The following is a 57,671-nucleotide window of genomic DNA, read 5'->3' as shown; positions in this document are numbered from 1 at the left end:
TTCCGGATAAGAGTCGTCTCCATACTGCCAAAACCCACCATCTAAGGCATCCATACAATGGCTGGTTCCAACAATAGCGCCTATGGAAATTCCGCCACCTATCACTTTACCATAAGTTGCGATATCCGCCTTAATGCCAAATAAAGCTTGAGCGCCCCCTGGATGCATTCGGAATCCCGTAATTACTTCATCAAAAATAAGTAGAGAATCTGAAGCTGTAGTGATCTCTCGAACTTTCTTAAGAAATTCTACAGGCTGAAACTCTGGTCTCCGGCTTTGTACAGGTTCTACCAAAACTGCAGCTATTTCTTGAGAACGTTTCCGGATGATTTCTAAACTTTCATCAGTACCATAATCTAAAATTAATATGTTTTGTACCGAATTAGAGAGGATACCTGCAGCAGCCGGAAAAGTTTTTAAGCTTTTTGAACCTCTTACAAGCGCTTCGTCATTGATGCCATGATAAGCTCCAGTGAACGCAACAATAAGTGAGCGTCCTGTTACGGTTCTCGCAATTCGCATAGATCCCAAAACCGCTTCCGAACCTGTGTTGCACAATGCGGCACGTTCATGCCCGGTAAATTCACAAAGGAGCTCGCAAACCTCACCAGCTAATGGATGTTGAGGGCCAACCTCATAGCCACGGTCTATCTGTTGATGCAACACTTTTGTTATAAAATCGGGTTGATGACCAAATAAACAAGATCCAAATCCATTTAAAGTGTCAATATATTCGTTGCCATCAATATCCCAAAGACGATTGCCCGAAGATCTATCAACCACCAGTGGATAAACAAGTTCTTTAGTCAGTGGTTTAAATCCAGAAACCACTCTAGGATCGGCCATATGGGCGCGATGTTTTTGAGCGTACGCTTTACTGGATGCTGTTTTTTTATTGTATGATGTAGTTAGATTTTCTAAGAATGTCTGCTGTTGTGTATTTATTTCCGTCGATTGTCTGTCAATTTTTGGAGAGGCACCAAAGGGTTTACTGTGCTCTTTTTTTTCGTCTTCAGAACGCGTGTCGGAAGTTGAATCAATTAAAGGTTTTACGTCTGATGATTTCACTTCAGTTCTTGGTGATTGTTGAACTGGAGCATTAAACTGTTGTGCTGGAATTGGAGCCTGATTATTTCCTTTTAATAATTCTAACTGTCGTCCTAACAATTGCAATTGTTGTGCGATAAGATCGATTGCAGATGTACTGTCATTATAGGACGCTGAATGTGATGTTTGAATCGGAGCCGGCGCAAAATTATTTTGAACATGAGAGGCTGCTTGAATGCTTTTAACAGGAGCATCTACTGGAACATTTATTGGAGCCGGCGCTGCCGCAGGTGCATAAACCTCTTTCGGTAGAACATTATCTAAATGCTCAGCCAATAAATTTGGTGTGCTCAATTCATCATTTAATTCGCGAAAAGTAATGGGTGTCTTAAACTCATTTCTACAAGTAATTGCCATTTGTGTTAATACGAGCGAATCAAGACCAAGTTCAAGAAAATTATGATCATGCTCAGAAGCTTCTAATTCTATTCCTGAAGTATTCAAAATGATATCTGAAATTTTTTCCAGAATCGTGGTTTTTCTTTGAGGTTGTGCAACGGTGTTCATTTGTTGTTGAGATTGTGTAGGTTGAATATTGTTAATTTCTGTTGATTCGTATTGATTTGTGGTAGCTGTTTCTGTGACAGGTGGATTTACCCAACAACGTTTTCGGTCAAATACGTAAGCCGGTAACCATACTTTTTGTCGGGATTGGCCCTTATAAAATGCATGCCAGTCAGGTTCTATACCTTTTAACCAAAGTTGGCCTAATGCTGATAAAACCGTATGATAAGAATTTTCATTGTCACTAGGTGCAACCAAACTGGCAATGGAGGTTGCCGACTTAGCGTTCTTTTTTTGTTGAGATAAAGTGGCTAAAGCACGGCCGGGGCCTACTTCTAATAAAATGATATCCTCTAAATCAAGTGCTGTTTCCATAGCGTCCGAAAAGCGAACGGTGGCTCGCAAATGATCTGTCCAATATTTAGGGTCAGTGGCTTCAGAATCACTCATCCAAGTTCCGGTTACTGTTGAAACAATAGGTAAGCGAGGAATGCTTAAAGTTACTTTTCTGACTTCTGCTTCAAATTCTTCCAGAACAGGATCCATCATATGAGAATGAAAGGCATGGCTTGTCAAGAGTAATCTGTTGGCAATTTTCTTTTCTTCTAAACTATCTGCGAAGGCAATAATGTCTGAATTTTCACCAGAAACCACACACAGCTGATCAGAATTAACGGCAGCAACCGAGACCTTATCCGGAAGTATTTTAGAAAGATTTTCATATGGGGTTCTGACTGATAGCATACTACCACCTGGAAGTTGACTTACCAACCTGCCTCGAACGGCTACCAATAATAAAGCATCCTTTAAACTGAATACGCCCGCCAAATGAGCAGCAACGAATTCACCAATACTATGTCCGCAGAGCATTGTAGGTTGAATTCCCCAACTCATCCAAAGTTGAGACAATGCATATTCTATGACGAATAATGCAGGTTGGGTATATTGTGTGTCCTTTAAAATATCTTCTGCTTTGGTCGAAATATCTTCAGGATAAATAATTGTTCGAATATCATATTTATAGGCTTCCTGTAATAGTTCGGCACAATGATCTACGGCATCACGAAACACCTTTTCATGGTCGTAAATTGCTTTCCCCATTTGTAAGTACTGAGCTCCTTGACCGGGAAAAAGAAACGCTAAGTTGCTAGGTATTGCTTTTAGATCTGACGATTTAACGGTCGTTGATTTATCAGATAGCAATTGGTTAAAAGCATTTTCTGTATCAGAGGCCAATGCGAAACTTCGTTTATTAAAAGTGTCTCTCGTAGCACTTAAGGAATAGGCCACATCTGCTAGATTTAAATCATTGGAAGTCTTTACAAAATTACCGAGCGCTATTTTATAACCATCTCGACTATTCTCTGTTTTTGCAGACCAAGTTAAAAGCTGAACAGGTTTGCTCTTTCCAGAACTGATTTGTTTAGATTCAAATTCTTCAACGACGATATGGACATTTGTCCCACCAACGCCGAAAGAACTGATACCAGCACGACGAACTTTATCAGATTTCCAATCCCGTAATACATTATTTACGAAGAATGGACTGTTCTCAAAGTCGATGGAAGGATTAGGGCTTGAAAAACCTAATGAAGGTGGGATTTGTTGGTGATTCATTGCCAATATGGTCTTAATAAAACCAGCAACACCAGCCGCTGCCGTAAGATGGCCCATATTACTTTTGATCGAACCAATCGCACAATAGCCTTTCTGAATCTGCTCACCGAACGCTTCTTGAAGACCTTCAATTTCAATAGGATCGCCAATTGGCGTGGCAGTTCCATGCGTTTCTACATATCCAATATCAGAAGCTAGAATATTCGCATCATCAAGTGCTCGGGCTATGGCACCAGATTGCCCATCTACACTAGGTGCTGTAAAACTACCTTTATCACCGCCATCGTTATTGATACCCACACCTTTGACAATACCGTATATATGGTCGCCATCTTTTTTAGCTTCTTCTAAATCCTTTAAAAGCACGACACCACAACCATCGCTAAAGACAGTTCCTTTTGCTTGCGCATCAAATGGGCGACAATGACCGTCTGGACTCATAATGGAGCCTTCTTGATACAGATGTCCGCTATAAATGGGAGCAGTTACACTAGATCCTCCGGCGATAGCAACGTCACATTGGCCATTTCGAATGGCTTCTACCGCTTGGGCAATCGCCAATAACGAAGTGGAACAAGCAGAATGCACACTGACCGCTGGTCCTTTTAAATTTAAATGATAAGCAGTTCTGGTAGCGATATAATCTTTTTCATTGAGCGAGCTCGCTTGTAGTTCTCCAACTTGATTTAGGAGTTCTCTATTAGGAATGACATTGTTCAAATAATAGGTATTCATACCTGTACCAGCATAAACACCAATACTACCATCGTAATGTTTCGGCAAATGTCCCGTTTGTTCAAGGACTTCCCATGCCGATTCTAAAAACAGACGTTGTTGCGGATCCATTACGGAGGCCACTTTCGGATTTAACCCGAAAAACCCAGGATCAAAGTCTTGAGCCGTTGGGATAATCCCACGAGCCCTAACATAAAGTGGATCATTTCGTAAAGCATCAGGAACCGTTTGATCTAACTCTTCTAATGAAAAAAATGAAATGGTTTCTTTACCGTTTTTCAGTACTTCCCATAATTCTTGAATCGAATTGGCACCTGGAAAACGTCCTGCCATTCCAATAACGGCCACATCTTTTGAGGTGCCATCATTGGAAGTCTTTTTAAATTTTCTTTTGGTTTTAGTGCTTTTACTAGGATCAAGGTAATTTGCGATTTCAGCAATTCTCGGGAACTGATAAAGTTTCGTTACTGGTAATCTATATTTATAATCCTTTAATAGATTTGCAACTACTTTTTGCGCTAATAACGACGTTCCGCCCAATTCAAAAAAGTTATCATCAATACCAATTTCTGGGATAAGTAATAAATCGACCCAAACTTTAGTGATGTTTTTCTGAATTGTTGTGGTTGCTGCCTTATAAAGCGGAGCAGAGCTTGGGCGGCTATATTGCGGCGCGGGTAATTTCTTTCTATCTATTTTACCACTTGAGGTTCTAGGGAAATCTTCAACTAAAATAAAATAGGAGGGTAGCATATACTCTGGCAAAATGGTGGTGACTTTCTGACGAATATCAGCAACATCGACATCCTTTTGGTTAGGTTGCAAATACGCCACTAATTGGGTTTGTCCAGCCAAATGGTTGGATGCTATAACCACACTTTGTAATATTCCGGACAAAGAATTAAGGGCAATTTCAATTTCTGCCAACTCTATGCGATGTCCGCTTATTTTTACTTGATCGTCTTGACGTCCAAGAAATTCTATATTCCCATCGGGCAAATATTGAGCGATATCGCCAGTTCGATAAATCCGAATGGTATTGCCATCGGGTGATTTCCAATTAACGAATTTCTCATTAGTTAATTCTATATTATTCATATATCCTTCAGCCAAACACTCTCCTGCTATACAAAGTTCGCCAAGTGTTCCATCAGGCACTAAATTATGCTCTTTATCAAGAATAAGTATGGAAACATTATTGATAGGCTTCCCAATAGTTGGTAGTGTTGGCCAAAGTTTCGGATCGCCTTCGAGTTTCAATTCTGTAACTACATGACATTCGGTAGGACCATATTGATTGTAAAGCACACAATTATTTATATTTTTAAATAAGTGACTAACTTGCGGGGTGATTTTGAGTTGTTCACCTGCAGTCATTATTTCTTTTAGCGAGGTAGGGAAAAGGTTTAAACTCATGGCCGCCTCGGCTAATGCTTGCAATGCTACAAAAGGTACAAACAACCTATTTATGCGCTTCTTTTCTATATACTCTAGTAGAGCAACCATGTCCAATCTTAGCGTCTCATCAATCAGGACTAATATTCCGCCGTTGCTTAATGTAGCCATGATTTCTTGAAAAGAAACATCAAAACTTAATGGTGCGAATTGCAGGGTTCGGGTTCCATTTTTACAAATGGAATTTTCGTTTTGCCAATTAATGAGATTCATCATGGCATTTTCACCCATACAAACACCCTTAGGTTCGCCTGTGGAACCTGATGTGTATAGGATATAAGTATTTAATTTACTAGTATTGGCATCGCGTGTAATATTATCAACAGGTGGAATAGGCTCATTAACCAGGAGTGGTTGAAGACCATTTTCAATCACCATAGCTTCATTTATTTTAGTTGTAAGACAAAATGAAAGCTTTGAATTGCTAATCATGCTGTCAAGTCGCTTTTTAGGGTACCCAAAATCAATAGGAAGATATGCCATACCTGCTTTTAAAATGGCAAGCACAAAAATTATTTGCTCCACACACCTCGTGGTGGGAACACCAATAATGGCTTCGTTTTTGGCGTGAAGCAAGATTATATTATAAACTTTTGAAACTTCTACTTCCGTTTGCTTATAGGTTAATTGATCAGATTCTGTTAATAAGCAAAGCTCATCAGGATATAGTTTTGAAGCGTTTTCAAAAAGGCGATACAGGTGGCTATAGTTATGCATTTCATTTAGGTTTTATTAGTGAGGTCTAACCAAGCGCTTTTAAGGTCTGAAACGTTATTATTTTTAGAATACATAGTTACATGATTTTAGATACAAATAGCCTTATCACAAGTCAAAAACTTATGATTTTAATTTTTAAATCAGTTATAGTTAACAGTGAGGGAGAATGTTAGCGAAACTTAAAGAAATTTTTGAATATAGATAATAGTTATTAGACCAATTGTTGCTTTTCTCGTTAAAATCACTGAGGTTACTTTATATTAAACATGTCTAACAGAAATCAAATTGATTTTATTGTTAATATAGCTCAATTATAGCTCAATTGAAACTCCTGGAAATTTAAAAAAGCATTAAAATTTTAATTTTGATGATGAGATTTCAATTTTTAGCACCTACGAAGGTCTGCATATTGGTACCATTAAACCAAACTTTTTGAGAAAAATGCCATAAACTAAAACCAGCATTTTTGAATAGATGAGGATAGTTATGTGAAAATGAAGGTTCCTTTCCATAAAGTTGAGAACTAGGATTCGTCTCAAAATTATGGTAAGCGCCATTAGGTTCTATGGCAATAAAATAAGTTTTCCCTAAAAGGTTGATATCCTTAAATAATTCTTGCAATTGTGTTTCTAAAAAATATTCCAAAACACCTCTAGAAGTGACAAAAATAGTTTTTCCCTGACCGTGCTCTTTTACCCAGTCCATCGCATCAGCTGCCACAAACTCCAGTTTTTTATTTTTACCGTATTTGACATTATTTAAATCAATTTGATCTTTACTCAGATCTATTCCAATAAATCGATTGATTTCAGGGAATTCAGAGCTCAGGTAATTTAGCACATCTCCATTTCCTGTACCAATTTCCACCAAGGTATCGTATTTTTCTGATTCATTTGATAATTCCTCTTTAAGCAATTCAAATACAAATGTACAGTTTGGCAGGAAATCGGTATTGAATGTATCTTCTAGTTCTGAAAACAAATCTGTGGCATTTTTATTGATCCAAAATTCTCGATTTGTTTGCGCTATTGTGTTGTGGTCATCAATTCTATCAAGCTTTTTCAATAGTGCGCCACGCATTAGCTTATCTGATATCCCCATATTCTTGTGCTTGTGAACCAGTGCAATTCTATTTTTTGATAGTTGGCGGGCTTTTTCTGGTTGAAGAATTACAAGTACATTTCCTACTGTTCCTGAGAGAAAGTGATATAAGCTAGATTTCAATTTGTTTCTCATAATGTCAATGTATCTCAACCTTTTTTATATTTCCCAACAGTTGTTGATGGGATAAATATAAAAATAAATATTTAATAAGTCTATTCTAGTGAATTCTATAATCCTCATTATTCAAAGTTTATATTCAATAGTCCGTAGATAATAAAATTGCAATATCACTATTGCTCTTCGTTGAAGTTAAAACTATGAAAATTAGTATATCTTGCTTCAGACTCTAAAAATTTAACACGAATTTGAAGTCCCGATAAAAGTCTGGATCACTTATTTACTCATCTTCTGCAAATGTTGCCATAAAATATTTACTGTAAATTTCACAAATGAACAGCCTTTTAGTCTTTTTTAAAAACTCCACCAGAATGAAAGTTAGGATGGTAGAGGGCTTTAGACCAAAGTTGTTTAGTTTAAGCTTTCGTACATAATTTTATTGAGGAAGCAAGAGCGGAAACTTCAACCATCTTATTGTTTTTTATAGGGTTCATAAAATACATAAATAACAACATCGAAATAAAATATAAAATTGCAAACGCTGTGTAGGTCTCTGAACCTCCATTTCTTGGTGAAATTGGTAATACTATTAAAGAAAGATTTAGCACAAATTGTAATATTAGAACGCAAATTCCGCTTTTAGTGTGCCCATAAACTATAGTACACATGCCTGCGGAAGCTAAAATGATCAACATAGAAGGCAATACCGGAACGTCCAAAATTACACCAACATTAAGAAACACAACAGGAACCCACCATAAGGCCCAAAAGAAACCTACAATTTGACTTGCATAAAATGGATTTATGTTTTTTGTTAATTCCCGAATGGAGTAACTGACCCAAATCACTTCACCAACAAAAGCCCAAAGAAATATTACTATAAAACCTCTAAAACTCAAATTGCTAAAACTCACTTTGAAAATAGAAGTAAAATTAATTCCTGTATAAAAACTTTTTAATAATAAAGTAATCGTAACGAGCGAGATGATAAAAAAGAAACTGAATAAATACCACTTAGGTTTGACTCTCCAGTTTAAAATAGGCCTGAACATTTCTATGATGCCACTATATCCTCTATTATATTTTACGATTATAATTAATAATAACAGAAGAAAATAAAATCGACCGTGAGTATACACAAACTGAGGGATAAGTCCTGAACTTGTTACTAATACCAAAACGGTGTTAAAAATAGGGGCAAGAACTAGAAAAATCCAAAGTTCATATTTTCTGATAAATTCCTTCATAATTTTTTAATTAGATAATAACCGATGTGTTTATTTTGTAAGATATACGTGTGATTAGTTTTTTTCATGATTCCCACCAATAACTTTTAATACCCCAAGGTTTGTCTCGATCTAAAAGGCAATTTTCTACTCATAACTCGAGGCTCGCCCTGAGTTTCTTGATTTTTTAAAACGAAGAGCTAAAAGAATCACACATTGAATTCGAGAATATTTTACGAAATTTAAATAAATTATGGAAGTGTGTATGAAAAATTAGCCAAGTCGTTTCTTTAATCGATAAAAGTGTAATAATTACTTTTAATTCTAGTCCTAAGAGGTGCATGTCGATTAATGGATTTGACAAAGTGTGAAAGATGTTAGTTTCTGTAAAGAGGCATGGTTTGAACCAAAGAATTGAGCATTAATCTGAATTCGTTTAAAATAATAATAGAAATATTTTGCGCACGTTCTGTTCAAAAAATGGAGTATTACATCAGAGGTGTTTTGAAGACTATAATTTAAAGGGAGTGAAATTACAGTAACTTTTTTTGCTTTAATGTGTTTTAAACAATTTGCTAGTTACTGTGCTATAAGATTTTGTGGTGTTTTAGAAAAGTTAATGAGATACTCCTCAATTAGCATAGCATGATGGTATTGATTAAGTTTCGTTGACTTCTATGTTCCTAAGACAATAGAACATTTTTTGCTTGTATTAGGCGTTTCTCTCACAATTGAACTATTCCAGTTTTAACTCTTCTTCTGAACTTTAACAAATAGTTCCATACCGCTTCTTGCAGAATGTGAATTATAAGAAGGTTCCAGTAATAGAATCTCGAAATGAGGTTTGAAATAATCTAGATATTCTGTTCTGTTTCCGCCAAATGGTGGTTTATCGGTATTGAGAGGAACATTAAAAAGTAAGCCGACAATTTTTCCGTTTTTGTACAGTAATTCAGCAGCTTTTGCAGTGTAAGAAGGTCTTAAATTAGGGTTTAAGGCGCAAAAGAAAGTTTGTTCGATTATTATGTCAAAAGACATGTCTAAGTCGAAAAAATTCTTGTGAATGAGATGTGAAGAAGGGAATGACGGCACCCGCCGTTTTATATTGCTTAATGCCGTTTTGGAGAGGTCTACAACATATACGTTTTTGAATCCTTGTTGATGTAGATATTCGGCTTCATATGAATTGCCACCGCCGGGAATTAAAATTTTTAAATTCTTATTGGTCAACTGATCAAAATAAGTTTTAAGGGGCAGTGAGATTTCGCCCAAATCCCACCTTGTATCTTTATTTATATAGCGATCATCCCAAAACTCTTCCGATAAATTCATTAGTTTGTAGTCTGGATAATATTTATGATTTCATCTTTCTGTAGCACACCAGATTGTCTCCAAATTTGTTTTCCATTCTTAAATAGTAACATGGTGGGAACTCCTCTAACTTGATATTTAGCAGCTAAGGCTTGATTTTTATCGACATCTATTTTTATAATGGAAACACCATCGCCTAAGCTTTCTTTTACTTGTTTTAAAATTGGCGCTAACATTTTACACGGTCCACACCATTCTGCGAAAAAATCCACTAAAACTGGTTTGTCCTGATTTATTAATTCTGAAAATTTGCTCATATCTAAAATATTTTATTTATCAAAAGTGACTTTCCAAATGCCTCTCACTTCATTGAGATCGTATCCTAAAGCTTTGTCTTTTGGATATAAAAAGGTCAGTTTTTTAAGTGTAGATGGTACAATGTCTTTGGATTGTCCGTGACATTGCAAACACATAGTGTTTGTTAAAATAGGGTAGTACACCTGCACTTTTGTATCTGATTGTGTGACCAACGGCTCTGGAAGTTCTTGTTTAGCGATCCCGTTTTTGTAGGCCTCAATATATTTCAACTCCTCAGCATTCGCTTGATTATTCTGATTTCTTGGTTTATCTGAAACACGTTTAAGTCTTACATTCTGCACTACTGCCATACTATCTGTCAGAGGATAGGCCTTTTCATTACAGAATGATAATGCTCCTATGGTGCCGTCCTTCTGAATGGCTTGCATTAAGTTTTTTCCTAAAACAGCTTGCGAGTTTAACGCATATTCAAGTCCTCGTTCCGCATAAATAGCAGTATCAATGACTGTTGCTGATGCTGTTTTTTCTTCTACTGAAATGCTCTTGGTTTTTTTTCCATCATTACAGCTAGAAAAAGATATGAATACGATAAGTACGAAAGCTATAGGTTTCATTTTTATTAGTTTTTATTTCGATAGTTTACCAGTGGCACAACTTATAAAGGATTTTGCCTTCGATGTTAAGGAATTGCTGTCTTCTACGGAGGGATAGCCAAGATGTTTTAGTTTTTCTTTGACTTGAAGTGCATCAGCTTCATTTAAATACGTGAAGGAGATCTTGCTTTCCTCAACATCTACTTGCAAATTACTAATATTTGCAATAGTTGAAAGTTTGGTAGTAATGGTATTTACACAGCCACCACATTTTAGGTTTTGTACGACTATTGAAGTGTTCATGAATTTAAATATTTTTATATTTTCTTATTATATTTTTACAATGTTGAAGGACATACAAATTCTGATAGGGGAATGCCTGCTTCTTTTATGGAACTAATTCCACCGGCCACATCAATAAGATTGTGGATGCCTCTACTTTTTAGAATAGATGCCGCAATCATGCTCCTGTAACCACCCGCACAATGCACATAAAATGTTTGGTTGCATTGAAATTCTGCCAAATGATCATTGATGTAATCTAAAGGCGTGTTATTGGCATTCACTACGTGCCCTGATAGATATTCACCTTCTTTTCTGACATCAAAAATTGGTACGTTGTCTGTTGCAATAATTTCTTTAAATGTTTTGGCTTGGATTGAAGTTACGGTATCATACTCGAAAGCTGCTTTTTTCCAGGTTGCAAAACCATCTTTGAGATAGCCTAAGGTATTATCAAATCCCACGCGTGATAAACGTGTCACAGTTTCTTCTTCCTACCAATAGAATTGGCTGTTTAACATCGGCAATAAGTGATCCTACCCAAGGAGCGAAACCACCGTTCAAGCCGATAAATATGGATCTCGGAATATGTCCCTTGGCAAACTCTTCCTGACTTCTGACATCTAATACCACGGCGCCAGTTTCATTGGCAGCGGCTTCAAAAGCGTCGGCGGATAAGGCTTGAGTGCCTCTTCTTAAAATAGCGTCGATATCTTCATAACCTTCTTTGTTCATTTTGACATTGAGCGGAAAATAGGATGGCGGCGGCAACAGACCATCAATAACTTCATCAATAAATTCTTCTTTGGTCATATCGGCTCTCAAAGCGTAGTTCATCTTTTTTTGATTGCCCAAAGTGTCCACCGTTTCTTTCATCATGTTTTTTCCGCAAGCAGAACCTGCACCGTGTGCTGGATAAACGATAACATCATCGGCTAAAGGCATGATCTTGGTGCGTAAGCTTTCATATAGAAAACCAGCCAAATCCCTTTCTGTTAAAATTCCCATTTTTTGAGCTAAATCAAGCCGGCCCACATCACCTAAAAACAAAGTGTCTCCACTGAAAATTGAATGATCTTTACCGTTTTTATCCCTTAAAAGAAACGTCGTGCTTTCCATGGTATGCCCCGGTGTATGTAAGGCAATAATGGTAATATTCCCAAGTTTAAATTCCTGACCGTCTTTGGCAATAAGGGCATCAAAGGAAGGATTGGCATTTGGTCCATATACGATTGCTGCTCCCGTTTCTTTTGCAAGTGTCACGTGGCCGCTTACAAAATCTGCGTGAAAATGGGTCTCAAAAATATATTTAATTTTAGCATCATCCCTTGTTGCTCTGTCAAGGTATGGTTGCACTTCCCTTAACGGATCTATGACTGCCACTTCTCCATTGCTTTCAATATAATAGGCGCCTTGTGATAAACAACCTGTATAAATTTGCTCTATTTTCATTGTTTTAAATATTTGCTTCTTCGATGCCGATCGAAGAAATTTTAATAATAATTTGTGAGTTTTTCCTCTGTAGAACCCGTCTTGAGGAGCGAATTTTGTTCAAATGTATAAACACTTATAAATCCCTGCAGTAACCTAAGTTACATATTATTGTTTGACTATAAATTCCATGTAGAAAATGAAGAATGCCATGACAAAAATGAAATAACCAAAAGCTTTCTTCAATTTTTTACCATTTATAAAATTACTCAGATAGCTGCCAATAAATATCCCTACAAAAGATAAACCGGTGAAAAACGCCAAAAACGCCCAATCTATGGTCATGGTTAAGGCGTCTCCCAAAAAGAAACCTAAAAGTGATTTGAATGCGATGATCATCAAGGAAGTACCAACGGCAACTTTCATTTCAACTTTTGCCAAGATGACGAGTGCCGGAATGATTAAAAATCCGCCACCTGCGCCAATCAAGCCAGTGATTCCACCCACGAGTAAACCTTCGAGTACGATTAAAGGATAGTTGTATTTGACTTTTTGAGTTTTATCTGAAACGGTTTTCTTATTCTCCTTAAGCATTGAGATTGCTGCCGGAATCATCAATAGGGCGAAAAATCCGAACATTCCCATGCGTCTTGTAAATTCAAAATCACCTAGTGTAAAAAATAATTCAGGTAATGCAGGAATCACAAAATATCTTACTAAGGCGACCCCAACAATTGACGGAACGCCAAATACAAATGCAGTTCTCCAATCTACGAATCCTTTACGGTGTTGTTGAAATCCGCCAACTAATGCACTGGCACCTACAATAAATAAAGAATAGGCTGTTGCGGCCTTTTCGTCAATGGAAAATAGATATGCTAAAACGGGTACTGCCAAAATTGATCCACCCCCGCCAATAATGCCTAATGAAATGCCAATTGCCAATGCGCTTATATATCCAAAAATCTCAATTAATTCCATAAATTATAACTTGTGCGTCAAAAATACCCCGTTTACATGATAAATGTGGTAACATTGGTTACATAGTCCTTATAGTTTTATTATTTTTAAATAGTTTCTACCGAGCTCTATCTTTCCAAGCTGCTCCATTTTTTTTAATAGTCTTGAGATAACGACGCGAGAAGTATAAAGATCGTAGGCAATTTCCTGATGGGTGCTATTGATAATATCATTCTCATTGACCCTGACCTTTTCAATTAAATACTGTGTCAATCTTTCGTCCATTTGATAAAAAGCAATACTGTCTAAAGTCATTAGCAATTCGTTGATGCGATTATGGTAACTTTCAAAAACAAAATTTCGCCATGACTTATATTTCGCCGTCCATTCTTCCATTTTGGCAACTGGCACCATAATTAATTTGGTATCTGTTTCTGCAATGGCCCTGATTTCGCTTTGTTTTTGACCGAGGCAACAGGTCATGGTCATGGAGCAGGTTTCGCCTTTTTCCAAATAATAAAGTAAAAGTTCATCGCCTTCATTATCTTCCCGTAATACTTTAATAACGCCAGAAATAAGTAATGGCATGGATCTTACATATTCGCCAATTTCCATCATCTTAAAACCTTCTGGAATCTCTTTGAAAGTTCCTACTTGGACTATTTCATTGAGCAAGGCATCTTCAAATAAGTGCCCGTAACTTTCTTTCAATTCATTGATCATTTTTTAATTGCTTTTGGTGCTTTAGAAATTGCTTTGTTGAAAACCGGCATGTTCCATTTACGGTTGAAGTTAAAATTAATGAACTATCTTAAGTGGGCTCTAAAGGTATTTTAAATTCCTAATGCTAGGTAATATTTGTAAAACTATCAAAAATACTTTTTATGTTTAGGAACTTTCGGATCAAGATAAGGAAGTTCGAGAATATGTCAGAAAGAGATTAAGGTTTAATTTAATTTAGGATTCCATGGGTTTGTTGTAAATTCAATTTTGGCAAGAAGGATTTATATGAATACCATTTTTAAATACATGTGATCTCATGAGTGATGGAATGTGGTGTCATTTGATATCAACACGTACTTTATAAGTAATATCGGTTAAAAACCAAAAATATAATGACACTCCGTCCAAGGAAAATCTCTAGTCAACAAGGATATTAGCGCCTAATTAATTTTATTGGGAAATTCTAATAGAATACGTTCTTAAGTAGAAAAAAGGAGAATACATTTTCAATTCAGAAAAGGGTAATCTCTCACGAATGCATATTTACAGAGGAGCGGTACGCTGGAAAAAACTCAGGATCAATGTGTTCATTCTCAGTTGATTCCCTTAAGTGATTTTCTGTCAATATGTCATACATTTTTTCATCGACTATATATTTCCAGATTTTAAAATCTTTAAATTTTTTAGAAAAACTACTTTTAAAAGCGAATAGTGAATCTTCATTACTTCCCCTGCCACCCCCGAGATTTAAATAATCAAATTCAGAATTGGTCGATTTGATACGCATTTCATCAATAATAAGTTTAATGCTGTTCAAATCGTGGAAGTCTTCATTAAGCGCAGACAAATGGTATTGTACAAAATTACCTTTTACTAGAAACAATGCGCCTCCGCTCATGGATTGTGATTCGTTATGTATATTCAGTAATAATTTTGCTTCGAAATCCTTACTTGACATCAACTGTTTAAAGTAATCATCACTAAAGAAATATCTTTTATCGGCATTCACGCGCGTCATTGTATCCCTATACAACTCCATAAAGGTTTGAAGATGGTCTTCACGTTTACTTTCAATAACGGTACAGATTTTACGTGATTTGTTTAAATAAGTTTTCATGCGCCTATTAAACATTTTTCTCTGATCTTCTAGCGTATCATTCAAATCGATATATACGACCTGCCCAAGTGCCGTAATGCTACCTAGTCCCACAAGTGGCTTTTCCTGATGTTTTATATAAGGATGTAGTCGTGAAAAAACAGAAACAATTTTATTTTCAACAAAAAACTCGTGAAGCTCTTTTTGAAAATTTCGCTTATCAAAATCTATATCAATGTTTGCAGTCAATAATCCTGCATATCCATATACAGATGTGGCGTCATTATAACCGGTGTTTTCAATAGGTCTAAAAAGTAGAGGCAAGAGCAATGTCGTATTACCTTCAGTATATTTTAAAAGGATTGGTAAGTCATCTTCGTTTTTAGAAATATGATGATAGTCATAGGTGTGATAAACATCTAAATGCTTTATCAACGATAGTTCTGCATTCCATTGGCTCTTATCTTTTATACCTTCAATCATAAGTTTATTTAAATTTTAAATTTTTGAGAAATAGATGTTCAATCATTGCTCTCTATTTAAAGGACACTTTAAGTCAAATATGTTCAACCAATAATGATGATTAATATTAACTTGAAACGTAATGGTACAAAATTCATGTTGATAAACTATCAATTTAAATTAACCGATTAAAGTTATGGGGTAGAATATCAATTAGATCTTAGTAGAATGTCAATTAAATCTTAGAAATGCTTCTAACCTTAAACTCCTATTGGTCTGGATTATCTCAAAAATACGTATTTAACTTGAAAAGTTAATAATTATTTGTTCAGCTGTTCAATAAAAACGATAACATTATTTTAAAAGTAACTAGATCTATTTTAAATGAGATGGTGGTCGGTCTTTTCTTTCTAAAAAATTGGACGCATCTAAGATACTTAAATAATCTAATTTCAATCGCGTATGAAGTTTAAAATGATAAATCAAGCACTCTTGGCCATCTTATAGTTTCTTTTAAGTAAAAATTTGTAAAACTCTCTTATATACCCTATACTACAGAACAATAATTTACGAAAGTGAATGTATGAAGATCAGTACTCTCCATTTAACTAAAACCAGAAATAATTAACAGCCTATTTCATTTTAATTTTACTCCACTAGCCTTTATATTGGCTTACTGCATAAAATATTTTAACTATTATTTGTATTTTAGGACGATCTATTTTGAGAGATCACCATATTTATAATTCCTTCACTTCTGTAAAAAATGTAAGTTGGATCAGTCATTTAGAATAAATAAATTAATATGTCGATTAAAGTCACTAGAAAAGAAAGTGCCTCAAGATTTTTAGGTCTTGTTGTAAATAAAACTGTTTTTTTAAGCGCAATTGCCGTCATCATTTTTACCGTTGGGTTTACGCTGATTTTTGAGAAAGAAGCCGATTACTATTTTGGAATGGCCCAAACCTTTGTATCTGCGCATGGTGGATGGATTTACACTTTATCGGTAAATTTATTTATTGTTTTCGGCTTATATATGGCTTTTAGTAAATTCGGCGCGATCCGTATTGGGGGAGCAAAATCAAAACCTGAGTTTAGCTTATGGGCATGGTTTGCGATGCTCTTTAGTGCTGGAATCGGAAATGGGTTGGTGCTTTTTAGTATAGCAGATCCGGTTAGGGATTTTTTAAATCCGCCACGATTGGCAGGACATGAACCCGCGCTCATTGCTCAAGAGGCTATTAATTTCTCCTTTTTGCACCATGGAATCCATGGATGGGCTATTTACTCGGTTGTTGGACTCTCCTTAGCGTATTTTACCTTCAACCGCAAAATGCCATTAACCTTGCGTTCGGCGTTCTATCCTTTATTGGGCAACAGAATCCACGGGTGGATGGGTGACGTCATAGATATTATGGCGGTCATTACAACGCTCTTTGGTCTGGCAACAACCATTGGATTTGGCGTAGGACAGATCAACTCCGGATTGACGCATGTATTTGGCACGCCAAGTACCTTGTTTTATCAAGTGCTTATTATTGTAGGCGTTACCTTAGCGGCTACCATTTCAGCTTTTAGTGGGGTTAATAAAGGGGTTCAAATGCTAAGTAAGCTTAATGTTAGAGTAGCATCTGCGATCTTTTTACTGATTTTGATATTGGGTCCCACGACCTTTATTTTTAAATCCTATATCCAAAATATTGGAAGTTATTTGGTGCACTTTGTAGACATGTCCACTTGGACCGAATCCCTGCAGGGGACTGATTGGCAAAAAACACGGACCATTATGTATTGGGGATGGTGGATTTCTTGGTCGCCATTCGTCGGAACTTTTATTGCCCGGATTTCTAGAGGACGGACCATAAAAGAGTTTATTCTTTGTGTTCTAATTTTACCGGCATTGGTGACGTTCTTATGGTTTAGTGCCTTTGGTGGAACCACCATGCGCGATATTCTACTTGGGGATACCGCCATGATTGCTGCGGTGAATGATAATATTTCTACCGCACTTTATGTGTTTTTTGATAAGTTTCCGTTGGCGATGTTGCTAAAAGTATTGGGAGTGATCCTAATTTGTAGTTTTATTATTACCTCGGCCGATTCAGGTGCTTTGGTGGTGGATAGTATTACCTCTGGTGGAAAATTAAAGACCCCGAGATACCAACGAGTAATTTGGGCCGTGGCTACAGGATTGATTGCGGCGGTATTAATGTATGGTGGCGGATTGAATGCGCTACAGACCGTAGTGACCATTTCCGGATTGCCCTTTGCCATTCTTTTGATAATGATGTGTTTTTCACTGTATCGTGGGATTAATGAAGATTATGATAAAGCAGAACGACAGGAAAAACTCCTGGAAAGGGAATCCTATAGGAAAAATATTCTTGATTTGGTGAACAAGGAACGGGAAGAGAAAAATCTCAAAAAGATTGACCCTGAAACCCAACCCAAAAAGAAACCAAATATAACTGACATCTAAGATGTTGTGAATAACATTTGTGAATACTACTGAAAACCCTTTAAAGTAAACCTTAAAAAAATCAAATGACAAAGAAAATAAAATTAGACAACACCTTAAAACTGATGGTAGCTTTAGACCTTACCGAAATGGATCCCATTTTGTTAAGCTATGTTAGTTTTCTTTGTAAGGTGTGGAATATTGAGCATTTATATTTTACACATAACATCAAACAATATAAATTATACGATCTCTACGATGAATTCCTCGAAGAAGGCATCACGGTAGAAGATATTGTGGATAGAGGTTTGGAACGATCTATCCAAAGACATTATACTGCTTCTGTACCGCATACGGTGTTGATTACTTCCGATGATTATACAGAGAGTATTCTGAGCCACCTCGCCAAAGAATATCAAATTGATATCATGGTCACCGGTAATAAAGATGAATTGCAAGGTACTGGTGCTTTGACCCAAAAACTAGTGCGAATGCTAGATACACATGTGTTATTGGTACCGGAAGAGGCCAAACATAAAATGGAAAGTGTATTGGTTCCGACGGATTTTAGTTCTGCTTCTGCAAGATGTTTTGAAGTTGCATACAGTTTGGTCGAACGGTCTGGCGGAAAAATAGAAGGCTTGCATGTTTATAATATTCCGTCATTTTTCTTCCCATATATCAACACAGAAAAAGCAATCGATAAAACAAAGCTGCATCTCAAGGAAAAAGTGAAACATTTCCGAAAGAAATTTAAACTTCGCGAAGACCTTTCTTTTCGGTATACCGATAGGGAAGGACTTTCAGTGGTTGAAGCCATTGAACTTCACGCAGAAAAGGGGGTGTTTGATATTGTCGTAGTTTCAGCTCGAGGAGGGAATAATATCACCTCTTTGTTCGTGGGAAGTGTCACCAACGATTTGTTGATTAGAAACAGAAAAATGCCTCTATTGGTGATACGTTAGATCGCCTTTTTCTATTCGAACCTAATGTATTTTCATAAGCCTCTCTGGAATTTAAACTGAAGAGGCTTTATAGATTAATGTCAAAATTATCTCAAACTTAGATAAAGCGACGTATTCTATAAAAATAACAACCGATCAAGATAGGATTGTTAAACAGTTCATTAAGGATTAGAAAATTAAAATTAAGTTTGTTCAAAAGACCTCAATTATTTTTATTGAGGTCTTTTCGTGTTTTTTGAATGGCAGATAGATAGGCGGTATGAGTTGGTGATGGAGATTTTTACATTAGTAGCTATCGAGACTAATTGCGATCCATTTATTTGAGACTCTCAAATCCCGGATAAATATCTTTAAACTTCACAGGTTCTCCATGATCATCTGTTCCATGCAATTCGTATTTTGAAACAACTTTGGTTCCGAGTGGAGCATAGTAATAAACAATCCATGCATGAGATTCTCTTAATCCAATACAGCCATTGGAAGACGCTCTTCCTAAAGTTCCCAAATTGGTGGTAGGATGGATAAGTTGGCCCACACGCACACCATTGATGGAGGGTTCTAACCACGGAATTGCTGGCAACGCAGTGACCTTACCATCATCTCGAACTGTTTTTTTGTACTTACTGTTAGTAACAGGATTAGCAAATGTCGGTTCTTTATTGACACGGATTATTTCACCAATCCCGGTCTTAGTTCTCATATCTACATGGCCTTTGGCCATTACCATATATTTTTTACCTACTTTTCCAACGCGTACGGGAAACTTGTAAACTTCCTTTTCATCCTGAATGATTCGAAGTCGAAATTCTGGAATATTGAGTTCGAGATAGGTGTTACTAAGTTGGGCTCTCAGATCCAGAGTCTCTAACGAATCTGGAATAATTAACACCTGATCTTTTTTTAAAGCTATTAAGGCCTGAGAATCTTCGTTAAAAATTCCTTTATCCATTAGGTAATAATAATCTGTATTTGCTAAAGTGTCTATGATCCACTTGTTATGGTGTACAATGAGATATTCATCAATAGCATAATTGTGGGTACGGTTATGTGTGGCCACAATACTGTCCATCCATTTAAAATAGGAATGGATGGGTACATCTTTGTTGATCGTTATTTCTATGGGCACAATTGGCTTTTCTACTTTTGAGGTTTTTACAATTTCTTCTTTTTCATTATTGGTTTTATGAGAATTGACACAGCCCATAAGTGTGAGGCTAAGAATAAATACTGAAATGTTTTTCATATGTTTGAACTTGTTTTTTTGGAAAGTAACGATTAATTACAACCAGGGCATTGTGTGTTGAAAACTGAAGTCTATCTTTTCAATAAATCTATTTGCATAGGTGATTATTCAAATTTGATAAATTGTAATCAAAAGTATAAAGATTATTTTAAGAAAGGGATGATAAGTATCATGGCAAATTAAGGGTCATGATGATGGCATTAAAAACTCAAGAGAATTGACGGCTTTTAAAACCACTAAGACTTGATTCTGACTTCTAGTAAAAATTCAAGACCAAAATATATCTGAAAATTCTAGATTTTAGAGGTCTAGGAAATGTTCAAGATCAGAACTGATTTCTCAATACTGACCCAAATCATGTATTTAGAAAAAATTCCTACTTATATTTGAAACTTACCACCTTTAATTAAATGTCCAAGCCAAACTCCTTTTTAGACCGTATCAAATCGTTTTTTGCTGAAATAGGCGATATGGCTTTTTTTGCCGGTCGGTTTTTTAGGGAATTGTTCAGTAAACCTTTTGAGTTTAGGGAGCTCCTCCGGCAATGCTACAATATGGGTAACCGGTCCTTGTTTTTGGTGATCGTGACCGGATTTATTTTAGGACTGGTTTTTACGTTGCAGTCCCGACCTACTTTGACGCAGTTTGGAGCGGAATCTTGGATGCCGTCCATGATCAGTCTGTCCATCGTTAGAGAGATTGGTCCGGTGATTATTGCGTTGATCTGTGCCGGAAGGATCGGGTCAGGGATAGGAGCCGAGATTGGTTCGATGCGCGTGACCGAGCAGATTGATGCCATGGAAGTTTCAGGTACCAATCCGTTTAAATATTTGGTAGTCACCCGGATTCTTGCCGTTACGCTCATGTTGCCTTTATTGGTGATTTTGGGCGATGCCGTTGCACTTGTGGGTTCGGCAATTGTAGAAAACTTAAAAGGTGGAGTATCCTATACGCTTTATTTTAATCAAGTTTTTGATGCCTTGAAATTTAGTGACGTTTTTCCCGCAACGGTCAAAACATTTTTCTTTGGATTTGCCATTGGTCTTGTAGGAACCTATAAAGGATATAATTGCGCCAAAGGCACCGTTGGTGTGGGAGAAGCATCAAACTCAGCGGTGGTTTATACGTCTATGTTGCTGTTTATAATTGACTTTATCGCCGTTTTTGTAACCGATATATTTTATACGCTATAAATGAATTCCGAAGAAAACAAAAAACCAGTTTTAGAACTAAAAGACATTAAAAAGAGCTTTGGGGATAACCATGTGCTCAAGGGATTCAACTTGACACTCCATGAAGGGGAAAACCTGGTCATCATGGGAAAATCGGGTTCGGGAAAATCGGTGATGGTGAAGTGTATTGTGGGTTTGATCCAGCCGGATAGCGGCAGTATCAGAATCAAGGACCAAGATATCATCACCATGGGCCAAAAGGAATTGGATTTTTTAAGGACCGAAATCGGTTATCTTTTCCAAGGTAGCGCCTTATACGATTCGATGACGGTTAGAGAAAACCTTGAATTTCCACTGCGACGGCATAAGGATAAAATCGAAAATTTTCAAGGCACTGAAGCCTCCGTTCATGAAGCGCTTAAAAGTGTGGGACTTTTGGACGCTATAGACAGGATGCCTGCAGAATTGTCGGGCGGAATGCAACGAAGAGTGGCCTTGGCAAGAGCATTGATCCTAAAGCCTAAAATCATTATGTACGATGAACCCACTACAGGGTTGGATCCCATTACGGCAAATGAAATTATTCAGCTCATGCGAAGCATTCAAAAAGAATATAACACATCATCATTAATCATTACACACGATGTAGATTGCGCGCGTGTTATTTCAAACCGGATGATCTTATTGGTAGATGGCATCAATTATGCTGAAGGCACCTTTGAGGAGCTTTCAAATTCGAGCGATCCACAGACCAGAGCATTTTTTAAAAATTAAGTTTTATGGCAAAATCAAATTCAAAAAAAGTAAGAGTCGGAATATTCGTGGTCGTGGGCACAATAATTCTCGTGAGTGCTCTGTATTTAATAGGCTCGCGACAACATATTTTCACCAAAAACATTCAATTATATTCGGTTTTTGATAATGTCAACGGACTGATATTAGGGAATAATGTGCGCTACTCAGGTATTAATGTTGGGACGGTGACCAAAATTGAAATGACGGAAGTCGGCAAGATTACTATCGAGATGACGGTGGAGGAAAAAGCGGCTTATTTTATTAAAAAAGATGCTGTGGCATCCATCAGTTCAGATGGCTTGGTTGGGAGTATGGTAGTGAATATCATTCCTGGAGATCAACAGGAAGAAGCAAACGTAGTGGCTGGAGATTTCATAAAGACCTCCAGTAAAGTGAGTATGGACGATATGTTGGGAACTTTAAATGTTACCAGTGAGAATCTATCAAAAATTACCAATGAAATTCTGCTTGGCGAAGGTGCATTAGGTGTGTTGATTAACGACACTATCATGGCACAGAACATCAAGCAAACCCTTGAGGAGCTGAGAAAAACTTCCGAAGGTACTGGTTTGGCCATGGCAAAAATCAATCAAATTATCTCTAAAATCAACTATGACGATAGTGCTGCTGCAGTTATTTTAAGTGATACTGCCACAGCAAATCAAATCAGGAAAATAGTCGCCAATCTCGAAACCTCTAGCGAAGATGTTAATGCCATCACCAAAAACCTGGATGATTATATATCGGAAATAAAATCAGGAAAGGGCGCTCTCAATCACCTTACACAAGATGAAGAATTTGTAAAGGAAATAGATTCTACGATGATCCAAATAAAAGAAGCCTCGGAAAAACTGAATGAAAACATGGAGGCCTTGCAGCATAACTTTTTCTTCCGTGGTTTTTTCAAGAAAAAAGAACGGCAGGAACGGAAGGAGGCCAAAGAAGAGTGAACAAGAGTCATTTGAAAAAAACTAATTCCCGCGTCACCAGAAGATGACCTCTTATTGATCATTTTAGTTAAAATCCTAATTTGTCCATGTCAAACATGAAATCCAAACAGTTACGGTGGCAATTATGTTAAATTAAGAATTGTCTATTTACCTTTTAAACGACTACGGAGCATGCACAACACCCCAATTTCCTCTTTGGATAGATTTTCAGCTGTTTTAAGTAATTTATTGATTTCTTTTTCAAAGTATTTCAAGGTGCGTCCTTGAGTGTAGTCATCAATAATTCTTGGATCGATGTAGGAGCTTCGTGCAACCGACGGCGTATTGCCCAATCGTTCTGAAACACGGTTCACCGCTTCTTTGATGTTCTTATCCAATGATTTTTGATCTTTTTTGTCCACCACACCCAGTTCATCCAAAGCGATGGCAGCGATCATGGTTCCGGCCCAAGTTCTAAAATCTTTTGCTGAAAATTCTTCACCCATGACTTCGTGGATGTAGGCATTCAGATCGGAGCTTTTAACATCAATGATATGATCGTCATCATCAAGATATTTAAATATTTCATAGCCTTGCATATCATCAATTTCTTGAACTATTTTGGCCAGTTTTTTATCAACGATATGTTTTTCCTGCTCTTGTCCTGACTTGCCGATGTATTTAAATATGATTTCGTCATCATTTATAGTAAGATGTTTATGTCTCAATGTCGTGAGGCCGTAGCTAGCATTCTCCTTAGAATAAATTTCACTTCCGGGTCTAAAAAATGCAGATTCCAATAACCTGAGCATGGTCGCCATCACTTTATTGCGATTCAACTTTCGTTTCCGCAAATGCTGTCCTGTAACACGTCGCATATGCTCCAACTGATCCGCAAAATTAATAATACGATCAAATTTTTTAGCGTTTTGTTTCTCGGTATATTTGGGGTGATAGATGTATTGTTTTCGATCCTTGTCATCACGTCCGGTGACCAACAGATCTGCTTTTTTGTTTTCATCAATTTCCACATCAGTCCACGCTGGTGGAATAACGAGTGATTTTATCCAGTTTCGGATTTCGTCGTCTTTTATAGTTTTACCATGTTTATCCTGATAGGTAAAACCTTTTCCGCGTTTTTTTCTGTAATACATGGTCGGATTTTTTTTAAAAGTAAATTAAAACTTTTACCATGATAATCTCAATACCTCTAATTCTTAATCGTATTGCGAAAATTCAAAAGATTGCTTATTTCCTAAACTGGGAGACGAGAATAGATGCTTAAAACGATCTTACTCTTCTACAAAACACATGATTTCTATGAAATTTTAGGATTGGCAATTCTTCTTTGATTTTGATTAAAAATAATTGATTGACCAAATGATGTAGAACAAATGCGAGAGTGTTGCATAGGAAAGTGATTAAACAAATTAGATATTGTGTTCTCTTAAATTGTCGGCCAATAAGTCCGTAATTCTAAAACCTTTTCTTACTTGTTAGACCTCAATTTGTTTCTTCTCTGTTTAACTCTTGAGAGTGATAAGATTCCTCATAGGCTTGTAGTACAGTAAGATGAGAAATAAGATAGGCCAATGAACTTTCGGCGCCCTGATTTCTATTGACGCCATAATCTTCAAAGCCATCGCAACAACCCTTGGTTTCAAAGTCGTAAAGGCTCATACGCAAGTCATTTTCACCTAAAAACCACATGAAAGACGTGAATAGTTTCTCCAAATATCCTCTTTCACCCGTAACAACAAATGCCTGATGATACATCAGCACCATGGCCATAGCATCAATAGGTTGTTGGGCGTAGATGGAACGTTCTTTGTCTTTTACAAACCACTGTCTGTTCCCGATTACTGAGAGGTAGCCATCTTTAAGGGTGTGGGACGTAAGAAAACGCATGGCTTCAAAGGCAATGTTCTTTGCTTTTTTGTTTTCTAATACCTGAGAAGCATGGAGCAAAGCGAGGGGTAAAATCCCGTTATCATAAGCTAAAAGTGACTCAAACCAGTTCCAGTTTTCTGATTGATTTTGCTCGAAATGTTCTACAAGGACGTCCGTCATTCGTACTAAACACATTTTCATCTCATCATCTGACGGATTTGTATTAAGATAATAACAGATGCCAATGATGGTATTGGCAATGCCTCTAATGGATTTCAGTTTCTCAAAATTGGGTGATGCATCAAAGAAAATCAAGCGTGCCGTTTGATAATACGCATCGTTTGGCGCATGACCCATAAGATATCCCAAGACCCAAATGGTTCTTCCAAAGGAATCCTCAGAACCCACTTCGTCCAAAAAGTTACGATTGAAGCTCAAAAAGTTACGGAAAGTACCATCCGTATTTTGCATATAATGGATGTAACTCATATATACTGGCATCAGTTCTAAGGCCAGCGCATTTTTTTTCTGTTTATACGTCATGCATACCATAAGAAGTGCCCGCGCATTATCGTCAAGGCAATAGCCTTCTTTAAGATTTGGAATTCCAAATTTTGCATGTTGGATAATTCCTGTATCATCCGTTAATCTTTTAATATGTGCCAATGAAAATGTTGGTAATAGCAAAAGATCAATAGCGCTATCTTTTTTAGGTTCCGGTTTTGCAGGCTCAGCTATTAAACGTTCTGCAAGTTGGAGATATCTTTCACCAATTTTTGGCCAGATAATGTCCTGACCATAGACCACAGCTTTTTTCTGGATCGTTTTTAACATCTCAGGATTCTCTAACAGTTCGTTCAAAACTTTTACCAATCCATTTTCATCTTTAAAATCGAAGAGCCGTCCTTTGTTTTCAGTGAGAAGTTCGGCGGCATGCCAATACGGTGTGGATACTACCGCACAGCCAGAACCCATGGCGTAGGTCAAAGTGCCGCTGGTAATTTGAGCTTCATTGACATAAGGCGTAATATAAATATCGCAGGCAGCCAGATATTTAAAGAGTTCTTTTTCTTCGACAAACTCATTGAGTAAGAGAACATGATTACCAAGATTCAATGTTTTTATGAGCAGCTGCAGATAGTTTCTATATTCTTCACCAGCACTTCTTAGCACGTTGGGATGCGTTTTTCCCAAAACGATAAAATAGACTTCAGGATGTTTTTCAATTATTTGTGGCAAGGCGTTAATGACGGTTTCAATGCCTTTGTTCCGTCCCACGAAACCAAAAGTCAAAAGCAATTTCTTATCCGTTAATTTAAATTCGGCTCTCGAAGTGGCCTTATCAAATTTAATATCGGGAACTCCATGTTCTATTCTGATGATTTTTTCTGAGGGAACATCGTAAATACCTTCAAGAAATTGAATGGCCTTATGACTCATCACGACTAATTTATCAGACATTTTACAGATCTGTTGCAAAATGGCTTTTTCAGTATAGGATGGATTTTCAAGGATGGTATGCAAGGTGGAAATCAGCGGAATATGCAACCTATGTAAAAGCGGTAAAATATAGACGCCACTCTGACCGCCATAAATACCGAATTCATGTTCAAGGATGCAAACCTCTGCACCACTCCGATTTATAAAATCGGCAGCGGCTAAATAATCGGTTTGCTGTTCCTGATGGATGATCAGTTTTACCTCAGGAGGAAATGCATAAACTTCGTGGTTATCAGTCATTGCTATAATGATGATTTCATTTTTGTCATCACCATTATTTTTCATGGCATGCGCAAGACTGTGTGTAAATGTGCCTATTCCGCATTGTCGTGGTGGATATGTAGCTACAAAAGCAATTTTCATTTTTGTAAGGGTTTTATACTATTTTTTTCTATTATTCTCTTTTGTACACTGATCCTATTTAAACATTAAGTAGGCGATTTAGGAATTCAAAACGTTGACCTGTTTTTACATTGGATTTGTTTGTCGATGTGAATTTAATCGTATCGTATCAAAAAAAGGAGTGGATCGCTCTTGTACGCAGGTTGCAGCATACAGATAATTAGAGGCACTCCAAGTTTGCCAATCCTGACCCATTGGCTCACCGGTTTGGGCTTTGTACCATTCGTTAAAATTGAATTCCAAAGTTTTATTTCTACCCTTTTTGAGGAGCTTGGTCAAGGCTAAAAGCTTTTTTTCAGCCAAATCATATTCTTTTGCTGCAACTAAAGCGGCAATATAAAACCCACTGATAAACGGCCATATCCCGCCATTGTGATAATCTCCTGGCTTATTAAAATCGTAATATCTCGGTAACCAGTCCGCATCTTCAGGTTGTATAAAAGGGAAAAAATTTGGAGTGAGATCCAACACTAAATCGTTCGTCCGGTTCATGGTTTCACACTCATTTTCTATCCATTTTACCATGGCCCTTGATTTTTCCGGTGAAGCTAATCCCGATAAAATGGCAAGACTGTTTCCCAATAAATCAAAACGATCACTGCAATATACTTTGTAAGACCATAAGGCAAAATACGGTTGGTCATTAATGGCAAGACCTTCATGCGGACAGCTATGCGATTTATCCGAAGCATAGGTCAATTGCCCAATGGCATCTCCAAGATTTTTGGCTGGTGCATCCTTTTTTAAAAATTTGAGACCGCTGTAGGTGAGTGTGTTTACAAAAAGTCCGTATCCAAGTACCCATTGTTCATCGCGCCAGTCGCTGGTAGGTTGTTGTGCAATTAAATAATGATTGGTAGGACATTGGTTTTCCATCCAAAGCACTGCTTTTTCCACGGCATCTTCTAAAAAATGTGGTTCGTCAAGCAAAGTTCTAAAAATTCCCGTAGCCATCAAAAAAAGTGGGGTAGTGTCACTGGAACCTAAATTCTTTTTATCGTGGACAAGTGAGGGGATTTGTCCGAGTTCTGATTGATTGGTCGCTAAGGTCAGAAGTACATTTTTTACACTCTGCATAAGCTGTTTATTTCCTGTTGTGGCGATTCCCAATACAGATATCAAAAGATCTCTGGTATAGGGTTCAGGATAGCCCCATCCAGCGGTGCGCGGTAAATTTGCGACTGTGCCGTGCGCGTTGTGCAAAAGCACATCAGTGGCGGCTTTTTTTGCGGATTCGATTAATTTTTTGTCTTCTGGATTCATTTAAAAATATTATTTTCCGATTATAACTGGGCTTACTTCGAGTAGAGGTAAAGACATGGCAGTCTCTAGACATTATTAACCATTGTGATCTTTTATTCCAATGCTTAATAAAACACCGTTAAAATTGTGTATTTAATGCTGATTTAAAATTTTAAATCCTTATTAATAAATGCTTTACCAAACAAGTCTATATTCTATGCTCTATAAACGGAGCGGTCTTGATTCTTTTCTCGGACATTACTGATTTAAAACTATTTAATTCCTAATCTATCTTGTAGAATTTGCAGAAACTTCTTGGTCACCACTTTGTAATCAAAATGTTCTACGGCGCGTTCTCGCCCTGCGGCACCCATTTTTGCACGGAGGTTTTCATCTTCCATCAGCTTGAGCAAATATTTGGCAATATCCTGCGTATTGGCGCGATAGTCTACAGTTCTGGGAATATCAAAATGTATTTTTCGGCTGCTTTCAAAACCTGATTCCTCGCCTAAAAGAACCTCATTGACGACAATTTTTTGGGCAACATCCGCTAAATAGGCAGTCTTGCCGTGAATTAACGTGTCTAACATACCCATCGCATTAATTCCAATGACGGGTTTCCCACATGCTCCGGCTTCAACCTGTGGCATCCCAAAGCCTTCAAGTCGTGATGGAGCAGCATAAATATCGCAGGCGCCAATCAGATAGGGCATGAAATTCCGTGACACCGTATTGGTAGCGTAGGTAATGTTTTTTTCGAGACCAAGGGATTCTGCCATTTTAAGGTCGAGCATGTTTTGGACAATGGTTCGTGGTTGCGGCCATACTTTACACACGTATTTCCAATCGGGGGCTTTGGTATCTATAATTGCCAGTGCCTGCATAACTTCTTGAGCGCCTTTGGATGCGGCATCACCACCCACGGTCAAAATCATGACCTGATCTGGTGAAATACCCAAGGCTTCGCGTACCGCCACGATTTTGGGATTATTCTTAGGCAAAGGCTTAAAGGCATCCGTATCGATTCCAACGGGAAGAACTTCTATATTATCAGGATGGATTCCATCGCGCACATACATTTCTTTTACCCAATTGGAGGTGACCAAAATCAGTGGCAACTCATTTAAAACTTCTTGATAATTTGCAATATAACCATCAGCTACCAGCCATGGCACCGCTAGAATACCATAACGTTGCGGATGCAGTACAAGATGTGGCGTATGTCCCCAATAGCCAACACCAACCACAACATCGGGCTCAAACCATCGGTAATACCATTCCTTTTCTTGAGCCGACTCAAAGTGAGCCGCATGGGCATCTACGCCCAACTCAAGCAAACCTCTGTAGAGCATATCGCCCTGTGTGGCAAGGCCGCCAGGAGAAGGAGGATAGTCGTAAAGAACAAGCACTTTCATAAGTTATGTGTTAATGAGTTTTCTCTAGTTTGTTTGATATCTAACCATTTTAATGCCGTTTCCGCATTTTTAAATTGCCAAAATGCTTCTTTTTCAGGCGTGGTTTTGGCCTCAAATCCCGATTTCTCAAATCCGTAGATCTCCGTGATTATCCGGTATTTTTCTAACCATATTTTTAGCGGTAATTTTTTACAAAAATCCGCTTCCTCAATCGCACGCGGATGGTAGGCTTTGGTTCCGTCTTCATAAGCAAAGAGCCAGAGTGCATTGGTGCTTATTTTTTGTTTGTGCCATAAGTAGATGACGGCGTTGCCAACTTCCTCATGGCGTAAATGTCTTGTGTATTCCCCGAAAGGGCTATGGGTGATGATGAGGTCATAGTTTTTTTGCGGCAGTAGGTCTAAAATCGCATCTTCTACCTCTTTTGGTTTTAAAGGAACTTGTTCTGGACCATCATCCAAATCGCCCATCACACCATCTGCCTTATAGTTAGCAAGCACCTTCCTAAATTTTGGAGCGCGATCCGGATCATTTATTCTGCATAAACTTGCCACAAACCAATGGTCGTTTGTATGCATCAAAATCTCGCCGCCGCACCACAGCGTTTCATCATCTGGGTGGGCTACAATTACAGCATTGTTTTTATTAAGTTCCATACGTGTCGTTTTTATGGATCCGGTTATTCGTAACCACTTTTGATAATTGTAGATATCATTTTAAAACGCTCGTTGGCTCTAATGGTGTTTTTGGAATGTGCGGGAATAATGATGGACTCTCCCGAAATCAGACTAAATGAATGGTCGTCGATTTGAACTTCAGCTTTTCCTTCTATAATTTGAATAAAGTGATCAAAACGCGATAGATTTTCGGTAATCTGTTCTCCGCGATCAATAAAAACAGCACTGACGTTACCGGTTGGCCGTTTCAAAATGGTTTTCATAAATACGCCGTTATCAACATAGTGATCCAACCCTACAATGATAAAAATTTTCGATTTCTCAAATTCAGAAGATTCCATCTTAGGTAGATTGAGTGATAAAATATTGGAATTATTGTCGATTTTCTTTTGCGAAAATCAGCATTTTAAAATTCGTAAATTCTTAAAGACAATGTGTTATATCGGATAGGTGAAGAGTTGTAAGATTCCCACATTAAAGCATAAATGCTTGTGGTTTGATATGTGAAATTTCAATAGAGACGATTATTTATACTTGCAATACATCTAGAAACATAAGGTAGCACCGACTGTCTTGACCATTAAAGATCCTCTAAATTCTTAAGTTTTTTATTTTTGAGAGTCTTAAAATAAGAAGGGGCAAGACCTGTGATTTTCTTAAACTGATTGGAGAGATGTGCAACACTACTGTAATGCAATTGGTAGGATATTTCTGTCAAGTTCAGATCTTCATAAAGTAACAATTCCTTGACCCGTTCAATTTTGTGATTGATGATATACTGCTGAATGGTGATCCCTTTTACTTCAGAGAATGTATTGGCCAAATAGGTATAATCATACCCGAGTTTTTCACTGATATAATCCGAATAGTTCACCTTGGGCATATCTTTCGAATAATGGATCATTTCGATAATTACCGCCTTGATTTTTTCAATCAGAATATTTCGTTTATCATCAAGGAGTTCAAGTCCATATCTTTTGAGATTTCTTTCGAGTTCCTGTTTCAGCGAATCTGATATGTTTTCCTTAATCTCAATAGTCCCGAGATCCACTTTCAAGCAGTGTAATCCAATTTTTTCAAGTTCTTGTTGGACGACCATTTTACAACGTAAACTCACCATGTATTTGACGTATAAGAACATGAATATCTCCCTTTTTTATAAAATTATTTCCGTGTTGATCAATGAACGAATCAAATAGATAGATAAGATCCTTTTTATGTAGAAATAGATCATCACTATTAATTTAATGACTTATAAATAACTTTCTACATCATACAAAATCGTTATCTAGGAGAATAAAATTACAAAATTTATCTCCAACTTAACTGCTTTATCAAATTAAGTGTTAACGTTGTCCTTCGCATTTTTGTCAACACTAGCAACTATTCTAAGAATCTTGGTCTTTGAATTTTTTGAATCTGTGATATATGTAATGATTCATAACATTTATGTAGTATAAAAGTGATGATTCAGTCGCATCTTTATACTATAGTATTTGATGATTGTCCCGATAGTTATCGGGATAATTCCGCTCCAACTCTTCATAATTACTGGAATTCCAGTCGATAGCTGATTTCTTAAATAAGTGATTTGTAATTTGATTAATAAAACATCAAATAGTTACAAAATCAAAGCGATTTTTGGACAACGCTAAAAATAATATGGTACGATAATCTTTAAAACAAAATATGATGAGCGAAGAATTATATCCTTTAAAATTTGAGCCGATATATCAATACCGATTGTGGGGAGGAAGACGATTGGCCCATTTATTGTCAAAACCACTCCCCAAAGACGAACCTGTTGGAGAAGCTTGGCTTTTGAGTGATCGAAAAGATCATGCCAGTAAGGTCACTGATGGATCGTTAAAAGGAAAAACCATTACGGAATTGATGCAAAAATATCCCATGGAAATAATGGGCAAAAACAGAGGTCATGTCGAGCGTTTTCCGCTCTTGTTGAAATTTTTGGATTGTCATGAAGTTTTGTCGGTACAGGTGCATCCTTCTGATGACCAGACGGATTATATCCCAAAAGGCGATACCGGAAAAACTGAGGCTTGGGTGGTTTTGGAAACTGCGGATGATAGTATTATTTATTCCGGTTTGAAAAAAGGGACCACCAAAGAAGATGTGATTGCAGCAATCAAAAACAACTCGGTTTCAGAGAAACTTCACAGGTTCATCCCTAAAATTGATGATGCAGTTTTTATCCAATCAGGCACTGTGCACACGTTGGGTGGTGCCGTGGTTTTTGAGGTTCAGGAAAACAGCGATGTCACCTTCCGACTTTACGATTGGGACCGAAAAGATCCCAAAACCGGAAAACTTCGAGAACTTCAGGTAGAAAAAGCTATTGCCTGTATTGATTATAATCAGGTGGAAATTGGTCCAATTATTCCTGTGAAAAGTGCAGAAGTTGAAAATGCAGAGTTACTTTTCGATAATGAACACTTTAAATTATGGCGTATTGAGAGTGAAAAACAAGTTGCGGTGGGTTTCAAAGATGAACCTGTTATTTTGGTTTGTATCAAAGGCTCAGGAATTATGAATTATCAAAATAAAGACTATTCAATTTCTAAAGGAGAAGTAATGTTGTTGCCTGCTATTGTTGGACAATTGGAGCTTCGTCCCAATTCAAAAATCAGATTGCTACAAATAGCAATTCCCAATATGAACGGTATTAGAAAGTCATGAAAAACTTAATTATTTTCGATTTGGACGGCACATTGGCTAAAAGCAAATCGCCCATTGACCAAGAAATGTCCGAATTATTTAAGAGTTTACTCCATGTGGTCCACGTCGCAATTATTTCTGGTGGCGACTGGCCGCAATTTGAGAAACAGGTATTGAATCAACTACCAAAAAACACATTGTTGGAGAAATTGGCCATTTTACCTACTTGCGGTACCAAGTTTTATCAATACACTGATGAATGGAAAAAGCTGTACGCTGAGAACTTTACGGACGAGGAAAGAAATAAAATATTAGATAGTTTACATACAGCTCTAGAAGCTTCCAATTTAGATATCAAAAAAACCTGGGGCGAACAGATTGAAGATCGCGGGAGTCAGATCACTTTTTCAGCACTTGGGCAACAAGCGCCGCTGGAAGAAAAAAAAGGCTGGGATCCAGATTTTGTAAAACGTAAAAAGGTGGTCGAACGCCTCAAAACACCTTTGAAAGGATTTTCGATTGGTATGGGTGGAACGACTTCCATAGATATTGTAAAACCCGGAATTGATAAGGCTTATGGGATCCGTAAACTCGAAGAAATTTTAGGTTTAGGGATTTCTGAAATGCTATTTATCGGTGATGCACTCTTTGAAGGTGGCAACGATTATCCAGCACGAAAAACTGGGGTGGATTGTATCCAAGTGAGAGATCCTGAAGAAACCAAAAGCATCATACAGACCATTATTATGTGCTCAAAAGAACCAGAAAAAAGTAGATAATTATGATGCCATTCCAATTACAAAGAATTTGCACGCTTATGGAACCTGAAGCGGGAAACGAACTTGAAGTCGAAGGTGTGCTCAATCCCGCAGTAACCCGTGGACCTGATGGGGAACTTTATATCTTTCCGCGTTTGGTGGCCAAGAATAATTATTCTAGAATTGGCATTGCTAGAGTAAAATTCAATGACGCTGGAGATCCGGAAGGTGTAGAGCGCTTGGGCATCGTTTTGGAGCCTGAAATGGATTATGAAAAACGTCCGAACGGCTGCGGTGGCTGCGAAGATCCAAGAATTGCATATGTGACATGTGTTGAACATTATATCATGACCTACACGGCTTATGGACCGGAAGGACCACGTATTGCCATGGCCAGATCCAAAGACCTTTTTACATGGGAACGTTTGGGTCTCGTATGCTTTACGCCTTATGAAGATGTCGATTTTAATGGCATTGATAATAAGGACGCGAGCTTTTTTCCAATTGATCTTCCAAGTCCACATCAGCACATGTCTTTGGCCATGTTGAATCGCCCGCTATTTCCTAAGACAAGACCAGAGGAAATTGTACAAAACGATGGTATTCACGAAAGTGATCAGCCGAAAGAAAGTATTTGGATATCTTATGTCAACCTGAAAAAAGGAAAGGATACGTCTTTGGAAAAAGCTCGATTCACTTCACATCATTGTTTGGCGCATCCGGAATATGCATGGGAAAATTTAAAAATAGGGGGTGGGGCACCGCCAATTTTAACAAAACACGGTTGGTTATTGGTGTATCATGGCGTCCAAAAACATGAAGAGTGTACTAAAGATCAACCTGCATTTTATTATTCTGCGGGCGCAATGATTTTGTCAGAAACAAAACCTCAAAAAATCCTCTACCGATCTCCAGAACCTATTTTAATTCCCGATCTGCCAGAGGAAAGAATCGGAACGGTTGGTAATGTTGTATTTCCGACGGGCACGGACCGTAGAGACGATCTTGGCCAACCCAATCGGATTGATGTGTACTACGGCATGGCCGATAACAGAATAGGCGTCGCCAAAATGGAAATCCCCGACAGTTTACCTCAAAATTGAAAATCCTTCGCTTAATTGGCTTAGTCATTACCAGTGTCAAGTCTCAATTTGTATGTTTAATTTGTTTTTTTTCTTTAATCATATATCACTTCCATGACTCCGCTTTATTTTTCTTCAAATTCGTACTCAAATTTTCGATTAAAAACACAATACTTCCCGTTTTAGAAATTGATTCTTATTTTTTCAATCTAGATTTGTGTTTTGTAATAATAGCAGTATTTTACAGTCTCAAATCAAATGGTGTTCCCCTATGGAAAAATTCAAATCAATTTCCTTACCCGATATTTCAGATGCCAATTTACCTATGGCCTATCCTTCAAAAAAGAAGCACTTGCCCGATTCAGGGATGGTATTGGCGGCAGATGTAGGTGGTACGAAAACAGATCTTGCACTTTTCAAAATTGAAAAAGGCAGATTAATTTCAATCAAAAAACAGCGCTACGCTACCACAGATCACACTTCATTTGTAGAGTCCATCCGTAAATTTCGTATCGGTGAGACTGAAACAATTGATGCTGCTTGTTTGGGTGTAGCCGGTGTAGTGGACGGCGATAAAGTAAGAGGTGTCAATTTTGCTTGGGAGATTGACGCGAAAAAGCTGCAATCCGACGTGAATATTAAACGCATTCATCTTATCAATGACTTGCACGCCAATGCTTATGGACTTTCAGCGCTGGAAGAGAAGGACTTTGAAATTGTGACTGAAGGAAAGATAAATAAAGGCAATGCTTCAATTATTTCACCCGGCACCGGACTTGGCGAAGCTGGAATGTATTGGGACGGTTCGTATTACCATCCTTATGCAAGTGAAGGTGGGCATTGTAGTTTTAGTCCGAGAGATGACATGGATGTCGAACTTTGGAAGTTTTTAAATGCGAAATTTGGCCATGTCAGTTGGGAAAGAGTGGTTTCTGGACAGGGTATTTATAATATCTATCAATTTTTAAGGATATATAAGGTCGAAAAGGAACCGGATTGGCTAACTAAACAATTTCTAAAGGAAGATCCCGCTGTTGTCATATCTACTGCGGCCCAAGAAAAAAGTGATCCTATTTGTGTGCAAACAATGCAGCTTTTTTTGAAATATTTGAGTATTGAATCCGCGCAACTTGCCCTAAAGAATAAATCTACTGGCGGAATTTATATCGGTGGCGGAATCGTCCCTAAAATCCTCGGTCTCATCGATAAAAAGGAGTTTTACAATACCTTTATTGAAGTCGGACGTATGGAGACTTTATTAAAATCCATTCCTGTAAAGATTGTGCTGAATGATAAAACTCCTATGATGGGCGCAGCTTATTATGCGGCAATGGGGATTGAAAATTAGAAACCTGACAGGTCTTTAAAACCTGTCAGGTTTAGGTCATTCCTGAATTTTATTTAATCTTATCTAAGCTCTCCACTTTTTAAACGCATTGATCAATCCATTGGTGGAGCCATCATGCGATTCAATTTTTTTATCATTTTCAAGTTCTGGCAATACTTTTTTGGCCAACTGTTTACCGAGTTCCACACCCCATTGATCAAAGCTGAAAATATTCCAAATAACGCCCTGTACAAATATTTTATGTTCATAAAGTGCGATGAGTGCGCCTAATGAAAACGGCGTGATTTCTTTAAGCAAGAAAGAATTGGTAGGTTTGTTGCCCTTAAAAACCTTAAAGGGAATCAATTTCTTTTTCTGTCCCTCATCCATTGAATCCTCTTTCAGCTCCGCCGCTACTTGATCGGCGGATTTTCCATTCATTAGCGCTTCTGTTTGTGCGAAAAAATTGGAAACCAAGATAGGATGGTGCTTTCCAATCGGGTTATGGCTAATGGCTGGTGCAATAAAATCACAGGGAATTAAATGGGTTCCTTGATGAATCAATTGATAAAAAGCGTGCTGGCCATTAGTGCCTGGTTCCCCCCAAACCACAGGGCCAGTGCTATAGGTGACATCGTTTCCATTTCTGTCGGTATGTTTGCCATTGCTTTCCATATTTCCTTGTTGGAAATAGGCAGGAAAACGATGCATATATTGATCGTAAGGCAAAATAGCTTCGGTTTCAGAACCAAAGAAATTGGTGTACCATACTCCGATAAGTGCCATGATCACTGGAATGTTTTCTTTAAAATCGGTCGTTCTAAAATGATTATCGGTCGATTCGGCACCTTTCAGCAATTTTTCAAAATTATCATAGCCGATGGTGAGTGCAATTGAAAGTCCGATGCTGCTCCATAGACTGTAGCGTCCACCAACCCAATCCCAAAACACGAACATGTTTTCTGGCGCAATTCCAAAATCTTTTACCCCTTCTTCATTTGTAGACAGTGCCACAAAATGTTTGGCCACTAATTTTTCATCCTTGGCAGATTTCAAAAACCAATCCCGCGCTGTGTGGGCATTGGTCATGGTTTCTTGAGTCGTAAAGGTTTTAGAAGCAATGGTAAATAGCGTTTCCTCGGGATTCAAATCTTTTAAAGTTTCCACAATTTGAGTGCCATCCACATTGGAGACGAAATGGGCTTTAATGTCTTTTATCCAATAGGGTTTTAGAGCTTCGGTAACCATAACGGGACCCAAATCGCTTCCACCAATGCCGATATTTACGATCGTCTTGATTTTTTTACCACTATAGCCTTTCCATTCGCCACTATGGATTTTCTTGCAAAACGCTTTCATTTTTTCACGCGTCTCCCGAATTTCCGGCATAATATCCTCTCCATCAATCTTAATTGGTTGATCTGAAAAGCTTCTTAATGCAGGATGCATCACGGCACGATCTTCAGTTTCGTTGATTTTTTCTCCTGCAAATAGGGCTTCCCGTGCTTCTTTCAATTTGCAATCATTTGCTAATTGCAAAAGTTTGTCAAGTGTTTTTTCAGTGATGATGTTTTTGGAATAATCAAAAAGAAGGTCGCCAAAATAAACAGACATCTTTTCAAATCGTTTTGGATCTTGTTTGAAGAGGTCTTTCATTTGGACGTCGCTCATTTCCTTTTGATGCGCTGATAATGCTTTCCACGCAGCGGTTTTGGTGGGGTTTATATTTGGAAACATAATTTGATGTTTTAATTAATTTCTAATTCGTTTTATTGTCCAGACCTGCCAGGTTTTTAAAACCTTGCAGGTCTTATCTCCGCAATTGATCGGGGTCAAGACCTAACAGGTTTCCAAAACCTGTTAGGTGTCATTACAACCTTGAAGCTGCCGCCGTATCCAAATACCAAATTACTTTATGGTCATCTGAATTGATCAATCGGGCTGGATATTGTGCTGCCGATCCTGTTTTATCTTCCAGAATCTGAAAAACGGCCTCTGATTTATCTTCTCCAAAAACGAGAAAGGCAATATTCTTGGCCTGATTGATAAGTGGTGCGGTCATTGTAATTCGATACATATCCACTTCTTTGACAAATACGGATTTAACCGTCGCTTTCGTTTCATTCAATACATCGGTATGTGGAAATAGGGATGCGGTATGTGAATTATCGCCAATTCCTAAAAGCAGAAAATCGAATTTTACCGGTGTTTTTTGAAAATGATTGGCAATGGATTCCGCGTACTTTTGTGCAGCCTCTTCAGGAGAACCGGTGGTATCCACTTTAAAAATATGGGATTTTGGAATTTTCAAAGGGTCGAAAAGCGCTTTTTTTGCCATAAGCGAATTTCTTTGAGCATCGTCTTTTGGCACAAAGCGTTCATCTCCAAAGAAAAAATAGGTTTTTTCCCAATCGATTTGCTTTTTATAAGGTTTTGAGCCCAATAACTTATACAGTTTTTTCGGGGAACTTCCGCCTGACAACACAAAATTAAACTGTCCACGCGCAGAAATGGCTTCTATGGCAGCATCGCAAACTGCTTGTGCTAAGGCATTTATTAAATTATCAGAGTTATCGTATATTTTGATATTCATAATTAGTCTTTTTTGTTTTTTTCTGGAAGGTTAAACCAATGGTAGCCATCTTTTGCAATTAGGGCCTCGGCATTTTCTGGTCCCCATGAATCGGCGGCATAATTTGGGAAATTAGAATCGGTATTCTTCTCCCAATAATTGAGAATGGGCATGATGAGTTCCCAGGCAGCTTCTACTTGGTCGGCACGCATAAATAAGGTTTGATCCCCAGTTATGGCATCGAGGAGCAGGGTTTCATAAGCTTCTGGCGAATCGGATTTTTTATTATCAAAATAATCAAAAGCAATATCCACCGTGTTTAAAGTCATTTCAAGACCTGGTTTTTTGTTTTGCAATTGAAAACGAATGGACATATCGGGTTGGATGCTAATGACCAGACGGTTTTGTTTGGGTACTCCAGAGGTTTCAGAAACAAAAATATTATGTGGGATTTCCTTAAATTGGATGGTAATGATGGATGATTTTTTAAAGAGACGCTTGCCTGTTCGTAAATAAAAAGGGACGCCTTGCCAGCGCCAGTTATCGACATAAAGTTTTAGTGCGGCATAAGTATCGGTATTGGATTCTGGATCTACATTTTTCTCCTGCCGATAACCTAGAACTTCTTTTCCTTTTATCCATCCCGAGCTGTATTGTCCACGGGCTGAAATAGATTCAACTTTTCTAGGTTCAATTCTGCGCATGGCCTTAAGCACATCCACTTTGCGATCGCGTACTTCATCGGCATCAAAATTTATAGGAGGTTCCATGGCAATTATACAAAGCAGTTGCATCAGGTGATTTTGGATCATGTCGCGCATCACGCCTGCACGGTCAAAATAATTGCCACGACTGCCAACGCCGAGCTGTTCTGTGACCGAAATTTGAACGTGTTCCACATGATTTCGATTCCAAAGCGGTTCCATAATGGAATTCGCAAATCGAAAAGCCATGATATTTTGAACGACTTCCTTACCAAGGTAATGATCGATACGGTAAATTTGAGTTTCATCAAAAATACTGAGGAGTCTTTTGTTCAATCCTTTTGCCGATTCCAGGTCGTTTCCGAAAGGTTTTTCTATAATGATCCGGGTTGTTTCAGGGTCGTTTTCGAGCTTGCTTTTGGCAATATTTTCGGCAATGGTACAGAAAAAATGAGGGGCTACCGCGCAGTAATAAATTATTGACGGTGTCTGTTCCCATTCTTTTTTATATTTTTCAATCACGGTTCCAAAACCTTTAAAAGTGGCATGATCAGTAAGATCGGCAGATAAGAAACTAATATGCGATGAAAACTGATCCCACTCTTCTTTTTTGGCTTTCCCGTTCCTAGAAAATTGATTCACGGCGACCAGAAGTTCAGTTATATACTTTTCATCACTCATTTTACTTGAAGAACTTCCAACGATTGCAAAGTCTTGGGGCAACCAACCATCCAGGAAAAGGTTGTAAAGTGCGGGCATTATCTTTCGTTTGGTCAGATCTCCCGTACCACCAAAAATGATAAAAATTGTAGAATTTGCTTGTTTTTTTACTGTCTTTGCCATGTTTTTTTATTTAAGATTATGATTGTCAATGAAACTTGGCTTACTTCGAGTAGAGGTAAGGAAATAGCCATCTCTAAACGTTTTAAACCACTCTGGCCTTCTATCCTGATGCTTCTTTGAACATATTTAAAATTGTCTATTTAATTCTGATTTTACATTTTAAGTCTTTATAATAAATGCTTTACCAAACAAGTCTATTTTCCATATTCTATAAGCGGAGCGGTCTTGATTTTTTTATCGGACAAAAGTGATTTAAGATTCATTACTTACCAGCTTCCCATTCGGTGTGAAAAGTGCCTTCTTTTCCTTTGAGTTCATAAGTATGCGACCCAAAATAATCACGTTGTGCTTGAATGAGATTGGCAGGCATATCCTCACTTCTGAAATTATCAAAATAGCCTAATGCCGCAGCGTAAGCCGGTACGGCAATCCCGTTTTGGGCAGCCTCTGAAACCGCGGTTCGAATTCCTGGAATGCTTTTTAGTAGATTTTGATGAACGACATCATCTAAAAATAAGTGTTTCAAATTTAAATCCTTTTGATAGGCCGCATAGATGTCTTCCAAAAAAGCTGAACGAATAATACAGCCGCCACGCCAGATTTTTGCAATTAAGTCGAGGTTAAGCTTGTAGTCATATTCTTCATTGGCACGGTGGAGAAGATGCATTCCCTGAGCATAGGCAGATACCATTGCAAAATAAAAAGCCTGTTCAAGTTTGGTGACATGCTCATCATTTTTATTGTGATAGTGGATTTCTCCCGAATCTGGATACATTTTTGACGCTTTGGTTCGCAAATCCTTGTATTTAGAAAGATCACGCATGGACACGGCAATATCAATAATAGGGATGGGAAGGTTGAGATCCATGGCGGCTTGTGAGGTCCATTTACCCGTGCCTTTAGATTTTGCTTCATCTTTGATATCATCGAGTAACAAATGCTCTGAACCCTTCTTTTTGTAAGCAAGGATATCTCGGGTAATCTCTATGAGGTAGGATTGTAATCGGCCTTCGTTCCATTTCTCAAAGATGGTATGTATGGCCTCATGTTCCATATGCAGACCATTTTTTAAAACTTCATAGGTTTCAGAGATCAGTTGCATGATGGCATATTCGATACCATTGTGCACCATTTTTACAAAATGGCCAGCCGACCGTTCGCCCATATAGGCAACAGTAGGATCGCCATTGACTTGCGCAGCGATTTTGGTTAGAATAGGTTTTACAATCTCATAAGCTTTTTTATCGCCTCCGGGCATCATGCTCGGTCCGCGTCGTGCACCTTCTTCACCGCCAGAGACGCCCATGCCAATAAAATGATAGCCTTTTTGTTCCAAATCCTTAAATCGCCGATCGGTATCTATGAAATGTGAATTTCCACCATCGATGATGATATCTCCTTTATCAAGAACCTCAAGTAATTCTTCAATCACGCCATCAACAATTTTACCTGCTGGAACAAGCAACATCACAACTTTTGGCGAAGACAAACTATCGGTAAAGTCGTTCATATCCGTAAAACCTTGAATAGCCTTAGGGTTTAATTTGTTCAGTGCTGCTACTTTATCAGCGCTGATATCATACCCCGCACATTTATATCCGTGATCGGCAATGTTTTGTAAAAGATTGGAACCCATGGTGCCAAGACCAATCATTCCGAATGCATTTTTATGTTCTGTGTTCATTATTATATTTTTAAATTTTCAAGAATCTGTTTTGTATTTTCAAAATTCTCATGAAGAACAGCATGTATGCCTTGCTTTTTTGCTGCATCGACCAACATGGGCCGATCATCAAAGTAAAGACATTCTTCCGGATTTACCCGAGTGATTTCCAAAGCTGTTTGATAAATACGTGGATCCGGTTTTCGGAAACCAAGATAGCAAGATGAAAAAAAGCCGTTAAATACCTCATGAAGTTTAAATTTGGATATCCGATAATCATTGAGTTCCAAGCTTTCGTTATTAAGCGCAAATACTGGTAGTTGGGTCTGTTTTTTCCATGATTTCACCCATGACAACATTTCGGGTAACTCTACGGATTGTTCGTACATAAATTGTTTAAAATCGACCTTAGTAAAATTGCGCGATTGGTTGAAAACTACTGTATCGAGATAGTCTTCTAAAGTAATGCTTCCAATCTCAAACACATTGTATATAAAATGGTGCAAGATGTCCATGGCCTCATAATCAAATCCAAAAACCTTTGCTGCTTTTTGACGCGATTCATGTCCCCAGCCATTAGTGAGCAATACGCCCCCAATATCCATAAGCACCACTTTTATTTTCGAGACATCAAAATCGGTCATGGCATTAGTTCTTTTTGTGTTTTTGATCGGCAATACTTTTGAGTAATTTATCATAAGCCTGATTGAATTTCTCTATGCCTTGGTTCTCCAATTTTTGAGTTATGGTATCGATATCAATACCTAGATTCTTTAACTCTTCTAAAGCTTTATTCGCGTTCTCGATGTCCTCGGTAATCGTATCTGCTACCTTGCCGTGATCCCGAAAAGCATCAATGGTTTCCATGGGTAAGGTATTGATGGTGTCTTTTCCAATTAAAGGTTCGACATAAATAACATCACTGAACGATGGATCTTTGGCGCTCGTACTTGCCCAAAGCACACGTTGGGTTTGTGCTCCTTTTGCCTCAAGCTTTTTAAAACGATCGCTCGCAATCATGTCGAGATAGATTTGATAGGCTTTTTTTGCTGATGCAATAGCAATTTTACCAACGAGATGGTCGGCTCCTTTTTCTTTCAACATGGGATCGACCATCACATCAATTCGGCTGAGAAAAAAACTCGCTACAGAGGCGACGTCCTTTATGGAATGGCCTTCTTTGAGTCGGTCTTCAAGTCCGCCCATAAAAGCTTCGGTAATTTCTCGGTAGCGTGGCAGCCCAAAAAGAAGTGTGACATTGATGTTGATGCCTTCCCGCAGACATTCGCGTATGGCAGGCAGGCCTTGTTTTGTACCTGGAATTTTTATCATGACATTTTTCCGATCTACTTTTCGCCATAGCTCACGGGCCTGTTCAATAGTGCCGTCAGTATCCAACGCCAAATAGGGAGATACTTCCAAACTAACAAAGCCATCTTTCCCTTTCGTTTTGTCGAACACAGGTTTGAAAATATCTGCTGCTCTTTGAATATCATCAATCGCCATCTCGAAAAATATGGCTGAGTTATTATCGTATTTTTTGAAGAGTAAAGCGATGTCATCGTCATAATCATCACTTCCACTAATGGCTTTTTCAAAAATGGAAGGGTTGGAGGTAAGGCCGCGCAAGTTGTCGTCGTCAATTAAACTTTGCAATTTACCAGAGTTCATAATCTCGCGATCGAGTAAATCGAGCCAGATGCTCTGGCCGTGTTGTTGTATTTTATTTAAAGGGTTCATATTGTGGAAATATTTATTATTGTTATTATGTATTGTTTGTTTGTTCTTCTTTAAACCTGAATAGTTATCAAGTTTTATTACTATTTATTAGACAAAGAAAGCAGTTGATTTTTACCTACCTCATCCCTCATCCCTCATCCCTAATCCCTAATCCCTCTCCTCCAATTTCTGAATTTTCCGCAAGCGTCGGATATGTCTTTCTGCCCCGATGAATTTGGCGTTTAAAAATGTCAGAACAAATTCTTCTGCGCTGGCATATCCCGTTATCCGACCTCCAAGGCAAATCAGGTTCATATCATCATCTTCGACACCTTGATGTGCCGAAAAATATTCGGTAATCAATGCAGCTCTCACTCCAGAAACTTTATTGGCTGCAATACAGGCGCCCACGCCACTTCCGCAAATGGCAATGCCCCGAAAAACTTCTCCAGCAGCGACTGCTTTGGCCAATGGAATGACGAAATCGGGATAATCGTCGGTTTCGTCCAATCGTTTTGCGCCAAAATCCACGGGCAAGAATTGGTTGTCTGTCAGAAATGTTTTAATTTTTTCTTTGAGTTCAAAACCGCCGTGATCTGCACAGATTCCTATTTTTTTATGTGATTTTTTTTGCATTGCATTTTGTTTTTTACCGCAAAGGATGCGAATGGTTTACGCTAGTAGCGCAAAGACGGTATTGGAATTATTATGCGACTTAGCTTATAATTTTTTAGACACTAATTCTCACAAATCCATTTTACTTGCCATCATGCTTATATTAAATACTACACATGACACGAATTTTTCAGATTTTCCATCTGTATTAAAAACTGTTTTTAGCGGTTTAATTTTTGTCTGAAAGCAATGCCTTCGCTCGTTTTACGACATTCTCTACAGAAAACCCATATGCTTTCATGACTTCATCTCCCGGTGCTGATTCTCCGAATTTGTCGATCCCGATCACATCACCTTCATCCGTTGTATATTTTAACCATCCTACTGACGAACCAGCTTCTACTGCCAATCGTTTTCGAAGGTCTTTAGGGAAAACATTGTCGCGGTAAGCAGCACTTTGTTGATCAAATAAACGCCAGGATGGCATGCTCACGACGCGCGCTTGAATGTTATTTTTTTTCAATTGTTCCTGTGCTTCCAATATCAAATGGACTTCAGAACCTGTGGCTATCAAAATAATTTCCGGTTTTCCTTCAGCCTCCGAAAGAATATAGGCGCCTTTTTCCAATTCTTTGGCGCTGGTATATTTTTCCTGATCAAGGATGGGGATGCCTTGTCGTGTTAACACAATAGCTACTGGTCCATCGGTGTGGAGGATTGCTATACGCCATGCCTGTGCGGTTTCATTGGCATCTGCAGGACGAATGACGGTCATATTTGGTACTGTTCGGAGTCCGATCAATTGCTCGACGGGCTGATGGGTTGTGCCGTCTTCACCTAATCCAATACTATCGTGGGTAAAAACCATAATTGTTCGGATGTTCATGATGGCGGCCAATCGTAATGGTGGACGCATATAGTCAGAGAAAATCAAGAATGTCGCGCCGTAGGGGACGAGGTAGTTGCTGAGTGCCATCCCGTTGAGTACGGCTCCCATAGCATGTTCGCGAATTCCAAAATGGAAGTTGCGACCTCTGGGATGTTTTTCTGAAAAGGATTGGTAAGCATCAAGATTCGTATCAGTAGACGGTGCTAAATCGGCAGAGCCTCCAATCAGTTGCGGTAAATAGTCTGCAATGGCATTCAGGGTTTTACCAGAAGCTTTCCGAGTTGCCATTTTCTCACCCGCTTTAAATATGGGAAGTTGAGCTTCCCAGCCGTCAGGTAATTTCCCGGCGCTAATGGTTTCATATTCCTTAGCAAGATCAGGATGTCGGTTTTTGTAGTTTTTATAGAGTTCGTTCCATTGTTTTTCGTTTTCTGCGGATTTCTGAGCCGCTTTGTGGTAATGGTCTAATACGTCATCTGGAACAAAGAAATTTTTGTCCGGATTACATCCGAAGATTTTTTTGACCAAACGTACTTCTTCTTCTCCCAAAGGAGAGCCATGTGCTGCGGCAGTACCGTGTTTATTGGGACTTCCGTAACCGATAACACTGTTTACAATAATCAATGAGGGACGATTAATGTCGTTTTGGGCATTTTTTGTTGCTTTTGAAAGCGCATCTAAATTATTGATATCCGTAACTTTTTGAACATGCCAGCCATAAGCTTCAAAGCGTTTGGCGACATCTTCATCAAAAGCGAGATCAGTGTCGCCTTCAATAGTAATGTGGTTACTGTCGTAGTAATAGATAATATTTCCCAGTCCGAGGTGGCCGGCTAGGGAAGCGGCTTCTGCCGAAACGCCTTCCATCAGATCCCCATCGCTGCAGATGGCATAAATCTTATAATCGAATATTTTGAAATCGGGCTGATTGTAGCGTGCCGCCATATATTTTTCTGCAATCGCCATTCCCACGCCATTTGCAAACCCTTGGCCCAAAGGACCGGTGGTGACTTCAATGCCGGGCATCAAACCATATTCGGGATGCCCAGCGGTAATGCTGTGCAACTGTCTGAAATTTTTAAGATCTTTCAGGGTGACGTCGTAGCCGGTCAAATACAAATAACTGTATTGTAACATGCAGGCGTGTCCGCAGGAAAGGATAAACCGATCGCGATTTGCCCATTTAGGGTTTTTGGGATTGTAGTTCATGATTTCAGACCACAACAAATGGCCTAATGGTGCCAGTGCCATAGGCGTCCCAGGATGGCCGGAATTTGCTTTTTGAACCGCATCGGCGGATAGAACTCTTACCGTGTCAATGCATTTTTGAATTATATTTTTAGTTTCCATGGGTTTATACGTCTTCTATTTCCTTAATTTCTTTCTTTGCCGGACCTGGTTTAAATTCCCCTGATCTTAAAATCATTCCCAAAGGTTGGTCGTAGCTAAAATAACTCACCACCCAGTCAATTAAAGTCACCGTTTTATCTCGGAAGCCCACCAGCGAGAACACGTGGACAAACATCCAAACAAACCAGGCGAAACCGCCTTGAAAATTGAAGTTTGGCAAATCCACCACTGCTTTTTTTCTTCCAATAGTAGCCATTGCGCCTTTATTTCGGTATTGAAAAGGCTGCATCGGTTCATTTTTTAAATGCCTTAAAATATTTTTGGCTAAATGCTTCCCTTGTTGTTGCGCTACAGGAGCCAACATAGGCAGTCCATTTAGTGCATCAATAGAACTATGTGCCGCTACATCTCCGATAGCAAAAACATTTTCGATACCAATCACTTGATTAAATTTATTGACCGACAAACGGTTGCCCCGAAGGATGACTTCTTCTGGAAAACCAGCTATGGGAGATCCTTTAACTCCTGCGGTCCATATGACCGTATTGGTTATAAAATGGCTTCCGTCTTCCAACACAATAGCATTGTTCTTATAATCACTAACCCGAGTATTGAGAAAGACGTTCACACCCATTTCCTTGAGATATTCAAGGGTTTTTTCAGAAGCTTCTTCTGACATCGCTGCGAGTAATTTTGGTCCGGATTGATATAGATTAAGACTCATTCTAGACAACTCCAATTCAGGAAATTCCTTGGGGATGACGTATTTTTTCATTTCTGCCAATGCCCCTGCAAGTTCAATTCCTGCCGGTCCACCACCTACAATGGCAATGTTCATGATCTCTTCTAACGATTCTTTTCTGTTTTCAGCCAAGGCGCGTTCGAGATTCTGAAAAATCCAATTCCGTATTTGTAGGGCATCAGGTAGCGATTTTAGGGTCAGCAATTTATGTTTAACGCGCTCGAAATTGAAAAAGTTATTTTCGCTTCCCGAGGCCATCACTAAATAATCATAATCCATTTCTCCAATGGAGGTCGAAATTTTATTTTTTTGAATGTCTATCGACAAAACTTCTGCCATCCGAAAGCTGACATTCTTATATTTTCTGAAAATCCGTCTTACAGGATATCCTATATTTCCAGGTTCCAAACCTCCAGTGGCCACTTGGTACATTAAAGGTTGAAAGTTGTGATAATTGTTCCGATCGATCAGAAGCACTTCTACGGGTTTTTTATGTAGGGATTTAACCATTTTGACGCCGCCAAATCCAGCGCCAATGATGATTATTTTAGGTGTTTTCGCCATTTAAATAGTCTATTCTGTAGTGAATAACAAGAAATAGAAGCATTCTTTCTATCGAGAAAACATCTATATACAATCGGATCAATCAGTAAAAACTTGCGTTATTCCCACCAGTGGGTTTTAATACCGCGATGCTTGCCTCGATCGAAAAGATAATTCCTTATTCATACCTCGTGGGCTTGCCTTGAGGTTCTTGATTTCTTAAATTAAGAATACTAAAGATACTTTATAATTTTCAGGATGGTTTACAGAAACCGCTCAAAAATTTACAAAATTCCCACCCGAAATACTTTTTTGACAATCAACATTGAATTCGAAATTTATGCTTTGTTCTCAGTATTCCTTTCATCCAAGGCCTGTATCATTTCATCTGAAATAGACTCGCTCGAAACCCCATAACCATTTATCAAAACGCCTTTAAGATGATGTTTTGATGATGAAATTGCAAATACAATAGCTTCATCCCCAGGATCAGAAGGTCCTTCAAATCGGTAATGCTTATCTACGATAAATTCACCTGGAAATAGTTTCATCTCACTGCCTTCACAAACCAGATGGGTTGATTCTAAATTGAGATTTTTAGTATATCCTCTTTCATTCAGTAAATTTGTCACTTCTGAGAGCGTGGTCATGCTACCCAGAAGCGAGTTGAATTTTTTAGTGTCCATGGTCTATTGGTTTAATTGCTTATTTTAATGTTATCACTGCCGAATTTTAATGCGCCAATCGAGTTTAAAATCACCCATGGTCTTCCATAGCCGATTTATAGTCGCCACGTCTAGCGGCAGCACTAAGTTTTGCGCGATGATAGAGTAAGTGTTGCGCTTTTTCCACATTGGCGTCCTGTCCTTTCCAAGCCTCTAAACAGGGTTGTTGAATGGCTCTTGCAAAAGAAAACGCAACAATCCAAGGGAGGCGTTCCTTATACTCTTTATTTATGGCATTCAAATGTTGGGAGGCTTGTTGTGGCGACTGTCCGCCCGATAAAAATGCAATGGCTGGCACAGCCGCAGGAACTGACGATAAAAAGCAGTTTACAGTGGCTTTGGCAATGTCATCGATACTATTTTTTTCGCCACTGTCTTTTCCTGCAAGCACCATATTAGGTTTTAAGATAATGCCTTGAAGATCAACCCTAAAATAATATAATTGATCAAAAAGGGCTTTCAACGCTTGCTCTGTAACGTCATAACAACGCTGTATAGAATGATTGCCATCTATCAAGACTTCTGGTTCGACAATGGGAACCAAGCCTGCTTCTTGGCATAATGCAGCATACCTTGCTAAGGCGTGCGCATTGGCGTCAATACAGGCTTTTGTTGGGATGCCATCACCAATTGTGATGACGGCACGCCATTTAGCAAAAAGAGTGCCCAGGGTTTTATAATCTGCCAATCGTTCTCGCAGCCCATCCAAACCTTCCGTAATTTTTTCGTCAGGAAAACCAGCCAAAGCTTTGGCGCCCATATCTACTTTTATTCCGGGGATAATTCCAGCGTTCTTTAAAACAGTTGTTATGAGGTCTCCGTTGCTAGTTTTCTGTCGGATGGTTTCGTCGTACAAAATGGCACCACCTATGCTTTCGTTCAGTCCGGGAGTTGTAGCGATAAGTTCTCGATAAGCGTGTCGCATCTCCAAGGTTTGCGGAATTCCGTTGGCTGAAAAACGTTTGTCAATAGTGGGTGTGCTTTCGTCCATGGCAAGGATGCCTTTTCCGTTGGCAAATATTTGCGCTATCGTATTTTTTAGAAGTTGTGTGTTTCTCATATGACATTGTATTTCAAAGTGTTATTAGATGTTATCGTATTAAAGATACGACATCAATTCTCAAGGAAATTTATACAATCCGAGGTATAACTTACATTATTCTCACTTGAAAAACAGGATATGATGAAAGTTAAGATATTGGAAATTCTATAATTCCTTTAAATCAGAAATGGTTTTGGAAGGGTTGCCAGATCCAAAAATAAAACTACCAGATACCAATAAGTCAGCTCCCGCAGCAATTAGCTTTGGGGCATTGGATAAATCTACGCCACCATCGATTCCGATGATTGCTTTAGCGTGACTTTTCTCAATTAAATTCCGCGAAAGTTCAATTTTTAGATAGGTATGTTCTATGAGTTTTTGTCCACCAAAACCAGAATTGACAGACATGATAAGCAGTTGGTCAATGTCCTGAATAATGGCTTCGAGATTGTTGATGGCCGTATGTGGATTGATGGCGACGCCTGCTTGCATTCCTTCTTGTTTAATGGCTTGAATAATATTGTGTAAATGTGTGCAAGCTTCAAAATGGACGATTAAAGTATCGGCGCCAGCTTCCTTAAATTGTCTGATATACCGTTCTGGCTTTATGATCATCAAATGGACATCCAGAGGTTTTGATGCGTATTTTTTTATAGCCTTGAGCACAGGAAATCCGAAGGAAATATTTGGCACAAAAACGCCATCCATGATGTCCACATGAATGCGGTCGGCATTGCTTTTGCTGAGCATTTCAATGTCTTTTGCCAGATGGGCAAAATCTCCAGATAGAATTGAAGGAGCGATTAGCGTGGACATTTGGAAAAGTTTTCTACAAGGTAAAAAAAAAGAGCGTACAAGTCGCTACTATTTAGCATTAATCATCATTCGTACTAAGGTGTGAATGCTGTAACTCTTCATCTTTTCAGTGTAATGCAATTTTGATAGAAATATTCCAACTTTAATCTCCGGTTCCTTGTGAAAAATGAAAGCATTTAATTCTCAAGAACCATAGCTAAGCTTAAATATAATTTGCCATGGCAAAAAAGCTCAATCAACTTGAAGCCACTGCTATTTGTGGTAATGACATCAGTTCCTCATGCCTTTATGTATCCGCTTTAGCCATTGTTTATGCGGGTCAATACGCTTGGATCTCGCTTTTAATGGTGGCCACCGTACTTTTCTTTTTCAGAAAAATTTATGGCGAGGTGGTAGGTGCTTTACCTTTAAATGGTGGGGCTTACAATGCCTTGTTGAATACAACAAAAAAATCGACGGCTTCACTTGCGGCAGCTTTGACCGTGCTGTCTTATATGGCGACCGCGGTTATCTCAGGAAGCGAGGCTGTAAAATACGCCCATAGTATTTGGACGGTTATTCCCGTGCTTCCGGTCACTATTGCTTTGCTATTGGTATTCATGGGCTTGGTGATCATGGGGATCGGCGAATCTTCAAAAGTTGCGATGATCATATTTCTTTTTCATTTGCTTTCCTTGATCGTCCTTTGCAGCTTTTGTCTTATTTATTTTGCCAAAAATGGTACGGACATATTGCTCTCTAATTTCAAATTACCAATAGAAGGCAGTATTTTCAGTGCTTTGTTTTTAGGGTTTTCGGCTGCCATGTTGGGGATCAGTGGTTTTGAGAGTTCAGCCAATTATGTCGAAGAACAGCAGAAAGGTGTTTTTCCAAAAACATTGCGGAATATGTGGATTGTGGTTACGGTTTTCAACCCGTTGATTGCATTTTTGGCTTTGGCGATTATTCCCATCAGCACCGTGGTTGACTATCGCGATGCTTTACTTTCTGTCATGGGATCTACTGCCGGTGGTCAATGGCTTTCACTACTTATAGGAATTGACGCTTCCTTAGTCTTGAGCGGCGCAGTGCTGACCTCATTTGTTGGCGTTGGTGGTTTAATGAAACGTATGGCATTAGATAGAATCTTGCCAAAATTCGTATTAAAGAAGACCAAAAATGGGAGCAATTATTTGATTTTCATAGCATTCTTTGTGTTGTGTGTGTCCATTTTATTGGTCACCAAAGGCGATTTAGCAAAATTGGCAGGGGTTTATACCATCGCTTTTCTTTCTGTAATGATTTTATTCGGGATTGGAAATTTGCTCTTAAAGCTCAATCGATCCCGTTTGCCAAGACCAGAACGGTCCAGCTGGCTTGGATTGTTTATTGGAATTATTTCAGTGTTTGCGGCTATTATTGGGAATGTTATCTTAAATCCGTACTACTTGGCAATTTTTATGGAATATTTAATCCCGACCCTAATCATCGTCTTTTTTATGTTGTACAGAGTCCGTATTTTCAAAATGATATTGATCATTTTGGAATATGTTTTTCCTGAGAAGGGCCTAGTATTTAAAAAATTAAACCGAAAAACCAAACAGCTACTCAATAAGGTCAATAGTCAGCAATTTGTCTTTTTTACCAATCATGATAATATCGTGACGATTAATATTGTGATCTTGTACATCATTAATAACGAAGCTGCGAGAAAGCTCAAAATCGTATCAGTTTTGGATTCTGGCGAAAGCGCAAACCGTAAACTGAAAGAGGATATAGAAACATTAAATAGGGCATATCCCAATATTAATGTGGAATTTGTTCAAGAATCAGGGACATTTGGTCCTGAGAAAATAAAGGAATTGTCACAACGTTGGCTTATCCCAACCAATTTTATGTTTATTGGTTCGCCTGGAGAAGGATTTCCCTATAAGATTGAGGAATTGGGAGAAGTGCGACTTATTATTTAGCCAGCGCCGAAATAATTAAAACACCATTTTAGAAAACTAAGTTAAGAGCTTTTCTGAATATAGAAATTAGTAAGTTAGAGCGATGATTCTCAATGTGTAAATGTGGAAAATGACCATGATGCAAATGTCAAAATAAGTTGGATGATTATTAAAGTTTAAAGGAATAGTAGAAGCTGAGCAGCAATTCAATGGATTTTTAGCAGCATACCAAGAATTGAGTAGCATATGAAGATTTAAATATAGAGACCTCAAAAAGGAATATATAAACAAAACGACGATTAAAATAACAGGACTTAACGCCTGTTATTTTATTAGGTGAAATTTTAGTATACTGTTATTAAAAAGAAAGTAAAATGAAAAAATATAAATTAGCCATAATAGGTACGGGTTCACTGGGCAGCATTATTGGAAAAGTTGTTTCCCAAAACCTGAGTGAAAATTATAAAATCTTAGGAGTATTTAGTGGGAAATTAGAAAATGCCATAAAGTTAGCCGATCAAATAGGAGGTAAAGCCTATAAATCTGTAGATGACATCATTGGTGATAAACCAGATTATATTATTGAAGCTGCCTCTCCAGAGGTGTTTAAAGATATTGGAGTTAAAATCTTAGCAAATGGAATTCATTTAATTCCCTTATCGGTTGGTGCGTTTGCTGACCAAGATTTTTATAATAAAGTCAAAGAAACGGCATTACAAAATAATAGTCGAGTGCATATCCCATCAGGAGCAGTAGGTGGGTTTGACGTTTTAAGGTCTGCGATGTTAATGGACGAGGTAGACGTCAATATGACTACAGAAAAATCGCCAACATCCTTAAATGGAGCTCCATTTTTAAAAGGTAGAACGCTTTCTGAAGAAAAGGAAGAAGTGATATTCAATGGAAGCGCCAGGGAAGCCATCACACATTTTCCTAAAAACGTTAACGTTGCGGTGGCTACTGCCTTAGCAACAACAGGAGTTGAAAACACTAAAGTTGCTATCCATAGTATTCCTGGGTTTAAAAGCAACAAGCACACCATCAAACTCGAAGCAGAAACCATAAATATTGAGATAATGATTGAGACCAAGCCGTCTCAGGACAATCCTAAGTCGAGTGCATTGGCTGCATATAGTGTGATTGCTTTGCTTAAAAACTTAGTGGCTCCCATTACTTTTTAAGATACGTTATCAACCAAAAAAAAGGGCTAATTTAAAAACTAGCCCTTTTTTACTTTCAAGAATTTTATAGGACGGTCAATAGATCGTCAATCCGCAAGATCTGCTGTGATTGAAAGCTATGATATCCATCAATAATGATTTTCAACCTTAATACCTATACAGTGCATTTACTCTTGAATTTGGATTAGGCATCTCTTCTTTTTCCAATAAATAAACAGCACCTCCTTTTAGGAAGGTTTTTATGGCAGCCATATTCATTAATGAAATGTTAGTGCCATCTTCTTCACCTTCAGTAACTGTAATGAGGTCATTTTCTTCTTTGTATATTCCAAAAATATCTGCTTTGTTTTCACAAAATAAGGCTTCAATCTGACCATTGATCGCTGCTGGTAAAATTTTACCCATCCCAATTGAGGTTGTGCCTTTACCTTGTTCATCCAAAAACTGTGCAATATGATCCTTTCGTACTTTATCAAATACAGGTTCCATTCGTTCCCAAGCCAATTCATGGATCTCAAAAATATCGGTATCGCTAAAATCGGTGGTAAGGTTTTCTTCCATAAGATTTGCGTAAGTATTGACTTCCTTATAAATATCAAAAAGTGGGCTTTGTGCAGCAATGAGCAATGGCATAGTCTCTTCTCTAAAAATTGTTGCTAGACCATCATTTATCGCTCTAAAATACTTTTTAATTTCATTTTTCCTTTTACCGGTAGCTGCCTCTTGTCCGTGATACATGGTTTGGCCAGATCCTGTAGCACCTGAGCGGAATTGAAGGTTTTTTTCTTCATAATCAAAACCTACACGATCCTGTTTGGTTTCTGGAATTAAGTCTTCGATGTCAATTTCGGTAAAGCTGTGTCTCATACATTCATATAATTTCACATTATCACGGTCAAGAGTCAACAAATAAAAACTCCCGTCGCCTACAAACATGGGCATCAACGGTTTTAAATAGAAGGAATTTGAAATATAGTTAAATGCTTGGAAATGCACGGGTAGGGTGTGGCTTTCAAAAAAACCATCGGCTGCAAATATGGCAAGGCCATCAGATTGTTCTCTCCAGAATGAACTATTATCTATGAGGTCCTGTACAGGTTGGGTTATATTATTGATTCCGTCCTCATTAAGTCCTTTTCTTGCCAACTTATCCCTAACGTCTTTCAATTGATTTTTTAGAGATAATGGATCTTCTTCCTGCAATACTTTTTCACCCGCTCGATGTGTCGGAATAAAAATTGAAATACAGTTTTCTTGATTTACGTCGTGTAATTTGGCAATAGTCTTTTTTGTTATCAGTGTCATATTCTTTTGGTTTAACGATTAATAATTGTAGAAGCTTGAGTACTTCTTTACTAGTACTTTCCAAGATACCTTAAAAAATTCTAGTGTCAAATGATGTAGGTCAGTCCACCGATAATGGGTTAAAAGTGAGATCTTATACTAAACAGGTTAAGGTCCTTTGTAAAAACTCAAATAATTTCTCCATCTGCAGTTCACAAAACAGAAAGAAGATAAAAATCGCATGCCATGGATTTTTCGGCGGACTGACCCTGATCATTTCAATTCAAGAAATACAGTTGTATGTTGGTAAGTGGATAAAAAATAATTTTAATGAAAGATTATAAAATCCCAAAAAATAAAATGAATCCAGATTCTTTTAAAAGAATTTTTAATTACTAAATAAATAAAATATGAATAGATCTATAGCAAGTAAAGGTGTGATATCCACATCAGAAAGACAAATTACCCTGTATTATAATCCCAAATCTCAAAGAGGAAAACAGACGTTGGCTTATGCCAAGACGCATGGTCTTCCTATAGAAGAAATTGATGTTTTAAAATGCTCTTTAACCGGAACTCAAATTGCAGAATTGGTAAATCGTTTAGGTATTGAAGTTGAAGATTTGGTCAATCAGGAACATTATAAATACAGAAATAAGTTTATTGTTCAGAATTTCTCTTGTGAAGACTGGATCACCATGATTCAAAACCATCCAGAAATTATGAAACAGCCGATTGCTTTACGCGGCAGTAAAACTATTTTAGTGGAAACACCTACCGATATCATGAAGCTATAAATTGAAGCTATCAATACCAACTTCCCATTCAAATCCCACAAAACACGTCACTAACGGATGATTTTTGCAAATCATGAAAGTTTGCGGACGGTTGATATCAGCTATCCTAACTATAAAAAACTTCAAGCTGATAAACTACATAAAATAAAAGTGATCAGTTCGCTCAATGAATGGAGAATGCAAAAATGAATAGGTATCGAAAATATCTTAGGTTTAAATTGTGAGTGACCTGGGTCATTTCGAACCATTGCAATTTCAGATATCTTTGAAATAGTAGTAGATGATGATTTTAAATCACACGCTTAACGCATAAACTTTTAAAATCCAATCAGCCTCAAAATATTGACCTATCAAAGAATCGATTTTAAAAATTATCCCAAAGTCATTTGGGCGAATTTAAGATATCACTGTTGGACAGAAGCTTTGAACAGTCATTTTTAAATAATCGCAACATGGAAAAACCAGTTTTATATAATTCGAATAGAGAGTTTGAACACCAACAATGGAAAGGCGAAATTGCCTTTTGGAAGGAGGAATTAAAATCTTTCAACATCAAATTAAGTGAATTTATCACACGTTGGGGAGATAAAGAAGTACTTGATCGGATAGGAGATTACCAGAAACAGTTTATTTTTCATGGCGGTGTGATAGAGGATTTACTTGAAGCTCTCGAACAGCAAGAAGTGTTTATAATGGCACAAAGTGACGCAGGAAAGCTGAAAAAAGACACAGAATTGGTCAAAAAACATAAAGCTTTTAGAAACCGAATGGAAACCCAAAGAGAAATTTACGCTGAGCTCAAAAAAGATGTGTTTAGATTTTTGGAGAACAACTTATAGCGTCCTGATGTTTTTACCTTCGGATACGTTCCGATGTTAAATAAATGAATTCGATCCTCCGTTGATCGTAACCATCTTAAGATAGCAATTTCATAGGATGATTTATTCTAAACGTTCAGCGGGTTTTTCCTTTATTTCTTTCATGACGATCGTGCGGTACGGATAAGGAATTTCAACACCTTCTTTGTCGAAGCGTTTCTTGATACTTTCTAAAACATCACATTTTAATGAAAATGAATCCGAATGGTTGCGCACCCATGCCCACGCTCTAATAGTCATTGAAAAATCATTTAATTCAGTCAGCGCTGTTCTCACCAGGGGTTTGCCTTCTTCGATTTCAAATTCGGAACGGGTGTCAAAAATTAAAGGGTGATTCTCGCATTCTTCCCGCATAATTTTTTTTGCCAAATCGATATTACTATCATAAGAAATCCCTATTTCTATGTGTTCACATAAGGTATGTTCACCTAAATCGTAATTGATTAGTTTTTCTTTATTGATGATTGAATTGGGAATTACAATCATTTTATTGTCAAAATTTCTAATTACCGTATGACGCAGCGTAACATCCGTTACCGTACCCACCATGGTATCAGAAATCTTGACCCGATCACCAATTCTGAAGGGTTTAAATGCGATAATAAAAAATCCTCCTGTGATGTTGGCTAAACCTTCTTGTGCCGCAAAACCTACAATCAACGCTATAATCCCCGCGCCACCTAAAGTAGTCTGCGCTACACCTTTTAGCGACGGAAAAGCCAATGACGAAATTAAAGCGCCAATAAGCCCAATAAGAATGATCACTACATAACGGAAAAACTTGTAATTGGTAGGGTCTTCCTTTTCTTCAATTTTTTGCTGAATTTTATACTTGAACCATAAATTGCTGATCATTAAGGCGATAATGGTCACCACAGAAACCACACCTATATAAATAAACAGCTTAAAATAGCGTCTTAAAACAAATTCCCTATCTACCTCAATAAAGATAAAAGCAAGTGCTGTTATGCCCAGAAGAATCCAGAGTACTGTTAAGATATGTTTAATCAGATTTATTGGCCGGACCGATGCTCCCGGAAGTTTTTCTTGGATTTTATTAGTGAACCAGACCCTGAGAATTCGGGTTAAGA

Annotated in this window: 45 protein-coding genes and 1 pseudogene (2 of these 46 cut by a window edge); 13 read left to right on the top strand and 33 right to left on the bottom strand. The window is 38.0% G+C overall.

What is annotated here, in order from left to right:
* The 11 genes and pseudogenes from ESZ48_RS11735 to ESZ48_RS11685 form a co-directional block, all read right to left on the bottom strand.
* Positions 1–6,135, bottom strand: the 5' portion of a protein-coding gene (locus ESZ48_RS11735; protein WP_129017679.1) for a polyketide synthase. 564 nt of this gene lie to the left of the window's left edge; only the first 6,135 of its 6,699 coding nucleotides appear in the window; the start codon lies at positions 6,133–6,135; its stop codon lies beyond the left edge, outside the window.
* Between the two features lie 378 nt (positions 6,136–6,513).
* Positions 6,514–7,371 carry a class I SAM-dependent methyltransferase gene (locus tag ESZ48_RS11730; protein WP_129017678.1) on the bottom strand — a complete coding sequence of 286 codons (858 nt, stop codon included), beginning with the start codon at positions 7,369–7,371 and terminating at the stop codon, positions 6,514–6,516.
* Positions 7,372–7,772: 401 nt separating this feature from the next.
* Positions 7,773–8,603, bottom strand: a complete 831-nt coding sequence (locus ESZ48_RS11725) for a hypothetical protein (RefSeq protein WP_129017677.1) — start codon at positions 8,601–8,603, stop codon at positions 7,773–7,775.
* Between the two features lie 726 nt (positions 8,604–9,329).
* Positions 9,330–9,914: a methyltransferase domain-containing protein gene (locus tag ESZ48_RS11720; RefSeq protein ID WP_129017676.1), complete on the bottom strand. Its 585-nt coding sequence runs from the start codon at positions 9,912–9,914 to the stop codon at positions 9,330–9,332.
* Positions 9,914–10,210, bottom strand: a complete 297-nt coding sequence (gene trxA / locus ESZ48_RS11715; protein WP_129017675.1) for a thioredoxin — start codon at positions 10,208–10,210, stop codon at positions 9,914–9,916. The genes ESZ48_RS11720 and trxA overlap by 1 nt, the downstream gene beginning before the upstream one ends.
* Before the next feature lie 12 nt (positions 10,211–10,222).
* Positions 10,223–10,825 carry a Tll0287-like domain-containing protein gene (locus ESZ48_RS11710; RefSeq protein ID WP_129017674.1) on the bottom strand — a complete coding sequence of 201 codons (603 nt, stop codon included), beginning with the start codon at positions 10,823–10,825 and terminating at the stop codon, positions 10,223–10,225.
* A gap of 12 nt (positions 10,826–10,837) precedes the next feature.
* A complete protein-coding gene (locus ESZ48_RS11705) occupies positions 10,838–11,107 on the bottom strand; it encodes a heavy-metal-associated domain-containing protein (RefSeq protein ID WP_129017673.1) in 270 nt (89 codons plus the stop codon).
* Positions 11,108–11,142: 35 nt separating this feature from the next.
* Positions 11,143–12,538, bottom strand: a pseudogene (locus tag ESZ48_RS11700) (MBL fold metallo-hydrolase).
* A gap of 147 nt (positions 12,539–12,685) precedes the next feature.
* The gene (locus ESZ48_RS11695; protein ID WP_129017672.1) at positions 12,686–13,498 is read right to left on the bottom strand and encodes a sulfite exporter TauE/SafE family protein; all 813 of its coding nucleotides are present in this window, start codon (positions 13,496–13,498) and stop codon (positions 12,686–12,688) included.
* A 69-nt stretch (positions 13,499–13,567) separates the two neighbouring features.
* A complete protein-coding gene (locus tag ESZ48_RS11690; protein ID WP_129017671.1) occupies positions 13,568–14,200 on the bottom strand; it encodes a Crp/Fnr family transcriptional regulator in 633 nt (210 codons plus the stop codon).
* 529 nt (positions 14,201–14,729) lie between these two features.
* On the bottom strand, positions 14,730–15,779 hold the full coding sequence (locus ESZ48_RS11685) for a GNAT family N-acetyltransferase (RefSeq protein ID WP_129017670.1): 1,050 nt from the start codon (positions 15,777–15,779) through the stop codon (positions 14,730–14,732).
* A gap of 784 nt (positions 15,780–16,563) precedes the next feature.
* Between ESZ48_RS11685 and ESZ48_RS11680 the strand changes: the two genes are divergently transcribed.
* Both ESZ48_RS11680 and ESZ48_RS11675 read left to right on the top strand, forming a co-directional pair.
* Positions 16,564–18,237 (top strand): BCCT family transporter, encoded by a 1,674-nt coding sequence (locus ESZ48_RS11680; protein ID WP_129017669.1) that lies wholly within the window; start codon positions 16,564–16,566, stop codon positions 18,235–18,237.
* A gap of 65 nt (positions 18,238–18,302) precedes the next feature.
* The gene (locus ESZ48_RS11675) at positions 18,303–19,181 is read left to right on the top strand and encodes a universal stress protein (protein ID WP_129017668.1); all 879 of its coding nucleotides are present in this window, start codon (positions 18,303–18,305) and stop codon (positions 19,179–19,181) included.
* 316 nt (positions 19,182–19,497) lie between these two features.
* Here the strand turns inward: ESZ48_RS11675 and ESZ48_RS11670 are convergent, their stop codons facing one another.
* Positions 19,498–20,424, bottom strand: coding sequence for a L,D-transpeptidase (locus ESZ48_RS11670; RefSeq protein WP_129017667.1), 927 nt, complete (start codon positions 20,422–20,424; stop codon positions 19,498–19,500).
* Positions 20,425–20,834: 410 nt separating this feature from the next.
* On the opposite strand from ESZ48_RS11670, the gene ESZ48_RS11665 reads away from it, so the two are divergent.
* Genes ESZ48_RS11665 through ESZ48_RS11655 form a run of 3 tightly spaced genes read left to right on the top strand, consistent with a single transcriptional unit; the run spans position 20,835 to position 23,341 of the window.
* Positions 20,835–21,617, top strand: a complete 783-nt coding sequence (locus ESZ48_RS11665; RefSeq protein WP_129017666.1) for an MlaE family ABC transporter permease — start codon at positions 20,835–20,837, stop codon at positions 21,615–21,617.
* Positions 21,618–22,370: an ABC transporter ATP-binding protein gene (locus ESZ48_RS11660; RefSeq protein WP_129017665.1), complete on the top strand. Its 753-nt coding sequence runs from the start codon at positions 21,618–21,620 to the stop codon at positions 22,368–22,370.
* Between the two features lie 5 nt (positions 22,371–22,375).
* On the top strand, positions 22,376–23,341 hold the full coding sequence (locus ESZ48_RS11655; RefSeq protein WP_129017664.1) for an MlaD family protein: 966 nt from the start codon (positions 22,376–22,378) through the stop codon (positions 23,339–23,341).
* A 143-nt stretch (positions 23,342–23,484) separates the two neighbouring features.
* Here the strand turns inward: ESZ48_RS11655 and ESZ48_RS11650 are convergent, their stop codons facing one another.
* The 7 genes from ESZ48_RS11650 to ESZ48_RS11620 all read right to left on the bottom strand — a co-directional run bounded on the left by ESZ48_RS11650 (position 23,485) and on the right by ESZ48_RS11620 (position 31,587).
* The gene (locus ESZ48_RS11650; protein WP_129017663.1) at positions 23,485–24,474 is read right to left on the bottom strand and encodes a DNA topoisomerase IB; all 990 of its coding nucleotides are present in this window, start codon (positions 24,472–24,474) and stop codon (positions 23,485–23,487) included.
* A 349-nt stretch (positions 24,475–24,823) separates the two neighbouring features.
* On the bottom strand, positions 24,824–27,073 hold the full coding sequence (locus ESZ48_RS11645) for a glycosyltransferase family 4 protein (protein WP_129017662.1): 2,250 nt from the start codon (positions 27,071–27,073) through the stop codon (positions 24,824–24,826).
* A 105-nt stretch (positions 27,074–27,178) separates the two neighbouring features.
* Positions 27,179–28,375 (bottom strand): glycoside hydrolase 100 family protein, encoded by a 1,197-nt coding sequence (locus tag ESZ48_RS11640; protein WP_129017661.1) that lies wholly within the window; start codon positions 28,373–28,375, stop codon positions 27,179–27,181.
* 251 nt (positions 28,376–28,626) lie between these two features.
* On the bottom strand, positions 28,627–29,769 hold the full coding sequence (locus tag ESZ48_RS11635) for a glycosyltransferase family 4 protein (protein ID WP_129017660.1): 1,143 nt from the start codon (positions 29,767–29,769) through the stop codon (positions 28,627–28,629).
* Positions 29,766–30,425 carry a PIG-L deacetylase family protein gene (locus tag ESZ48_RS11630; protein ID WP_129017659.1) on the bottom strand — a complete coding sequence of 220 codons (660 nt, stop codon included), beginning with the start codon at positions 30,423–30,425 and terminating at the stop codon, positions 29,766–29,768. Before ESZ48_RS11630 ends, ESZ48_RS11635 begins: the two co-directional genes overlap by 4 nt.
* 23 nt (positions 30,426–30,448) lie before the next feature.
* Positions 30,449–30,787 (bottom strand): cupin domain-containing protein, encoded by a 339-nt coding sequence (locus ESZ48_RS11625; protein WP_129017658.1) that lies wholly within the window; start codon positions 30,785–30,787, stop codon positions 30,449–30,451.
* A 239-nt stretch (positions 30,788–31,026) separates the two neighbouring features.
* A complete protein-coding gene (locus ESZ48_RS11620; RefSeq protein ID WP_223266434.1) occupies positions 31,027–31,587 on the bottom strand; it encodes a helix-turn-helix domain-containing protein in 561 nt (186 codons plus the stop codon).
* A 551-nt stretch (positions 31,588–32,138) separates the two neighbouring features.
* Between ESZ48_RS11620 and ESZ48_RS11615 the strand changes: the two genes are divergently transcribed.
* From ESZ48_RS11615 to glk, 4 genes are all read left to right on the top strand, one after another.
* Positions 32,139–33,143: a type I phosphomannose isomerase catalytic subunit gene (locus ESZ48_RS11615; RefSeq protein WP_129017657.1), complete on the top strand. Its 1,005-nt coding sequence runs from the start codon at positions 32,139–32,141 to the stop codon at positions 33,141–33,143.
* On the top strand, positions 33,140–33,901 hold the full coding sequence (locus ESZ48_RS11610) for an HAD-IIB family hydrolase (protein WP_129017656.1): 762 nt from the start codon (positions 33,140–33,142) through the stop codon (positions 33,899–33,901). The genes ESZ48_RS11615 and ESZ48_RS11610 overlap by 4 nt, the downstream gene beginning before the upstream one ends.
* Before the next feature lie 2 nt (positions 33,902–33,903).
* On the top strand, positions 33,904–34,983 hold the full coding sequence (locus ESZ48_RS11605) for a glycoside hydrolase family 130 protein (protein ID WP_129017655.1): 1,080 nt from the start codon (positions 33,904–33,906) through the stop codon (positions 34,981–34,983).
* 250 nt (positions 34,984–35,233) lie between these two features.
* A complete protein-coding gene (glk, locus tag ESZ48_RS11600; protein ID WP_129017654.1) occupies positions 35,234–36,310 on the top strand; it encodes a glucokinase in 1,077 nt (358 codons plus the stop codon).
* Positions 36,311–36,373: 63 nt separating this feature from the next.
* On the opposite strand, the gene pgi is transcribed toward glk, so the two are convergent.
* The 12 genes from pgi to rpe form a co-directional block, all read right to left on the bottom strand.
* The gene (gene pgi, locus ESZ48_RS11595) at positions 36,374–38,026 is read right to left on the bottom strand and encodes a glucose-6-phosphate isomerase (protein WP_129017653.1); all 1,653 of its coding nucleotides are present in this window, start codon (positions 38,024–38,026) and stop codon (positions 36,374–36,376) included.
* A gap of 133 nt (positions 38,027–38,159) precedes the next feature.
* Entirely contained in the window at positions 38,160–38,882 is a 723-nt protein-coding gene (gene pgl / locus ESZ48_RS11590; protein WP_129017652.1) for a 6-phosphogluconolactonase, read from the bottom strand.
* Positions 38,883–38,884: 2 nt separating this feature from the next.
* Positions 38,885–40,408: a glucose-6-phosphate dehydrogenase gene (zwf, locus tag ESZ48_RS11585; protein WP_129017651.1), complete on the bottom strand. Its 1,524-nt coding sequence runs from the start codon at positions 40,406–40,408 to the stop codon at positions 38,885–38,887.
* A gap of 262 nt (positions 40,409–40,670) precedes the next feature.
* Positions 40,671–42,092: an NADP-dependent phosphogluconate dehydrogenase gene (gndA, locus tag ESZ48_RS11580; RefSeq protein ID WP_190246249.1), complete on the bottom strand. Its 1,422-nt coding sequence runs from the start codon at positions 42,090–42,092 to the stop codon at positions 40,671–40,673.
* A 2-nt stretch (positions 42,093–42,094) separates the two neighbouring features.
* On the bottom strand, positions 42,095–42,769 hold the full coding sequence (locus tag ESZ48_RS11575) for an HAD family hydrolase (protein ID WP_223266433.1): 675 nt from the start codon (positions 42,767–42,769) through the stop codon (positions 42,095–42,097).
* Positions 42,720–43,811, bottom strand: coding sequence for a transaldolase (tal, locus tag ESZ48_RS11570; protein WP_129017649.1), 1,092 nt, complete (start codon positions 43,809–43,811; stop codon positions 42,720–42,722). The genes ESZ48_RS11575 and tal overlap by 50 nt, the downstream gene beginning before the upstream one ends.
* Before the next feature lie 147 nt (positions 43,812–43,958).
* The gene (locus ESZ48_RS11565) at positions 43,959–44,426 is read right to left on the bottom strand and encodes an RpiB/LacA/LacB family sugar-phosphate isomerase (protein WP_129017648.1); all 468 of its coding nucleotides are present in this window, start codon (positions 44,424–44,426) and stop codon (positions 43,959–43,961) included.
* A gap of 208 nt (positions 44,427–44,634) precedes the next feature.
* Positions 44,635–46,644: a transketolase gene (gene tkt, locus ESZ48_RS11560; protein ID WP_129017647.1), complete on the bottom strand. Its 2,010-nt coding sequence runs from the start codon at positions 46,642–46,644 to the stop codon at positions 44,635–44,637.
* 4 nt (positions 46,645–46,648) lie between these two features.
* The gene (locus tag ESZ48_RS11555; RefSeq protein ID WP_129017646.1) at positions 46,649–47,950 is read right to left on the bottom strand and encodes an NAD(P)/FAD-dependent oxidoreductase; all 1,302 of its coding nucleotides are present in this window, start codon (positions 47,948–47,950) and stop codon (positions 46,649–46,651) included.
* Positions 47,951–48,267: 317 nt separating this feature from the next.
* Positions 48,268–48,615 carry a phosphoribosylpyrophosphate synthetase gene (locus tag ESZ48_RS11550; RefSeq protein WP_223266432.1) on the bottom strand — a complete coding sequence of 116 codons (348 nt, stop codon included), beginning with the start codon at positions 48,613–48,615 and terminating at the stop codon, positions 48,268–48,270.
* Positions 48,616–48,685: 70 nt separating this feature from the next.
* A complete protein-coding gene (locus ESZ48_RS11545; protein WP_129017645.1) occupies positions 48,686–49,714 on the bottom strand; it encodes a class I fructose-bisphosphate aldolase in 1,029 nt (342 codons plus the stop codon).
* Between the two features lie 147 nt (positions 49,715–49,861).
* Positions 49,862–50,512 (bottom strand): ribulose-phosphate 3-epimerase, encoded by a 651-nt coding sequence (rpe, locus tag ESZ48_RS11540; protein WP_129017644.1) that lies wholly within the window; start codon positions 50,510–50,512, stop codon positions 49,862–49,864.
* 218 nt (positions 50,513–50,730) lie between these two features.
* Between rpe and ESZ48_RS11535 the strand changes: the two genes are divergently transcribed.
* Entirely contained in the window at positions 50,731–52,461 is a 1,731-nt protein-coding gene (locus ESZ48_RS11535) for an APC family permease (protein WP_129017643.1), read from the top strand.
* 353 nt (positions 52,462–52,814) lie between these two features.
* Positions 52,815–53,621 carry an aspartate dehydrogenase gene (locus ESZ48_RS11530; RefSeq protein ID WP_129017642.1) on the top strand — a complete coding sequence of 269 codons (807 nt, stop codon included), beginning with the start codon at positions 52,815–52,817 and terminating at the stop codon, positions 53,619–53,621.
* Positions 53,622–53,768: 147 nt separating this feature from the next.
* Here ESZ48_RS11530 and ESZ48_RS11525 read toward each other — a convergent pair whose 3' ends face one another.
* Entirely contained in the window at positions 53,769–54,926 is a 1,158-nt protein-coding gene (locus ESZ48_RS11525) for a baeRF7 domain-containing protein (RefSeq protein WP_129017641.1), read from the bottom strand.
* Positions 54,927–55,315: 389 nt separating this feature from the next.
* On the opposite strand from ESZ48_RS11525, the gene ESZ48_RS11520 reads away from it, so the two are divergent.
* Positions 55,316–55,702 (top strand): arsenate reductase family protein, encoded by a 387-nt coding sequence (locus ESZ48_RS11520; RefSeq protein WP_129017640.1) that lies wholly within the window; start codon positions 55,316–55,318, stop codon positions 55,700–55,702.
* 452 nt (positions 55,703–56,154) lie between these two features.
* Positions 56,155–56,541, top strand: coding sequence for a hypothetical protein (locus ESZ48_RS11515; RefSeq protein ID WP_129017639.1), 387 nt, complete (start codon positions 56,155–56,157; stop codon positions 56,539–56,541).
* 102 nt (positions 56,542–56,643) lie between these two features.
* On the opposite strand, the gene ESZ48_RS11510 is transcribed toward ESZ48_RS11515, so the two are convergent.
* Positions 56,644–57,671: the 3' portion of a mechanosensitive ion channel family protein gene (locus tag ESZ48_RS11510; protein ID WP_129017638.1), read on the bottom strand. Its footprint extends 79 nt past the window's final position; the window shows 1,028 of its 1,107 coding nt (coding positions 80–1,107); its start codon lies beyond the right edge, outside the window — the gene reads right to left on this strand; its stop codon occupies positions 56,644–56,646.

The organism is Gelidibacter gilvus, from assembly GCF_004115975.1.
Lineage (GTDB): Bacteria > Bacteroidota > Bacteroidia > Flavobacteriales > Flavobacteriaceae > Gelidibacter > Gelidibacter gilvus.
The sequence above is the reverse complement of the archived record's forward strand: the minus strand, read 5'-3'. Positions and strand labels throughout refer to the sequence as shown.

Coding starts and splice junctions, on each gene's coding strand:
- ESZ48_RS11530 (WP_129017642.1), top strand. CDS start 52,815: ATGAAAAAATATAAATTAGCCATAATAGGTACGGGTTCACTGGGCAGC.
- zwf (WP_129017651.1), bottom strand. CDS start 40,408: ATGGCAAAGACAGTAAAAAAACAAGCAAATTCTACAATTTTTATCATT.
- ESZ48_RS11690 (WP_129017671.1), bottom strand. CDS start 14,200: ATGATCAATGAATTGAAAGAAAGTTACGGGCACTTATTTGAAGATGCC.
- tal (WP_129017649.1), bottom strand. CDS start 43,811: ATGAACCCTTTAAATAAAATACAACAACACGGCCAGAGCATCTGGCTC.
- ESZ48_RS11520 (WP_129017640.1), top strand. CDS start 55,316: ATGAATAGATCTATAGCAAGTAAAGGTGTGATATCCACATCAGAAAGA.
- gndA (WP_190246249.1), bottom strand. CDS start 42,092: ATGAACACAGAACATAAAAATGCATTCGGAATGATTGGTCTTGGCACC.
- ESZ48_RS11705 (WP_129017673.1), bottom strand. CDS start 11,107: ATGAACACTTCAATAGTCGTACAAAACCTAAAATGTGGTGGCTGTGTA.
- ESZ48_RS11710 (WP_129017674.1), bottom strand. CDS start 10,825: ATGAAACCTATAGCTTTCGTACTTATCGTATTCATATCTTTTTCTAGC.
- ESZ48_RS11730 (WP_129017678.1), bottom strand. CDS start 7,371: ATGAGAAACAAATTGAAATCTAGCTTATATCACTTTCTCTCAGGAACA.
- rpe (WP_129017644.1), bottom strand. CDS start 50,512: ATGTCCACGCTAATCGCTCCTTCAATTCTATCTGGAGATTTTGCCCAT.
- ESZ48_RS11675 (WP_129017668.1), top strand. CDS start 18,303: ATGACAAAGAAAATAAAATTAGACAACACCTTAAAACTGATGGTAGCT.
- ESZ48_RS11515 (WP_129017639.1), top strand. CDS start 56,155: ATGGAAAAACCAGTTTTATATAATTCGAATAGAGAGTTTGAACACCAA.
- ESZ48_RS11670 (WP_129017667.1), bottom strand. CDS start 20,424: ATGAAAAACATTTCAGTATTTATTCTTAGCCTCACACTTATGGGCTGT.
- ESZ48_RS11650 (WP_129017663.1), bottom strand. CDS start 24,474: ATGTATTACAGAAAAAAACGCGGAAAAGGTTTTACCTATCAGGATAAA.
- ESZ48_RS11685 (WP_129017670.1), bottom strand. CDS start 15,779: ATGATTGAAGGTATAAAAGATAAGAGCCAATGGAATGCAGAACTATCG.
- ESZ48_RS11525 (WP_129017641.1), bottom strand. CDS start 54,926: ATGACACTGATAACAAAAAAGACTATTGCCAAATTACACGACGTAAAT.
- ESZ48_RS11625 (WP_129017658.1), bottom strand. CDS start 30,787: ATGGAATCTTCTGAATTTGAGAAATCGAAAATTTTTATCATTGTAGGG.
- ESZ48_RS11645 (WP_129017662.1), bottom strand. CDS start 27,073: ATGAAAATTGCTTTTGTAGCTACATATCCACCACGACAATGCGGAATA.
- ESZ48_RS11720 (WP_129017676.1), bottom strand. CDS start 9,914: ATGAATTTATCGGAAGAGTTTTGGGATGATCGCTATATAAATAAAGAT.
- ESZ48_RS11640 (WP_129017661.1), bottom strand. CDS start 28,375: ATGAATCCAGAAGACAAAAAATTAATCGAATCCGCAAAAAAAGCCGCC.
- ESZ48_RS11610 (WP_129017656.1), top strand. CDS start 33,140: ATGAAAAACTTAATTATTTTCGATTTGGACGGCACATTGGCTAAAAGC.
- trxA (WP_129017675.1), bottom strand. CDS start 10,210: ATGAGCAAATTTTCAGAATTAATAAATCAGGACAAACCAGTTTTAGTG.
- ESZ48_RS11535 (WP_129017643.1), top strand. CDS start 50,731: ATGGCAAAAAAGCTCAATCAACTTGAAGCCACTGCTATTTGTGGTAAT.
- ESZ48_RS11665 (WP_129017666.1), top strand. CDS start 20,835: ATGTCCAAGCCAAACTCCTTTTTAGACCGTATCAAATCGTTTTTTGCT.
- ESZ48_RS11635 (WP_129017660.1), bottom strand. CDS start 29,769: ATGAAAGTGCTTGTTCTTTACGACTATCCTCCTTCTCCTGGCGGCCTT.
- ESZ48_RS11660 (WP_129017665.1), top strand. CDS start 21,618: ATGAATTCCGAAGAAAACAAAAAACCAGTTTTAGAACTAAAAGACATT.
- glk (WP_129017654.1), top strand. CDS start 35,234: ATGGAAAAATTCAAATCAATTTCCTTACCCGATATTTCAGATGCCAAT.
- pgl (WP_129017652.1), bottom strand. CDS start 38,882: ATGAATATCAAAATATACGATAACTCTGATAATTTAATAAATGCCTTA.
- ESZ48_RS11680 (WP_129017669.1), top strand. CDS start 16,564: ATGTCGATTAAAGTCACTAGAAAAGAAAGTGCCTCAAGATTTTTAGGT.
- ESZ48_RS11555 (WP_129017646.1), bottom strand. CDS start 47,950: ATGGCGAAAACACCTAAAATAATCATCATTGGCGCTGGATTTGGCGGC.
- ESZ48_RS11630 (WP_129017659.1), bottom strand. CDS start 30,425: ATGGAACTTAATAAAAACAATGCTGTAATTGTAGCCCACCCAGATGAT.
- pgi (WP_129017653.1), bottom strand. CDS start 38,026: ATGTTTCCAAATATAAACCCCACCAAAACCGCTGCGTGGAAAGCATTA.
- ESZ48_RS11575 (WP_223266433.1), bottom strand. CDS start 42,769: ATGATAAATTACTCAAAAGTATTGCCGATCAAAAACACAAAAAGAACT.
- ESZ48_RS11620 (WP_223266434.1), bottom strand. CDS start 31,587: ATGTTCTTATACGTCAAATACATGGTGAGTTTACGTTGTAAAATGGTC.
- ESZ48_RS11655 (WP_129017664.1), top strand. CDS start 22,376: ATGGCAAAATCAAATTCAAAAAAAGTAAGAGTCGGAATATTCGTGGTC.
- ESZ48_RS11725 (WP_129017677.1), bottom strand. CDS start 8,603: ATGAAGGAATTTATCAGAAAATATGAACTTTGGATTTTTCTAGTTCTT.
- ESZ48_RS11695 (WP_129017672.1), bottom strand. CDS start 13,498: ATGGAATTAATTGAGATTTTTGGATATATAAGCGCATTGGCAATTGGC.
- tkt (WP_129017647.1), bottom strand. CDS start 46,644: ATGGAAACTAAAAATATAATTCAAAAATGCATTGACACGGTAAGAGTT.
- ESZ48_RS11605 (WP_129017655.1), top strand. CDS start 33,904: ATGATGCCATTCCAATTACAAAGAATTTGCACGCTTATGGAACCTGAA.
- ESZ48_RS11545 (WP_129017645.1), bottom strand. CDS start 49,714: ATGAGAAACACACAACTTCTAAAAAATACGATAGCGCAAATATTTGCC.
- ESZ48_RS11550 (WP_223266432.1), bottom strand. CDS start 48,615: ATGGACACTAAAAAATTCAACTCGCTTCTGGGTAGCATGACCACGCTC.
- ESZ48_RS11615 (WP_129017657.1), top strand. CDS start 32,139: ATGAGCGAAGAATTATATCCTTTAAAATTTGAGCCGATATATCAATAC.
- ESZ48_RS11565 (WP_129017648.1), bottom strand. CDS start 44,426: ATGCAAAAAAAATCACATAAAAAAATAGGAATCTGTGCAGATCACGGC.